The sequence below is a fragment of the Flavobacterium xanthum genome (assembly GCF_900142695.1).
Taxonomy (GTDB): Bacteria; Bacteroidota; Bacteroidia; order Flavobacteriales; family Flavobacteriaceae; genus Flavobacterium; species Flavobacterium xanthum.
This window is the reverse complement of the sequence record NZ_FRBU01000020.1, coordinates 1-57,671: the sequence shown is the minus strand read 5'-3', so window position 1 is coordinate 57,671 and position 57,671 is coordinate 1. Positions and strand designations below refer to the sequence as shown.

General features: G+C 33.7%; 43 protein-coding genes and 1 CRISPR repeat array. Of the genes, 10 read left to right on the top strand and 33 right to left on the bottom strand.

The window, feature by feature from the left end; translation table 11 throughout:
- Positions 1–40: 40 nt before the first annotated feature.
- From ccoG to BUC11_RS09870, 3 genes are all read left to right on the top strand, one after another.
- Complete coding sequence (gene ccoG / locus BUC11_RS09880; protein WP_073353725.1) at positions 41–1,459, top strand: cytochrome c oxidase accessory protein CcoG; 1,419 nt, start codon at positions 41–43, stop codon at positions 1,457–1,459.
- Positions 1,460–1,493: 34 nt separating this feature from the next.
- Positions 1,494–1,946, top strand: coding sequence for a FixH family protein (locus tag BUC11_RS09875; protein WP_073353724.1), 453 nt, complete (start codon positions 1,494–1,496; stop codon positions 1,944–1,946).
- 72 nt (positions 1,947–2,018) lie between these two features.
- Positions 2,019–2,720: a sulfite exporter TauE/SafE family protein gene (locus BUC11_RS09870; protein ID WP_073353722.1), complete on the top strand. Its 702-nt coding sequence runs from the start codon at positions 2,019–2,021 to the stop codon at positions 2,718–2,720.
- Positions 2,721–2,788: 68 nt separating this feature from the next.
- Here BUC11_RS09870 and hemN read toward each other — a convergent pair whose 3' ends face one another.
- From hemN to BUC11_RS09820, 10 genes are all read right to left on the bottom strand, one after another.
- On the bottom strand, positions 2,789–4,153 hold the full coding sequence (hemN, locus tag BUC11_RS09865; RefSeq protein ID WP_073353720.1) for an oxygen-independent coproporphyrinogen III oxidase: 1,365 nt from the start codon (positions 4,151–4,153) through the stop codon (positions 2,789–2,791).
- A 144-nt stretch (positions 4,154–4,297) separates the two neighbouring features.
- Positions 4,298–6,316 (bottom strand): DUF349 domain-containing protein, encoded by a 2,019-nt coding sequence (locus tag BUC11_RS09860; RefSeq protein WP_073353719.1) that lies wholly within the window; start codon positions 6,314–6,316, stop codon positions 4,298–4,300.
- 267 nt (positions 6,317–6,583) lie between these two features.
- A CRISPR array of direct repeats spans positions 6,584–11,555; the repeat unit is 46 nt; unit sequence GTTGTGAATTGCTTTCAAAATTGTATTTTAGCTTATAATTCCCAAC.
- Positions 11,556–11,672: 117 nt separating this feature from the next.
- On the bottom strand, positions 11,673–12,020 hold the full coding sequence (gene cas2 / locus BUC11_RS09855) for a CRISPR-associated endonuclease Cas2 (protein WP_073353717.1): 348 nt from the start codon (positions 12,018–12,020) through the stop codon (positions 11,673–11,675).
- Positions 12,013–12,909: a type II CRISPR-associated endonuclease Cas1 gene (gene cas1, locus BUC11_RS09850; protein ID WP_073353716.1), complete on the bottom strand. Its 897-nt coding sequence runs from the start codon at positions 12,907–12,909 to the stop codon at positions 12,013–12,015. Before cas1 ends, cas2 begins: the two co-directional genes overlap by 8 nt.
- Before the next feature lie 172 nt (positions 12,910–13,081).
- Positions 13,082–13,513, bottom strand: a complete 432-nt coding sequence (tnpA, locus tag BUC11_RS09845; RefSeq protein ID WP_073353763.1) for an IS200/IS605 family transposase — start codon at positions 13,511–13,513, stop codon at positions 13,082–13,084.
- Between the two features lie 458 nt (positions 13,514–13,971).
- Positions 13,972–18,591 (bottom strand): type II CRISPR RNA-guided endonuclease Cas9, encoded by a 4,620-nt coding sequence (gene cas9, locus BUC11_RS09840; RefSeq protein ID WP_073353714.1) that lies wholly within the window; start codon positions 18,589–18,591, stop codon positions 13,972–13,974.
- Positions 18,592–18,977: 386 nt separating this feature from the next.
- The gene (locus BUC11_RS09835; protein WP_073353761.1) at positions 18,978–19,727 is read right to left on the bottom strand and encodes a shikimate dehydrogenase family protein; all 750 of its coding nucleotides are present in this window, start codon (positions 19,725–19,727) and stop codon (positions 18,978–18,980) included.
- Complete coding sequence (locus BUC11_RS09830; protein ID WP_073353713.1) at positions 19,727–21,124, bottom strand: tetratricopeptide repeat protein; 1,398 nt, start codon at positions 21,122–21,124, stop codon at positions 19,727–19,729. Before BUC11_RS09830 ends, BUC11_RS09835 begins: the two co-directional genes overlap by 1 nt.
- Positions 21,125–21,369: 245 nt before the next feature.
- Positions 21,370–22,557, bottom strand: coding sequence for an aspartate aminotransferase family protein (locus tag BUC11_RS09825; RefSeq protein WP_073353711.1), 1,188 nt, complete (start codon positions 22,555–22,557; stop codon positions 21,370–21,372).
- Positions 22,558–22,681: 124 nt separating this feature from the next.
- On the bottom strand, positions 22,682–24,322 hold the full coding sequence (locus BUC11_RS09820; RefSeq protein ID WP_073353709.1) for an OstA-like protein: 1,641 nt from the start codon (positions 24,320–24,322) through the stop codon (positions 22,682–22,684).
- Positions 24,323–24,600: 278 nt separating this feature from the next.
- Between BUC11_RS09820 and BUC11_RS09815 the strand changes: the two genes are divergently transcribed.
- Positions 24,601–26,466, top strand: a complete 1,866-nt coding sequence (locus BUC11_RS09815; RefSeq protein WP_073353708.1) for an alpha-amylase family protein — start codon at positions 24,601–24,603, stop codon at positions 26,464–26,466.
- Positions 26,467–26,536: 70 nt separating this feature from the next.
- Here the strand turns inward: BUC11_RS09815 and BUC11_RS09810 are convergent, their stop codons facing one another.
- From BUC11_RS09810 to rsfS, 7 genes are all read right to left on the bottom strand, one after another.
- Positions 26,537–27,313: a superoxide dismutase gene (locus tag BUC11_RS09810; protein ID WP_073353706.1), complete on the bottom strand. Its 777-nt coding sequence runs from the start codon at positions 27,311–27,313 to the stop codon at positions 26,537–26,539.
- Positions 27,314–27,319: 6 nt separating this feature from the next.
- Entirely contained in the window at positions 27,320–27,589 is a 270-nt protein-coding gene (locus BUC11_RS09805) for an acyl-CoA-binding protein (RefSeq protein WP_073353703.1), read from the bottom strand.
- A complete protein-coding gene (locus BUC11_RS09800) occupies positions 27,589–28,242 on the bottom strand; it encodes a phosphatidylserine decarboxylase family protein (protein ID WP_073353702.1) in 654 nt (217 codons plus the stop codon). The genes BUC11_RS09805 and BUC11_RS09800 overlap by 1 nt, the downstream gene beginning before the upstream one ends.
- Positions 28,232–29,122 carry a phosphatidate cytidylyltransferase gene (locus BUC11_RS09795; protein WP_073353699.1) on the bottom strand — a complete coding sequence of 297 codons (891 nt, stop codon included), beginning with the start codon at positions 29,120–29,122 and terminating at the stop codon, positions 28,232–28,234. Before BUC11_RS09795 ends, BUC11_RS09800 begins: the two co-directional genes overlap by 11 nt.
- Position 29,123: 1 nt before the next feature.
- Positions 29,124–29,726 (bottom strand): lactate utilization protein B/C, encoded by a 603-nt coding sequence (locus BUC11_RS09790; protein WP_073353697.1) that lies wholly within the window; start codon positions 29,724–29,726, stop codon positions 29,124–29,126.
- 114 nt (positions 29,727–29,840) lie between these two features.
- Entirely contained in the window at positions 29,841–31,766 is a 1,926-nt protein-coding gene (gene ftsH, locus BUC11_RS09785; protein ID WP_073353694.1) for an ATP-dependent zinc metalloprotease FtsH, read from the bottom strand.
- Positions 31,767–31,785: 19 nt separating this feature from the next.
- On the bottom strand, positions 31,786–32,157 hold the full coding sequence (rsfS, locus tag BUC11_RS09780) for a ribosome silencing factor (RefSeq protein ID WP_066078331.1): 372 nt from the start codon (positions 32,155–32,157) through the stop codon (positions 31,786–31,788).
- Positions 32,158–32,253: 96 nt separating this feature from the next.
- Between rsfS and BUC11_RS09775 the strand changes: the two genes are divergently transcribed.
- A complete protein-coding gene (locus tag BUC11_RS09775; protein WP_073353691.1) occupies positions 32,254–32,982 on the top strand; it encodes a biotin--[acetyl-CoA-carboxylase] ligase in 729 nt (242 codons plus the stop codon).
- 10 nt (positions 32,983–32,992) lie between these two features.
- On the opposite strand, the gene BUC11_RS09770 is transcribed toward BUC11_RS09775, so the two are convergent.
- From BUC11_RS09770 to pyrE, 5 genes are all read right to left on the bottom strand, one after another.
- The gene (locus tag BUC11_RS09770) at positions 32,993–34,309 is read right to left on the bottom strand and encodes a TolC family protein (protein ID WP_073353690.1); all 1,317 of its coding nucleotides are present in this window, start codon (positions 34,307–34,309) and stop codon (positions 32,993–32,995) included.
- A 5-nt stretch (positions 34,310–34,314) separates the two neighbouring features.
- Positions 34,315–35,478: a beta-barrel domain-containing protein gene (locus tag BUC11_RS09765; protein ID WP_175547742.1), complete on the bottom strand. Its 1,164-nt coding sequence runs from the start codon at positions 35,476–35,478 to the stop codon at positions 34,315–34,317.
- 19 nt (positions 35,479–35,497) lie between these two features.
- Positions 35,498–37,915, bottom strand: a complete 2,418-nt coding sequence (locus tag BUC11_RS09760) for an ATP-binding cassette domain-containing protein (protein WP_073353687.1) — start codon at positions 37,913–37,915, stop codon at positions 35,498–35,500.
- A gap of 236 nt (positions 37,916–38,151) precedes the next feature.
- The gene (locus BUC11_RS09755; protein ID WP_073353685.1) at positions 38,152–38,544 is read right to left on the bottom strand and encodes an SRPBCC family protein; all 393 of its coding nucleotides are present in this window, start codon (positions 38,542–38,544) and stop codon (positions 38,152–38,154) included.
- Positions 38,545–38,570: 26 nt separating this feature from the next.
- A complete protein-coding gene (gene pyrE / locus BUC11_RS09750) occupies positions 38,571–39,218 on the bottom strand; it encodes an orotate phosphoribosyltransferase (RefSeq protein ID WP_066078342.1) in 648 nt (215 codons plus the stop codon).
- A 7-nt stretch (positions 39,219–39,225) separates the two neighbouring features.
- On the opposite strand from pyrE, the gene BUC11_RS09745 reads away from it, so the two are divergent.
- Positions 39,226–39,825, top strand: coding sequence for an NUDIX hydrolase (locus tag BUC11_RS09745; protein ID WP_073353684.1), 600 nt, complete (start codon positions 39,226–39,228; stop codon positions 39,823–39,825).
- Between the two features lie 58 nt (positions 39,826–39,883).
- Here BUC11_RS09745 and BUC11_RS09740 read toward each other — a convergent pair whose 3' ends face one another.
- On the bottom strand, positions 39,884–41,614 hold the full coding sequence (locus BUC11_RS09740; RefSeq protein WP_073353681.1) for a M14 family metallopeptidase: 1,731 nt from the start codon (positions 41,612–41,614) through the stop codon (positions 39,884–39,886).
- 134 nt (positions 41,615–41,748) lie between these two features.
- On the opposite strand from BUC11_RS09740, the gene BUC11_RS09735 reads away from it, so the two are divergent.
- The gene (locus BUC11_RS09735; RefSeq protein ID WP_073353680.1) at positions 41,749–43,098 is read left to right on the top strand and encodes a DEAD/DEAH box helicase; all 1,350 of its coding nucleotides are present in this window, start codon (positions 41,749–41,751) and stop codon (positions 43,096–43,098) included.
- A 237-nt stretch (positions 43,099–43,335) separates the two neighbouring features.
- On the opposite strand, the gene BUC11_RS09730 is transcribed toward BUC11_RS09735, so the two are convergent.
- The 3 genes from BUC11_RS09730 to BUC11_RS09720 all read right to left on the bottom strand — a co-directional run bounded on the left by BUC11_RS09730 (position 43,336) and on the right by BUC11_RS09720 (position 45,570).
- On the bottom strand, positions 43,336–43,914 hold the full coding sequence (locus BUC11_RS09730; RefSeq protein ID WP_073353678.1) for a PhnA domain-containing protein: 579 nt from the start codon (positions 43,912–43,914) through the stop codon (positions 43,336–43,338).
- 146 nt (positions 43,915–44,060) lie between these two features.
- A complete protein-coding gene (gene coaD / locus BUC11_RS09725; RefSeq protein ID WP_073353677.1) occupies positions 44,061–44,516 on the bottom strand; it encodes a pantetheine-phosphate adenylyltransferase in 456 nt (151 codons plus the stop codon).
- An 82-nt stretch (positions 44,517–44,598) separates the two neighbouring features.
- Positions 44,599–45,570, bottom strand: coding sequence for a D-alanine--D-alanine ligase (locus BUC11_RS09720; protein WP_073353675.1), 972 nt, complete (start codon positions 45,568–45,570; stop codon positions 44,599–44,601).
- 217 nt (positions 45,571–45,787) lie between these two features.
- On the opposite strand from BUC11_RS09720, the gene BUC11_RS09715 reads away from it, so the two are divergent.
- Both BUC11_RS09715 and BUC11_RS09710 read left to right on the top strand, forming a co-directional pair.
- Positions 45,788–46,411 (top strand): PASTA domain-containing protein, encoded by a 624-nt coding sequence (locus tag BUC11_RS09715; protein WP_073353674.1) that lies wholly within the window; start codon positions 45,788–45,790, stop codon positions 46,409–46,411.
- On the top strand, positions 46,401–47,441 hold the full coding sequence (locus tag BUC11_RS09710; protein WP_073353673.1) for an RluA family pseudouridine synthase: 1,041 nt from the start codon (positions 46,401–46,403) through the stop codon (positions 47,439–47,441). Before BUC11_RS09715 ends, BUC11_RS09710 begins: the two co-directional genes overlap by 11 nt.
- A gap of 132 nt (positions 47,442–47,573) precedes the next feature.
- Here BUC11_RS09710 and cysK read toward each other — a convergent pair whose 3' ends face one another.
- The 6 genes from cysK to truA all read right to left on the bottom strand — a co-directional run bounded on the left by cysK (position 47,574) and on the right by truA (position 55,036).
- Positions 47,574–48,488, bottom strand: coding sequence for a cysteine synthase A (gene cysK / locus BUC11_RS09705; protein ID WP_073353671.1), 915 nt, complete (start codon positions 48,486–48,488; stop codon positions 47,574–47,576).
- A gap of 5 nt (positions 48,489–48,493) precedes the next feature.
- Positions 48,494–49,330 carry a serine O-acetyltransferase gene (locus BUC11_RS09700; RefSeq protein WP_073353669.1) on the bottom strand — a complete coding sequence of 279 codons (837 nt, stop codon included), beginning with the start codon at positions 49,328–49,330 and terminating at the stop codon, positions 48,494–48,496.
- Positions 49,331–49,610: 280 nt separating this feature from the next.
- On the bottom strand, positions 49,611–50,396 hold the full coding sequence (locus BUC11_RS09695) for a hypothetical protein (protein WP_073353668.1): 786 nt from the start codon (positions 50,394–50,396) through the stop codon (positions 49,611–49,613).
- 330 nt (positions 50,397–50,726) lie between these two features.
- Positions 50,727–52,115, bottom strand: a complete 1,389-nt coding sequence (lpdA, locus tag BUC11_RS09690; protein ID WP_073353666.1) for a dihydrolipoyl dehydrogenase — start codon at positions 52,113–52,115, stop codon at positions 50,727–50,729.
- Positions 52,116–52,456: 341 nt separating this feature from the next.
- The gene (locus BUC11_RS09685; RefSeq protein WP_073353759.1) at positions 52,457–54,211 is read right to left on the bottom strand and encodes an ABC transporter ATP-binding protein; all 1,755 of its coding nucleotides are present in this window, start codon (positions 54,209–54,211) and stop codon (positions 52,457–52,459) included.
- A gap of 84 nt (positions 54,212–54,295) precedes the next feature.
- Complete coding sequence (truA, locus tag BUC11_RS09680) at positions 54,296–55,036, bottom strand: tRNA pseudouridine(38-40) synthase TruA (RefSeq protein ID WP_073353665.1); 741 nt, start codon at positions 55,034–55,036, stop codon at positions 54,296–54,298.
- Between the two features lie 250 nt (positions 55,037–55,286).
- On the opposite strand from truA, the gene BUC11_RS09675 reads away from it, so the two are divergent.
- Entirely contained in the window at positions 55,287–55,784 is a 498-nt protein-coding gene (locus BUC11_RS09675) for a metallophosphoesterase family protein (protein WP_073353663.1), read from the top strand.
- Here BUC11_RS09675 and BUC11_RS09670 read toward each other — a convergent pair.
- Entirely contained in the window at positions 55,759–57,486 is a 1,728-nt protein-coding gene (locus BUC11_RS09670) for a tetratricopeptide repeat-containing sensor histidine kinase (protein WP_073353662.1), read from the bottom strand. The two genes, BUC11_RS09675 and BUC11_RS09670, sit on opposite strands and share 26 nt — an antisense overlap.
- Positions 57,487–57,671 lie beyond the last annotated feature (185 nt).

The window sequence follows — 57,671 nt, the reverse complement described above, 5'->3', positions numbered from 1 at the left end:
ATAGTACGAATTATTTGAACAGTGTTTTAAATAAAAAAAAATGTCAAAATTACCAGATGAAGCTTTTAGAGATACTATTGGAACAATCGACGAAGAGGGCAACCGAAAATTTATTTTTCCCAAAAAACCTTCCGGAAAGTTTTATGATTACAGGAAATGGGTTAGCTATTTTTTACTGATCGTACTTGTTGCAAACCCATTTGTGAAAATCAATGGCAACCAATTCATGATGTTCAATATTTTGGAGCGACGATTTAATATTTTTGGATTTCCTTTTTGGCCACAAGATTTTTATCTTTTTGTTCTTTTCATGATTGTAGGGGTTGTTTTTGTTATCCTATTTACCGTTATTTTTGGGCGAATTTTTTGTGGATGGATTTGTCCGCAGACCATCTTTCTAGAAATGGTTTTTCGCAGAATAGAATATTGGATAGAAGGAGATCGAGGCGCTCAAATCCGTTTAGAAAAACAGGAGTGGAATGCAGAGAAAATCAGAAAGAAAGGCCTTAAATGGACTTTGTTTTTAATTATCTCCTTTTTTATAGCCAACGTATTCCTAGCTTATCTTATCAGTAGCGACAAACTACTACTAATGATCGAAGAAGGGCCTGCAAATCATATTAGTACTCTTGTTTCCTTATTGATTTTTACGGGTGTATTTTACTTTATTTTTGCATGGTTTAGAGAGCAGGTTTGTATCATTGCCTGTCCTTATGGTAGATTGCAAGGTGTTTTGTTAGACGATAAATCGATCAATGTTGCCTATGATTTTGTTCGAGGTGAAAAAGAAGCCGGTAGAGCCAAATTTAACAAGCAAGAAGACAGAGCATCAACTGGAAAAGGAGATTGTATTGATTGCAAACAGTGTGTAAATGTTTGTCCAACCGGAATCGACATTCGTAACGGAACGCAGATGGAATGTGTCAATTGTACCGCCTGTATTGATGAATGCGATACAATTATGGAAAATGTGGGTTTGCCCAAAGGACTTATTCGTTATGCCTCTGAAGAAGAAATTGAGAAAAACGCAAAGTTCAAGTTTACTCCAAGAATGAAAGGCTACTCAGCGGTGCTGTTTATTTTGACGGGTATCTTAATTGGACTTTTGTTCTTACGTACTGATGTAGAGGCGACGATCTTAAGATTACCAGGACAATTGTTTCAACACAAAGGAGATAACATTAGTAATATTTATACTTTTAAAATTATAAATAAAACTAACAATGATTTTGATGACATTCATTTTAAATTAGTGGGTATAAAAGGAACTTTAAAAGTAGTTGGAAAACAAGCTTTAAAAGTACCTAAACAAGGAATGAGCGGTGGAACCTTGTTTATTGAAATCAATAACAACGTTTTAGACAGTGATAAAACAAAGCTGAAGATTGAAGTCTACAACGGAAAGGAAAAAATCGAAACCAGTACAACTAGCTTTTTAAGTCCACGAAGTTTTGACTGATGTCAAACGAGTTGAAATTTATAAATAGAATAGTATGAAAATTAATTGGGGAACAGCAATAGTCATTGCTTTTGGGTTGTTTATAACCTTCATTTTGTATTTTGTTTTTATGGTTCAGTCGGATTCTAAATACGATAATGATCTAGTAGTGGAGGAATATTATAAACATGATGCTCGTTTTGGCGAGGAAATGGAACGGGTTCAAAATGCCGAGGATTTACAAGAAAAGCCAATAATATCGGCTGGAGCATCTGGAATTACAATTGTTTTTCCAACGGTATTTGTTCCAATAAATATTAAAGGAAAAGTGTCCCTTTATAGACCGTCTAACAAAAAATTAGATTTTGAGATTCCAATTTCATTATCTGATGCTACTACTTTGCTCATACCTAAAAAAAGTTTGGCAGGCGGTCGCTGGGACATTAATATGGAATGGCAATATGAGGGGAAATCTTATTTGTCTAAAGAAACAATTTACATCAATTAGTCAAGCAGGTTTAATCTTTTAAGTTTACAGTACACCTTAAGACTTTCGACTTCTGGACATAAAGCTACAAAAATGCTTTACTCTGCCTTCATTTTCGGTTTAATAAGTAGTTTTCATTGCATTGGCATGTGTGGACCTATTGCTATGATGTTGCCCGTAGATCGCACTAATCAGACCAAGAAAGCAATTCAAATCATCACGTATCATCTAGGAAGATTAACGGCTTACGGTACCATTGGATTTGTTTTTGGACTGCTGGGGAAAGGATTTCTATTGGCTGGTTTGCAGCAGAATTTATCGATATTTATTGGCGTAGCCATGATTAGTATTGTTTTAATTCCAGACAAAATTTTTGCGAAGTACAACTTTTCAAAACCGGTTTTTAAATTAATTTCTAAAATCAAAACTGCATTAGGAAGTCAGTTTAGAAATAAGAGTTTTAAATCATTATTTACTATCGGTCTATTAAATGGATTTTTGCCTTGCGGAATGGTTTATGTCGCCTTATTTGGTGCTATTGCTATGCAAAGTGAAAGCTTGGGTGTTTTATACATGATTTTATTTGGATTAGGAACTGTTCCCTTGATGAGCAGCGTGGTATATATCAACTCTTTTATAACCTTGCCTATTCGCAACAGAATCCAAAAAACGATTCCTTATGTGGCTGTGGCTATTGGCTGTTTATTTATTTTGAGAGGATTGGGATTGGGGATTCCTTATATTTCCCCATCTAATATGAGCTTGTTTATTCAAGCTGATCCAAATTGTCACTAACCTTTTCGCAATTTTTCATATAAAAAGCACGCTGAATGGCGTGCTTTTTATATGAAAAAGGTTAAAAATTATATGGTCATCGAAAATAATTCTGTTTCCGGCGCTTTTCTTTTCAATCGCAAATCAAATGCCATACAGATATTGCGAACATAAGGTTTTCCATTTTCTGTGACCTCGATGCTGTTTTTAGTAGTAATCAATAAGCCATCGCTTTCCATTTCTTTTAACTGATTTACTATTTCGGGGATTTCATTAAAATAGCCTTCCGTATCATTCCAAGACGTTTTAAATTGGCACATCAAATTCAAAATATGTTTTCGTATGATGAGGTCTTCTGTGGTCAATACGTGTCCTCTAAAAACGGGTAATTTATCCCATTCTAATATTTGATAATAATCTTCTAGATTTTTTACATTTTGAGCAAAACTATACCAACTATCACTAATTGCGGAAACACCTAAGCCAAGCATCAACTTCGTTTTAGAGGAACTGTATCCCATAAAATTACGGTGTAGTGTGCCCTTTTGAAATGCTTCATACAAACTGTCTGTTTCTAAGGCAAAATGATCCATTCCAATTTCATGATAGCCATTTTCGAAAAGTAATTTTTTGCCAGTTTCATATAACTTTCTTTTTTTGTCGTCTTGTGGAATGTCCTCGTCTTTAAATCCGCGTTGTCCATTTCCTTTAATCCAAGGAACATGAGCATAACTATAAAATGCCAACCGATCTGGCTGTAATGATTTAGTTTTCTCAATGGTATCAACAATATCTTCGACTTCCTGAAATGGCAAACCAAAAATAATATCGTGACCAATAGAAGTATACCCAATTTCTCTAGCCCAAAACGTCACTTTTGCCACATTATGAAAGGGCTGTTCTCTATGAATTGCTTTTTGAACTTTTACGGAGTAATCCTGTACGCCAAAACTCACTCTTCTAAACCCTAAATCATACAGCTTTTGCAAATGTTCATGAGAGGTATTGTTAGGATGTCCTTCAAAACTAAATTCATGATTTGGCGCTTTCGTGGCATAGGAGAAAATACCGTTTATTAGGTCTTCTAAGTTTTTAGTTGAGAAAAAAGTAGGAGTACCACCGCCTAAATGAATTTCTTTTATACTTGGTTTTTCTCCAAGGATTTTACAATAGATGGCCCATTCTTTCAATACTGCTTCGATGTAAGGATGTTCTACGCTATGATTTTTTGTGATGCGCTTGTTGCACCCACAAAATGTGCATAAACTTTCGCAAAAAGGCAAATGAATATAAAGACTGATGCCTTCTGGTCCATTACTTTCTATGAATGATTTTTTTAGAGTTGTTGTCCAAACTTCGTATGAAAAATCAACTTCATCCCAATAGGGTACGGTAGGATAACTGGTGTATCGAGGTCCGGGAACATTGTATTTTTGAATTAAAGAATTTTTCATAGCAGCGTCATTTAATATTTATCAAAAGTAAAACGACTGCACAACTATTAAAATGATAATTATCATAAAGCGATAAGCTAGAACAAAAAAAAGAGGCTGTCTATAATGAACAGCCTCAAGTTTTTTATACGTGAAAAAATATAATTACTCGATTTTCAAGTTTCGCAATTGTTTTAGTTTCTCTTTCCACACATCAAGACTTTCTTTGTGAATAGCAATGTTTTTGCGAACTTCTAACACAATAGAATTTTCTTTTTTAGCATTGCGAGTATTGGTAAAAAACTGAATGTTGTTTTCCAATTGGAAAATTTCATTCTGAACTTCATCAATTTTGCGCATCAAGAAAATCTTTTCATTATCCAGCTTACGTGTATCATGACTTTCAGATAAATGATCCATTCTATTGGCAAAACGCATCATATCTGTGTCTTTTTTACTCAAACTCAATTTTTCAAACAGAGCATCCAGAATTTTATTGAATTTCCCCTCAATATGTCTTCTTGGGAAAGGGACTTTTCCAAAGTTTTTCCAAGTTTCGATATGCAATTTAATAGCGTCTAAATCAGTTTTATGATCTCCACTCAATTGGAATTCTCTCAACGTTTCTAAATAGGCTTTTTTGTTATCAAAAGCTTCTACCTCTTCGCTATTTTCTTCGTTTTTTTGTTCTTTTAACTTTTCAAAATAATGATTACAAGCGTCTTTGAATTCCTTCCAGATTTTATCTGAATATTTTCTTGGCACATGTCCAATCTGTTTCCACTCCTCTTGAATTTGCTTCATGATAGGGGTAGTAGCAGCAAAATCTAGGCTTTCTTGTAATTCTTTAGCCTTGAGGACCAAAGCAGTTTTTAGGCTTAAATTATCGTTTTGATCTTTTTTAATGTCTTTGTAAAACGAATTTTTAAACGAATTGAAATTTCTAACGGCAGTTTTAAAACTAGCCCAAGTTTCTTCGTTTACATCCGAAGGAACTTTTCCAGCAGAGAAGAAAGCGGTGCGTAATGCCTCTACTTTTTCAATTTGTGCCAACCATTGCGAGTGTGCATTGACTTTTTCAGTCGCCAAAACTTCAATTTTAGCAATAATCTCTTTTTTCTTTTCTAGATTTTCAAGTTCGGTACCTCTTTGATTTTCAAATAACACTTCGCGTTTGTCATGCATTTGCTTAGTTAAATCACTGAACTTGTTCCATATTTCATCGCGGTGTTCTCTCGAAACCGGTCCAATGTCTTCTTTCCAAATCCTGTGCAAGTCTTGTAATTCTCTAAAAGCCTTGTTAATATCAGCTTCATTTACTAACTCCTCCACTCGGGCCACAATTTTTTGCTTTTGCTCTAAATTGTGCTTGAAATCTAAGTCTCGAGCCTCTCGGTCCAGGTGTAAATAATCGTAGAAATTTTCCACATGAAAATGGAAATTGTTCCATACGTGGTTGTATTTGTCTTTAGGAATTGGACCAGCATTTTTCCATCGTTCTCTTAAATCATTAAAATGTTTCAAGGTGTCTTTGATGTTCTCTTGCGGATTAATTAGCTCTTTTAGTTCTTCAACAATAGCCAATCGATTCTCTAAATTTGTTTTTAGGTTGGTTTGTAAACTCTTGAAATGAGTATTTTTAGTATCTCTAAATTGAGAGTAGAACTTGTCAAATTGAGTTTTTAAAGGCGAGTGATATTGAAAATCTTCAGTAGGATCTTGGTTTTCAGCAAGAAATTCCTCTTTCTTCTCTTCTACAAGGTGGTTGTATTTTGCTAAGAATGCTTTTTTTACTTCTTCTATGTGATCCTTAAAAGACATCACTTTTTCATTGGAAACTAAATTTTTCAATTCCTCAACAAGTTGTTCTAATGATAAAGTATCATAATCTTGCATAGAAATTTCATGACGATCTTTAAGCGTCTCGTCTTCACTTTCTTCTGCGTTTGTGTCAGCAATGGCGTCCAGAGCCATCTGGTTTTTAGTGTCCATAGCAGTATCAGTGGGGGAGGCCTCAGCAGGAACAACTACGTTATCTTCGGCTGGCATATCACTTGGTTCTGTTTCAGGTGTTGCTTCAAGGTGTTCCTTTTGGAATTGATCGGATGCCGTAGCATTGTTTTCTAAGTTTCCATCTGCTTCGTTTTCCTGACGAGACAGGTTATCATTCTTTTCTTCTAACATTTTTTCAATGTATAAGGTTTGTATTTATATCTATTGCGAAAGATACTAAAGCAGTATCAAAGTACAAAATAAAACCATTATTAATAGTCGTTTTATATTTAAAAATGTTTTCATTTGGAGCCATTTCCTGCTGTTCGCTGTATCTTTTTGTTAGCAAAAAAGCAAACTAAAAAGGATGCCGCTGCCATCAGGGCTAGGGTTTAACGGTGTGATGAAGGTTTTGTTTAAAATTATCAAAACAAATTATGTATCGTGAGACGGGATCTAGTTGTGAATTGCTTTCAAAATTGTATTTTAGCTTATAATTCCCAACAGTAGCCAGAAGTTCAAATGTAGATATTGAGTTGTGAATTGCTTTCAAAATTGTATTTTAGCTTATAATTCCCAACTATGAGGCATTGCTAGAACTTGGCTTTGAAGTTGTGAATTGCTTTCAAAATTGTATTTTAGCTTATAATTCCCAACGGCAACGATCAACTTCTACAAGTTGCCCGGGTTGTGAATTGCTTTCAAAATTGTATTTTAGCTTATAATTCCCAACGCTTTACACAAGTGGATTAACGACATGAATGTTGTGAATTGCTTTCAAAATTGTATTTTAGCTTATAATTCCCAACGATACAACTATTGCCATGTGGACGTTCTTTGTTGTGAATTGCTTTCAAAATTGTATTTTAGCTTATAATTCCCAACTTAAATTTGATTTAACCGCTTGCGAACTTGGTTGTGAATTGCTTTCAAAATTGTATTTTAGCTTATAATTCCCAACAAACGGCGCAAGAAAAAAGAAATTCAGAAGGTTGTGAATTGCTTTCAAAATTGTATTTTAGCTTATAATTCCCAACGCTGAAGCTGTGTAAATGAAGCCCGACTCAGTTGTGAATTGCTTTCAAAATTGTATTTTAGCTTATAATTCCCAACCCCACCAGCGCGGTCAGGCGCTTGAGTTCGGTTGTGAATTGCTTTCAAAATTGTATTTTAGCTTATAATTCCCAACTTTTGAGTAATTTTTGTTCCGCATAAACTAGTTGTGAATTGCTTTCAAAATTGTATTTTAGCTTATAATTCCCAACTGTTGCAAGATTTTAAAGAAAAAGGATATGGTTGTGAATTGCTTTCAAAATTGTATTTTAGCTTATAATTCCCAACTTAACATAGCAACAGGCTTAGGCGCGCGTTGTTGTGAATTGCTTTCAAAATTGTATTTTAGCTTATAATTCCCAACATAGAATTATAGCGGAAAACACTAACCTCAGTTGTGAATTGCTTTCAAAATTGTATTTTAGCTTATAATTCCCAACGAAAGAAATATATGTTTCTTACTGCATTTGGTTGTGAATTGCTTTCAAAATTGTATTTTAGCTTATAATTCCCAACCTCCGTTAACCGCCTCAGGCTGCGCAACTAGTTGTGAATTGCTTTCAAAATTGTATTTTAGCTTATAATTCCCAACGGCTTCTACGTCTTGCTTGCAATATTCTTGTTGTGAATTGCTTTCAAAATTGTATTTTAGCTTATAATTCCCAACAAGTACTATTTTCGTTCGGGAAATCTACGGTTGTGAATTGCTTTCAAAATTGTATTTTAGCTTATAATTCCCAACAGGTAGAACGGAATACATGAGTAACCCGCAGTTGTGAATTGCTTTCAAAATTGTATTTTAGCTTATAATTCCCAACCGTCAAGTGTCAAGGCTGTCATAAGCTTCAGTTGTGAATTGCTTTCAAAATTGTATTTTAGCTTATAATTCCCAACAAGTCATACGCTTCGAGAGCTCCTGCGCCGTTGTGAATTGCTTTCAAAATTGTATTTTAGCTTATAATTCCCAACGCGGTTTACCGTTAAGTCTTGACGGCGCTAGTTGTGAATTGCTTTCAAAATTGTATTTTAGCTTATAATTCCCAACCGACAAGATAAAAGAAGGCTACAAAACTAAGTTGTGAATTGCTTTCAAAATTGTATTTTAGCTTATAATTCCCAACCGCAGGCCAAAGAGGCGCAAGACAAGAGTAGTTGTGAATTGCTTTCAAAATTGTATTTTAGCTTATAATTCCCAACCGACAAGATAAAAGAAGGCTACAAAACTAAGTTGTGAATTGCTTTCAAAATTGTATTTTAGCTTATAATTCCCAACAAGAAACTTATTATGTTACAGAAATGTTTTGTTGTGAATTGCTTTCAAAATTGTATTTTAGCTTATAATTCCCAACAAGATGTTGTAAAGGCCATTGCTGAAATAGTTGTGAATTGCTTTCAAAATTGTATTTTAGCTTATAATTCCCAACTATTGGAAAACATTGCCAAAGGCACTAGAGGTTGTGAATTGCTTTCAAAATTGTATTTTAGCTTATAATTCCCAACCCCGCCATAGTTCAAATGTGGGGCGATATGTTGTGAATTGCTTTCAAAATTGTATTTTAGCTTATAATTCCCAACCTTTTACCCGTACAACTTTGAAAATATGAGTTGTGAATTGCTTTCAAAATTGTATTTTAGCTTATAATTCCCAACTTTGCAAAGGCACGGAAGACGAGCGCGTGAGTTGTGAATTGCTTTCAAAATTGTATTTTAGCTTATAATTCCCAACACTATATTTTTTATGGTAGTACCTACACTTGTTGTGAATTGCTTTCAAAATTGTATTTTAGCTTATAATTCCCAACTTTTAAAGGAAGAAGAAGATGATCTTAAAAGTTGTGAATTGCTTTCAAAATTGTATTTTAGCTTATAATTCCCAACGTTCCGATCAACTAATACTTCGCCTTTAAGTTGTGAATTGCTTTCAAAATTGTATTTTAGCTTATAATTCCCAACTTAACGATGTATTATTAGGATCAGTAAATTAGTTGTGAATTGCTTTCAAAATTGTATTTTAGCTTATAATTCCCAACGATAAAAGTATGTGCCGTCTGGATAGCTGCGTTGTGAATTGCTTTCAAAATTGTATTTTAGCTTATAATTCCCAACAGCGCAAGGGAATGATAGAGGAGTTCTTGGTTGTGAATTGCTTTCAAAATTGTATTTTAGCTTATAATTCCCAACTTATCGAAATGGCTGAGCTGGCAGGCTTGCGTTGTGAATTGCTTTCAAAATTGTATTTTAGCTTATAATTCCCAACAGATGAGCGCGTGATAAGAGCCCTTGACAGTTGTGAATTGCTTTCAAAATTGTATTTTAGCTTATAATTCCCAACTGGATAGCAGAAATAAATCTAGCTCCTTTGTTGTGAATTGCTTTCAAAATTGTATTTTAGCTTATAATTCCCAACAGATGAGCGCGTGATAAGAGCCCTTGACAGTTGTGAATTGCTTTCAAAATTGTATTTTAGCTTATAATTCCCAACTGGATAGCAGAAATAAATCTAGCTCCTTTGTTGTGAATTGCTTTCAAAATTGTATTTTAGCTTATAATTCCCAACAGATGAGCGCGTGATAAGAGCCCTTGACAGTTGTGAATTGCTTTCAAAATTGTATTTTAGCTTATAATTCCCAACTTAGGTAAGATTGCGTCTTCGTGTTTTTTTGTTGTGAATTGCTTTCAAAATTGTATTTTAGCTTATAATTCCCAACGATAGCAGGTGGTAAAGTTGTGAGCGTTGGTTGTGAATTGCTTTCAAAATTGTATTTTAGCTTATAATTCCCAACATGATAGACTTACAAAAAATAATAGACGCTGTTGTGAATTGCTTTCAAAATTGTATTTTAGCTTATAATTCCCAACGAGTATCTAAATACACTGGAGTGCGTCAGGGTTGTGAATTGCTTTCAAAATTGTATTTTAGCTTATAATTCCCAACTCAAACTCCTGATTTATCATTTGATAATGTGTTGTGAATTGCTTTCAAAATTGTATTTTAGCTTATAATTCCCAACTTGTCCTGCATAGCAAATTCTTGCATTTCTGTTGTGAATTGCTTTCAAAATTGTATTTTAGCTTATAATTCCCAACTTTACGCTTTGCGATCCACGCTAACCGCCAGTTGTGAATTGCTTTCAAAATTGTATTTTAGCTTATAATTCCCAACCTGATTTAGATTGACTATTTGATGACGTATGTTGTGAATTGCTTTCAAAATTGTATTTTAGCTTATAATTCCCAACTGAAGTCAACTTTTTCAATATACTCCTCAGGTTGTGAATTGCTTTCAAAATTGTATTTTAGCTTATAATTCCCAACTGTTATTATATTCGAATATTGCTTTGGCGGGTTGTGAATTGCTTTCAAAATTGTATTTTAGCTTATAATTCCCAACCAACAAATGGGGTAAGACTTCGATACGATAGTTGTGAATTGCTTTCAAAATTGTATTTTAGCTTATAATTCCCAACAAAATAATGGGAGACACCGATCCGATTTAGTTGTGAATTGCTTTCAAAATTGTATTTTAGCTTATAATTCCCAACTCAAAGTTTACTATCCCGTCCAGTATAACGGTTGTGAATTGCTTTCAAAATTGTATTTTAGCTTATAATTCCCAACTCAACAAATGGGGCAAGACTTCGATACGATGTTGTGAATTGCTTTCAAAATTGTATTTTAGCTTATAATTCCCAACTTCTTCTTCCCGACTCTGGGTCAGGCCTTAGTTGTGAATTGCTTTCAAAATTGTATTTTAGCTTATAATTCCCAACGCGGATGAATCAGACGTTAATTTTGCGACAGTTGTGAATTGCTTTCAAAATTGTATTTTAGCTTATAATTCCCAACCTAATCTATTCATCGATAGGGGTTTACGCTGTTGTGAATTGCTTTCAAAATTGTATTTTAGCTTATAATTCCCAACCAAGAAGGGATTACAGCTACTGAGCTATTTGTTGTGAATTGCTTTCAAAATTGTATTTTAGCTTATAATTCCCAACAGTACGCCGATGCGCAAAAAGCGAGAGCTGGTTGTGAATTGCTTTCAAAATTGTATTTTAGCTTATAATTCCCAACTTGCGGGGCTACCGGATAGGTTAGTACTTTGTTGTGAATTGCTTTCAAAATTGTATTTTAGCTTATAATTCCCAACCAATTTTATTGACAGCTCAAACTCCGTTTGGTTGTGAATTGCTTTCAAAATTGTATTTTAGCTTATAATTCCCAACCGTTCAATCAGTCTATTAAATTCGTTAGTTGTTGTGAATTGCTTTCAAAATTGTATTTTAGCTTATAATTCCCAACAGCGTCTTAAAGTAGCCCGCCCATTTCTTAGTTGTGAATTGCTTTCAAAATTGTATTTTAGCTTATAATTCCCAACATACCGCGATTCAAGTGTTTGATATGTTGAGAGTTATGAGTTTATTTTGAAATCGAAAAGGAGTGCTGCTTCTTTCTTGCAGTACAGGGAGTTAGTCATTTTTCTAATCCTGATGCTTTAAAACAACTCTAATTGTTGGGATGGTTTGTCAGTTTCGACTTGTTTTTTACCATAAAAAAGTTCCATCATCCCAAATTGTTTATCAGTTATTTGCATGACACCAATTTTTCCGTGTTCGGGGAGATTCTTTTTTATTCTTTTGGTATGGACTTCAGCATTTTCTCTACTGGCACAAAAACGCATATAGATTGAAAATTGAAACATAGAGAAGCCATCGTCTAATAATTTCTTGCGAAATGAACTAGCAATTTTACGCTCTTTGCGTGTTTCAGTTGGCAAATCAAAAAATACTAATATCCACAAACTTCTATATTGATTTAAACGGGTGTAATGTTCGTCATACATAAATAGGGTATAAAATTTTCCTTGCGGTTCCTTCAAAACATTCGTGTAAGGAATGTGTAGTTCTACTCATCGCTACCATCAAGGGACTGTTTTTTCCATCTATGAACACATCGATTGTTGTAATACCTAACAATTGTTTTTTAATTTCAATAGTCAATTCATCATAAGAATCCTCGGTTTCCATAATATGACAAACAATTAAGTCCACATAAGGGCGATACGGCTCCATAATATCATCAGCCAAACAATAGGCATTGTATTTATTCCGATGAAAAATGCCTAAAGTGGGCAACATTCCAGAACTAACAATCGCTCTTGCTGTAATCGCTCGGAGGATGGCATAACCATAATTCAATAAATTATTCGGCGGCATTCCTTTTTGCCCTCGTGTAAAATTTTCTAGCGGGATGAGGTTTTGCCAGTAAAAAACTGCTGCTCTCGATTCGTGGTTGAGCGCGTCACCTGAGGTAACTTCTTTTGCCCAAAGTTCCATTTTACGGCACGCAATTCCTTTTTCTTTGAGCAATCCGGCTTGGTTCATAATTTTGGCACTAATGGTTTGCTGCCACAAATTCTTTTTCAGCGGAACAGAAGCATTGATTTGATATTTAAATCGTTCCGACTGTTCTGTATGGCCGCTCAAAGGCATCAACAAACCAATAGGTAAATGGTATTGATCACAATTGATTAAGGCAACATTGTTGTTGATTAGTTTTTCCAGCAAACCATTGGTAATTGTGATTTGCTGATTTTCTAAAACTATAACCCCAATATCTTCAATGGCCACGGTTTTGGTTTCTTGTTCCTTGTCTGGGTAAGAAATGACGATTTGCTCATTTTTGGTACTCAAATAAGCGGGGTTGCCAAAGAAAAGGGTTCGTTTTATCATTTTATAAATTTTAAAAATGTTTTATATGATATTTTGGCTAAAGCCAATTTGAATTATTTTATAGTTTTGAATGGGCTAAAGCCCATTCCTATTGATGTTGGAACTTCTGATAATTATTGGGATTGCTGGAGGGATGAAAATGTTAATAATGAAATTGGCTTTAGCCAAAAAACTATTCCTTATTGAATTTATATTTAGCGATAAATTCATCATATTCTTCTTGAAAAGATTGTTTGCTATGATGTTCTTCTTGATTTTTAATATAATTTCTCACTTTATCCAGCATCGATTCTGAAACTGAAACTGCAAAATATTCATCTTGCCATTCAAATTTATTTAGACAAAATTTATTTTGATTAATCCAAAACGAAGATTCTCCTTTGATGAGTTGCATCACTTTTTGTATGGTTTGATCGGCTCCCAGTGAAACCAAACAATGACAATGATCTTTATGTCCATTAACAAAATCAACAAATATTCCTTTTTCTTTGCCATTTTCCTTGATATGATACCACACTTTTTGTCTTAATTCTTTATTGTCCAAAAAAGGAATTCTGTTTTTTGTGCTCCAAACAAAATGGATGTAAGTTTTGATGTATGGCATAGATTTTAATTTTAAATAAAATGTTTTGGCTAAAGCCATTTGTGTTAACTTTAAATTTCATTGAATGGGCTAAAGCCCAACCCTATTGATTTTGGAATGTTTATTGTTATTTTAATGTGCAAAATCTAATGCTGTCTTTTTTAAAAATATCTTTAGGTTTTCTATTGCCTCCTGATTTTGAATTGCCTCCAGCTTTAGAGGGATGAGGTTTTGATTATTATGTTATTTGCTTTAGCTTAATTGTATTGATTTTGGAATATATTAAATTTAGAATTTTGATTTAATTTCATGTTTTGAATTGCCATCAGCTTTTGAATTGCCTCCAGCTTTAGCTGGAGGGATATTTGATATTATAAAAATTAGGCTTTAGCCGAATTATTTTGGCTGAAGCCTATTTTAATTTATTTTTATTGATTGGGTTAAAACCCAATTCTATTGATTTTTGAAATCATTATTTATCATCTGATAATTTTTTTAATTTTTCCAAGTCTGTCGATTTCTAATTTCCAACAAACAGATTTGATCATCACAGGTTTTTCCTTTTCATCATAAATAGTATTTGAGGGGTTAAATTCTAACATTCGTTCATTTTTATTATTGGAGCCATTTTCATTAGAAATTATCTCTTTTGAGTAATTATGGGAAACAAAATGTCCTTCACCACTAGTACAACTTACAAATTTATAAATGCGTTCTGCTTGTTCTTTAGATAATTTATTGAAATCTAAGAGAGTCAAATTTTCCTTTTCATCTTCAGTTGGAACATAAACTAAATCATTTGGAGACAACGTAAATAAAAGACGATTTCCGTTTTCGTGTTTTTCTAGAGCTGAACTTAATCCTTGTTTTTGTCTTTCAATAACTTCATTGAAAGGGATTGTTTTATAGTTTCGTTTCCCTTTCTCATCTTGATAAATTGCAAAAAACAAGTTTGTTCCTTTTGCAGCTTCTACATATTTATCAGCTTTGTTTCCAGTTTGTCCTAAGCTAAATTTGCCACCTTCCTCAAAAACGCGAACCTTTATAATAGGCTGATGTTTTTTGCCGTCATTTAATGCAGTAATGTTTTTATTTAAGTCATCTAAACCATTTTCAGAAAAAGCAACTTCGTGAGCTGGAATTTTTTTGCCATTTTCATCAATAGTATTTTGGTAGATTTCTTGTGTAAGATGATTCAATAGAATTTTTTGAATTCCAGTATCGGTTATTTTTTCTATTCTTTTTTCATCAAAAGTAAAATCAAGAGTTTTTCTTGTTGCTGTAGCTTCTATGGCTTCATAAATCTGAATTTTGTCAATAGCTTTACCATCGATCATTACAGGAAAAGCTTTAAGGTGTTTTTTTAGACCGGCATCATTGTTTGGATATTGCTTGATTTTTGCTGCCAGTTGTTTTTTAACTTCCTTATCAACAATCAATTTAATTTGCTCAATAGCATTTGCAATGGTAATATGACTTTGTTTAATTCGCTTTAAAAACACTTTTCCACTTACAGTTTCAGCGTGCATTGGTTTTCTAATCGCCCAGTTATCACCTTTTTTTTGTGGTATAATCTTCTTTTCTACCAATCCATTCTTACCTAAATTTAAATTTCCATTTTCATCTTTATAGCTCACGTATTTGTTTACCGTTTTATTGATAACCCTAGTATTTTTTTTGAAACTAATGATGGTTTGATTTAATTCGTCTTCGGTGTGCTTGGTGAAATTTTCCCAAGGTTTGTGAAATTCCCAGTTGTAATTTCCATTTGCATCGGGTTTAGTTTTAAAACAAAGTTTATTCCTTAATTCGTGTTTAATTGTTTTGTCATTTTCATCTCTTGCATTTAGATTATTTAAATAGTTAATGTGCGCTCTGCTTACACACGCAATTACCAAAGCATCAAGAGCATGATGTCGATGATCAATTCTTTTTTTAGAAAACCCTTTTGCTATAGCATCTGGAACAGTAGTTTGAAATACTTGCTTGCCTGTGTTTCCAAATTCATCCTTTTTGAATTCTAATTTTCCAAAGTCACTGGAATTTGTAATGGTATTTAATCGTTTAAAGCGAGGGATAACTATGTTATTCCAAACATCATTCAGTCCCCAATCTTGTTTCATTTTTGAAGTTATTGACCCATTCAATGAAATGATATGTTTTGATGTTACTTCCTGTTCATTATCTTCTCGAACTATTTTGCTCAAAAGATTTTTTACAATTTTGCTGATGTATTTAGTATCATTTAATTGTCTTTCGATAAATTTTTCTGGAATATCTTCACTTAAAAGTCTTTTTTGCTTGCTTTTGTTTTTACTGTAATAGCTAGTTATATGTTGATTATAGGCTTCTCTAGCAAATATTTTAACCGTTTTTCCACCAGTTAAAGTCACAATTCTATCCTCATTTTTTAGAATGAATTCTAATGCAGTCTTATTTCCTTTTAAATCATTCACTTCAGATTCACAAATGACTTTGTTTGACAATGAATCATCAAATAATCTTGATTGCGGAATAATATGTTCGATTTGATATTTTGTTGTAAAAAGATCACTTAATGGTATCAGCTTTCCTGTATAAGGAGAAATGTATCCTTGTTCCAGCCAAAGTTTGTATTTGATGATTTCAGAAGTTGTTGGCTTTGCATTTTTTCTGATTTTATCAACTTCTTCTATTTTTTCTTTACTGTTTTCACTGCTATAAATACCTTCTTCATAAATTTTTAATATCTCTTGTTGACTCGGTGAGTAAGGACGAATGTCACTAATGCCATCATTTTTCAATTCTGTTAAAATGGCTTTAATTCGCAAGTTTGTGTTTTCGTTGTGACTAATATTGTCAGTTATTTTTTTTCTATCGGCCGCATTGTTTTTCATCTCACGACCCAATTCAATATGAATTTCATTAAAGAAGTTTTCTTTTCCCTCTCCATAATATTGCCAAATATCTTTTACAACTCGTAAAGTTTCTGTAATAACTTGTTCTACAATAGGGTTGCGAAGTGAATGTTGTTTGAAGTCGTGTTTCAAAAAGTGTTCAATATCTGCGGGAGTTTTCCATTTTGAAATATCACTAGTTTCGCTATGTCTATCATAAACGATATAGGAAGCCAGCCACAAAGGCAGTCCTTTAAAATCTGAAAGGACATTTAAATGCAATGCTTTTTCTCGAACTCGAGTTTTAATATTTTCGTCAAATTCTCCTGTTTCTATTTTGTCAATTCTTGCCAATGTTTTGGTGTCGATATTTTTTTCATTCCAATGATTTCCGAAACGCATTAACGGCAGTAATTTTTTTATTGCTTTTTCAGAATTAGCGCCATAATCTTTTTTGTATGGCTTTAATTTTGAAAAATTTATTATGAATCCATCGGGTAAACTATATCGTTTTGCAAAAGTTGTAATTGCTTTAGAAATTTCAATTTTATCAGTTACAGAATATAGGATATGCCACAAATCCTGAGTGTTTTTTGCATCAAAAAATGATTTGTCCATATCGATTTTTGCAATTGTATTTAAAAATTGATTTCTGGTTTCATTACAAGGATATATCTTATCCTCTACAAAATTCCACCTGAATTTATCTTCTTTTAATTTAAATTTTTGGTACGCTAAAAATTGTTTTTGACTTATTTCAGCTTTATTATTTAGCCAATTATATAATTCGACTACATCGTCTTCTGTTTTTAAATAATCATTAGTTACATCAACATCATTTGCAATATCTTTTTTATATATTTTTAGATTCTTTACAAATTGCAACAGTCTAAATTCTTGAAAAATAGGATTTGATTTAGCAATACATTTTAAAGGTTTTAGAATTTGATATCCATTAACATCTTTAACTAAATTACCACTTTTATCTTTAATAGGTCTAAATTCCAGACTACAATCACTAATCAACGAAGTTTTACTTTTGAGTGGACGCTGATAAAAGATGATATCATCTAAAAATATATAGTCAAAACCTCTTTCTTTTATGCTATTTTTATGAGAATCATTGTGTTTGTACAATTCATCAATACATTTTTTATAAAGATTTCTGTCTTTTAACGTAGCTGAATGAAATTCAATTTGAGTTTCAAGTATCTGTTTTAATTCGCTTTTATAATAATGTCTCTCAATAGTTCGTACTAGTTCACCTTTTATTTTTTGATTTGGGTTTTTTAGCAAATTATCATAGATATAAGAACCAACTGATTTTCCGCTTTGATTAATAGTTTGTTCACTTCTTATTTTTACCAATCCCCAATCGTCTTCTTTTGGAGCTCTAAAACTTCTTTTTTCTTCGTTGTCCTTGTTTAATTTTACTGTACCATCATCATTTAATTCGGTAGTTACGATAAAATTCTTTTGCTTACCAACCCATTCAAATAATCCTATTTTGCTTTCACGTTTATAAACCCAACCGTTTTCAAGAATTACGTTATACCAGATACCTGATTTTCCTTTTTCTCTTTCAATAACATTAACAACTGTAAGCGTATGAAATTCCTCTAGTTTGTTTTTATTCTCTTCTTTTTCTTCTCCACGCAATTGATAATAACCTCTTTTTTGATTAAAATTTAATATTATCCAAGCCAATTCTTCTCTTGATATTTTTTGAGTTAATGCTTTTTTTCTCAAATAATAAATAGTCCAGTCATAAGGAACTTGTTTTAAATCAGGATTTGTTAATTTAAATTCAGCAAGCATTTCTTGATGGCTTTCCAAAAATAAAAATTGGTTTTTACCACTTTCATCTTTAAAAAAAGAAAATTTCTCTTCTTTCTCTGGTTTAAATTGTCCAAACTTTTTATCAAAATCAACGGCGCTTGCATAATGTTTAGGTAGAAAATCAAGAATATTTAAAACTCTGTGTAGACGTTCTCTTCTTAATAAAAAACGCTGTACTAATCTCCTTGTGCCTCGATATTTTGTTCTTTCAGCAGTTTGAGAGATGGAAACTCCACTATCAAATTTACCAAGAACGTCTTGACTCATAGGAATTATTCGACATCCAATACCTTCAATATTTCCAAATTTATTGTCAAAGTCATTATTTGTTAATGCCCATCCAATACTATTTGTCCCCAAATCTAATCCTAATATTTTTTTCATTTTCACATGCGTTTTATAATGACTTTTTGTGTTGTCTAAATTATTCTTTAAATCTAATCAAAAGAAAATTAGTGGCTTTACGGAAAACCATAAACCAAAATTAAAATTTTTGTTGTATCATTGCATTACAATTTTGAAGCAATACACAATAAGGATTATTCCGTTGTGAAAACATTCAAAGCGGCCTCTCAAGGGTCGCTTTTTTTTATAGAATTTTTTAAATGTTCCATTTATACCACAAAAAAGATACAAACACTGATCTACAATAATCAAAACTGCTTAGAAAGTGTCTTTTTTTTATGAAAAAAGCCCTCAAAATGGATTTCCACTTTGAGGGCTTTTCTATTTTTAAATCTAATATAGAAATTGTATTACGAGATTATTTTCTACTTATTCCAAATCTTCCATGCTTTTTCGGCTTGAAAAATCAGCATGTCTAAGCCGTTTTTAGTTTTGGCTCCTTGTGCTGCTGCTTTTTGTAGAAATTGCGTTTCGGCAGGATTGTATATCAAATCATAAGCAATGTGCTTCGCTGTGAAAAATTCATACGGAAGTAAAGGGAAGGCAGCTACATTTGGACTCGTTCCCACTGGCGTAGCATTTATTATGATTTGGTAATTATCAAATGTTGTTGCGTTGATGCGGCTGTAATCAATTGCCGTTTCACTGGCTTCTCTCGAAACAAATGTGTAGGGAATGTTTAGTTCATCTAAAGCAAAAGCAACTCCTTTAGAGGCGCCTCCGGTACCCAAAATCAGTGCTTTTTTATGATGTGGTTCCAATAACGGTTGTAATGATTTTTTAAAACCGTAATAATCCGTATTGTACCCTTTTAACTTTCCTTTTTTGGTAATTCTAATCGTATTAACAGCGCCAATTAATAGCGCTTTTTTCGAAAGTTTATGCAAAAATGGAATTACTGCTTCCTTATATGGAATAGTGATACTCATTCCCTTGAGGTCGGGCGTGTTTTTAACAACTTCGGGAAAGGCATTTATTTCTGGAATATCAAAATTCTCATACGTGCAACCTGCAAAGTTTTCGTTATTAAATTTATCTGTAAAATATCCTTTCGAAAAGGAATAACTTATATTGCGACCTACTAATCCAAAGCGCTTTCTAACGATATCATCCATTATAATTTTTTGTGTTTTGCAATATAATTTTGCACCATTTTTTTTGCCCAAACTACTGGAAATAAATCTTCCAAAAGAATATAATTCTCAAAATTCAGTCGCAAGGCATTGCTTAAATGGAATTTTGCTTTTGTAGTATCCGTTAGCATAAAGTACAACCCTGCTAAACGGTATTCTACTTCATTCTCTTCTGGAAAATATTCGGTTGCTTGCAATAAAGTCTGAATAGCACTTTCGAATTCTCCTAAAAATTGTAATATGTCTACCCAGAACAACCAAGTTTCTAAGGAATGATCCCCAAATTCTACTGCTTTTCTATAGCCAAACTCCGCTTCTTCAAAGAAATTCATTTGTTTGTTTATGGAAGCAAAACGTTTCCAATACAACCTATTTTGATTGTCAATTGCTAATGCTTTATTGACATAAAATAGTGCTTTTTGAAAGTTTTTTTGGCGAACATAAAAATCAGTTATGGCAATCCAACCCTTGTCTAAAAGTGGATCTTCATGTACTGTTTCATTAAAGTATTTTAAGGCTAAAACGGAATTACCTAGCTTTTCATAGCATTTTCCCATTCGCAGTAGCGCATACGAAGTTGCATCATCCAATTCAATTGTTCTACTATAGCTTTCAATAGCTTCTTCATATTTTTTTAATCGTTCAAAAGCTTTTGCTTTTTCCATGAATGCACCTAGGAATTCATCGTCAATTAACGTAGCGTAATCAAAGGCACGAATGGCATTCTCATATTCTTTTACTCCATAATGCAACCTACCCAGCTGGTGCCAAGCGATTTCGCTATACGGATTTTTGTCGATGTATTTTATTAGATAGCTGATAGCCTCTTGATTTTGATCTAAGAATTCAAAACAATACACAACGTTATACAGTGCTGATTGGTCTTCTAGATCTTCTTCTAAACACTTGATGAAGCTTTCTTTTGCCATTTCAAGGTTGTCCATAAAGAGATATTCCATGCCTATTAAGTTATAGACATCAGCATTATCATCCGTATATTTTAAAGCGATTCTTAATAATTCAACTGCTTTTTCGTGTTGGTCTCTTTTTGAATAGATATTGGCTTTTTGAATGTAAATTTCTTCGTTCGTTGGCTCAATAGCATACAATTCATTCAATAATTTTTCGGCTAATTCTAGTTTGTCATCAAAGACTAACATCTCCACTTGAACTAATTTTAGTCCAGTTGATTTTGGGTGTTGTTCTAATGCTAGTTTTAGCGCTTTTTTTGCCAATGCGGCCTTACCCATATCGAGATAATGAAGAATAATTTCTTCAAATTCTTCAGAGTCAAAAAAGAGCACTTTGTTGGTTTTCAACATCGACTCAAATTTAGACAGGGATAAGTTATAGTCTTCTTCTTCGTTGCTTAATTGCATCTTTGTTTTTTTAGAATTTGGCCTTATTAAATGTAGGCATCCTTACTGTTAATGTGAGGAGCAGCAGGAATTGTTTTAAACAATTTAATTAACAAAATCCAGGCTGTTTTTGTACTAATTTCCATGCTTGATACAGGTGGAAATCTTTTTTACTGTCCTTCTCTAAACGAAGGTGAAAAATGGCAATTTTGCTTTAGGATGGGATAAGAGTCCGCACGTATGTTGGCAGGATTCTCCTAAAGAAACTAATTTTTATTCAAAATCGAATCCATTACTTCTAGCATGATTGCACAACCTTCTCGAATTTCTTCATTAGAAATGGTCAGCGGTGGCGTGATTCGGATGGCGCATCCTTCAAATAGCAACCAGAATAAAATGAGCCCTTTGTCTTGACATTGCAGAATCACTTCATTTGTTATGTCGGCACTTTTAGTCATTGCGGCAAGCATTAATCCTTTTCCTCTAATCTCCTCTATCAAAGGATGTACCAAAAGTGATCGGAATAGATTTTCTTTCTCTAAGGCTTCAGGCATTAGATTGGTCTCAGTGATTTCTTGCAAAGTAGCTAAACAGGCTGACGCAATGACAGGATGACCCCCAAAGGTGGTGATGTGTCCTAGTTTTGGATTATCACTAAGGAGATCCATCATTTTAGCCGAAGCGGTAAAAGCACCTACGGGCATGCCGCCACCCATTCCTTTTCCCATTACTACAATATCAGGAACGACATCGTAATTTTGGAATCCAAAAAGCTTTCCAGTTCTTCCAAAACCAGGTTGAATTTCATCCAGAATCATTATCGCGCCTACTTCGTCACAGCGTTGACGTACTTTTTTAAGAAAATCATCATGGGGTTGAATAAATCCTGCACCACCTTGAATGGTTTCTAATATGATTCCTGCAGTTTTGGTAGTGATTTTTTGTAAATCATCTTCGTTATTAAAAGTGATAAAATCGACATCTGGCACTAAGGGGCGGAAAACTTGCTTGCGCTCTTCAAAACCCATCACGCTCATCGATCCCATGGTATTTCCATGATAAGCGTTGTGACATGAAATTAGTTGGCTTCTTCCTGTAGTTCGTCTGGCGAGTTTTAAAGCGCCTTCGATCGCTTCTGTGCCAGAATTTACCAAATAGGTTTTGTCTAAAGGAGCGGGTAGCAGTGATGCTAATAATTTGCAATATTCAACTGCTGGACTTTGTGAATATTCGCCATAAACCATCACGTGCGAATATTTGTCTAGTTGCTGCTTTATGGCATTATTGACTCTTGTATGTTGATGTCCCAGTGCACAAGCAGAAACTCCAGCAACAAAATCTAAATATTTTTTATTAGTGGTATCGAAGATGTAAGAACCTATAGCATGCGAGATTTCCATACCCAATGGATAAGGAGTTGTTTGTGCTTGATATTTTAGAAAATCACTATTCAATTTTTTATAAATTTAACCGCCAACTTTGAAAAATTTGTAAAGTTCGCGTAGTTTTTAAAGATGCTTATTTGTTTATGTGTCTTAAATTGAAAAGCAATACTTTTCACTTTTCACTTTTCACTTTTCACTTTTCACTTTTTTTCACTTTCTTCTTATCATAATTCAGAGTTTCCTTCCTAATTTTCATAGGAATATCCTCTTTAGCTTCGGCTGATTTAGTTGCTTTTGCTATTTTTTCATTATCTTCATTTTCTTCGGGTGGAAAGAGGTCGTCTTTCGATTTTATTCGCTCGTCTCCGCGCCAGACTAGCCCTCTTAGCTTTCTTGCATTTTCAGGTAAATCTTTTTCGGGGTAAATATCTCCATCTACTTGCTGAAAGAAAGTAATGGTTTCTATCTCATTTTTTTCTAAAAGGAGATTAATTTTGCTACTTACATTTTTATTGATGCCTATGAGTTCTTGCGCTTCATTTCGCATATAATAGATGACTTCAGCATTTTTGACAATGTCCACGTCTCGTAGTTTTCCTTCCTCAAATTTACCATAGAGATTTTGTCCCTTAACTTGATTATATCCTGTTCCTATGGTGTCTTTGGAGACTATAAAGGTATTTTCAAGGACTTTTAGTGAATCTAGCTTTTGGGTGGTGTTATTGCCTATAAGGTGCATGATGTCACCTGTTATTTGACTTTCTCCATTCCAAAGTATTGGATTTCCAATCATTTTTGTCAAAGCAGTTTTTGAACTGGAATGTATTGAATCACATTTGCCGCTCATATCCGTTTTATAAAATCGAACATTATTGAATGCTCTAATGATTCGATTTCCTTCTTTACCGGTTACCATTAATTTCTTCCCATGGATGTAAACGGAGTCATTTTCGACAAAATTCACCGCTACGGCTCTTTTTGTGACGTACATGGAATCCAGTTTTTTATATACTTCGGCATAATGTCCTTTTACAATGCCTCGATTGATAGAATCTGTTATCTTGACATTACGCGTGGCTGATGCAAATTCCCGATTTCGGTCATAATACAAACTGTCGCCTTTAATCACTCGATCATCGTATTTGATGTAGGATTTATTCAGGAAATGGGCCAGATTTTTTTTGGTGTCATAAAACCCTTTTTCGGTGTAAATAAAATTGGCTTTACTGGTTATCGTGGAAGGTCCAAAAAGATATGAATGCCCAGAATTACTGAAATAATCCAAGTGATTTGATTTTATGACATACGTTGGATTTGTGATGGTAACGGCCGTAAGGAATTGGAATTTTTTTTGTTTCACATAATATCTTCCAGAATTACTTTTAAGGGTATTGTCTTTGTTTGTAATTGTTCCAGGAGTATCATAAAATACTTCTTGAATATTTCGGTCAAAATTGATTATTTCGGTTACCAAAGTTGCGTCTGGCGAACTCATCACTGCATCTCCAGAAGCATAGGCTTTTTTTACATTTCCGTTGTATTCTGCATATTTGCTGTTCAAAAATAAGGTATCGCCTTGCACCATTTGTACATTTCCAAAAGCCTTGATGTAATTTTCCTTCTGGAAATAATACGCTTTGTTGCATGTCATTACAACGCCATCATGATTCACACGAACGTTCCCTATAAGCAATAATGCATCAGGAATTTCTACTTGATTTACATCAGCAAAATCAGAGTTTTCTACAATAATTTTTTTCGGTGCTTGCGCCAAAACTAAATTAGTAATTAGCAATAGGAGACAATAACGAAGGAAAAACAGCGATTTCTTCAATGGATTTAATTTTTGTCAAATTTATGAAAAAGGAAACAATCCTAATCCATATTAGGATTTATTTATAATTAGTCCAAAGGGCCATAATAGCGAATGTTTCATCTTTTGAAAGTTATTAACAAATTATGGAACTCCTTCGTTGTAGTTTCCGTCTCAATTAAATACAAATCTTAAATTTTAATGCGTATCGACGGAGATTATTTAAAAAATAGTAAATTTAAAAATTGATATTTAGTTTACGATAAAGGAATTGAAATCAGCATAAATATTTTTATACAATGAAAAAAATAACTATTGTTGCAGGGATAAGTGCGGTACTTTTAGCATCGGCTTGTAAAACGAAAGATTTAAAAATGAATGTAGAAAAGAAAGAGGACGTCTCTACTAAAAAAGAAGTGGTTTATCAGGTCTTTACTCGATTATTTGGGAATAAAAATACCACTAATAAACCATGGGGAACTATTGAAGAAAACGGAGTAGGTAAATTCAACGATTTTACGGACAAAGCGCTACATGAAATTAAGGACTTGGGCGTTACTTATGTTTGGTACACTGGGGTTCCACATCATGCTTTAATTCGCGATTACACTGCAATAGGAATTTCAAATGATGATCCAGAAGTAGTAAAAGGTAGAGCAGGGTCTCCTTATGCTGTGAAGGATTATTACAATGTAAACCCAGATTTAGCAGTAAATCCGTCGAATCGTTTAGAGGAGTTTGAGTCCTTAATTGCCCGAACCCATAAAGCCGGATTAAAAGTGATTATAGATATTGTTCCTAATCATATAGCGCGCCAATACGAGGGTAAGACTAATCCTTTGGGCGTTAAAGATTTTGGTGCGGAGGACGATGTAACGGTAGATTACAAAAGAAATAATAACTTCTATTATATTCCGAATACTACTTTTGAAATACCGGACATGGCAAAACCATTAAATGGAGAAAGTAATCCCTTAATTGATGGGAAGTTTGAAGAAAATCCAGCTAAATGGACCGGAAATGGTTCTCGTATGGCTAAACCGGATAAAAATGACTGGTACGAAACCGTCAAAATAAATTATGGGATTCGTCCGGATGGGTCCAAAGATTTTCCCGAGCTTCCTAGTGGTTTTGATACGAAATCCTATCAGGAACATGATGCTTTTTGGAAGGGAAAAGATGTTCCAGATTCTTGGGATAAATTTAAAGATATTGCTTTGTATTGGACTGCAAAAGGAGTTGATGGTTTTAGATTCGACATGGCCGAGATGGTGCCGTACGAATTTTGGAGCTACATGGATTCAGCTATCAAAGTAAAAAATCCAGACGCCTTTTTGTTGGCGGAAGTCTACAATCCTAAAGAATATCGCAATTACATTCAATTGGGTAAAATGGATTATTTGTATGATAAAGTGGAAACCTACGATAAATTGAAAGATATCATACAGGGAAGAGCACTGCCTGATGGTTTATCAGCTATTCAAAACGGATTGGCCGATATAGAGCATCACATGCTGCATTTTCTGGACAACCATGATGAACAACGTTTGGCTAGTCCAGAATTTGCAGGAACACCACAAAAAGGAAAGCCTTTGATGGTCGTTTCAACGACAATAAGTAGTTCTCCCACGATGGTTTATTTTGGACAAGAAGTAGGAGAGGCCGGAAATGAAAATGCAGGATTTGGAACGCATTCCAGAACATCAATCTTTGATTATATAGGAGTTCCTAGTCATCAACGTTGGATGAATGGAGGTGCATTTGATGGCGGTCTCTTGACTAAAGAGGAAAAAGAATTACGTGATTTTTATAAAAGAATATTGAATTTCTCTTTGAATAGTTCGGCTTTAATGGGGAAATATCAAGAAATTCAAGAGGTAAATCGGCAAACTACTGCGGGATATGATTCAGGAATTTATGCTTTTACTCGATGGTCAGCTACTCAAAAATTAATTGTTGTTACTAATTTTTCGTGGCTTAGCACTAGCAATTTCGAATTAAAAATCCCTGCTGATATCATTGAAAAATGGAATCTAAAGGATGGAAATTATACTATAAAAGACCAATTATACAATAAAAGTTCTACGCTGCTGCAGGTAGTGAATGGAGAAGGAAAAGTACAAATTACAATTGCTCCATCAGAATCCTTTATTTATCAATTGTAAAAAAAGCGTTTGACAATCAAAAAAAAGGCTGATAAATATTTATCAGCCTTTTTTTGTGAACAAGAAGAAGTTATTTTTTTGGGACAGCATCGTAATTTTCTTGTACTTTTTTCCAATTAATCACATTGAAAAAGCCATCGATATAATTTTTTCGTCGGTATTGGTAGTCTAAATAATAGGCATGCTCCCATAAATCTAAAGCTAATATTGGAGTGCCAGGAACAAGTGCATTTCGCATCAAAGGATTGTCCTGATTTGATGTACTGGTCACCTGAAGTTTTCCTGCGCGATCAACTAATAACCAGGCCCAACCAGAACCAAATTGTTTTGTAGCTTCGTCTTTGAATAAAGTTGTAAAGTTTTCAAACGAGCCAAAATCCCTAGTAATTGCCTCTGCCAATGAGTTTGTAGGTTGACCACCCGCTTTTGGTGCCATGCATTTCCAATACAAGGAATGATTGTAAAAGCCACCCGCATTGTTGCGAAGTGCCGCCTCATTAGGATCCAATTTAGTTAATACTTCTTCTATGGTTAGGTTCTCTAGTGGAGTTCCTAACACTGCTTGATTCAAATTATTAGTATAGGTTAAATAATGCTTAGAATAATGCATTTCTAAAGTGGTTGACGATATACTGGGAGCTAAAGCATCGTAGGTGTAGGGTAGTTTTTCCATTTGAAATGACCCTTCGTTTGCTCTTACGTCATCAGGAGATCCAATAATAGTAGTCGTTTGTTCAGCAGTATTGGGCAACGGTACTTCAACTACTTCTATTAATTTTTTGTTATTACAGGAAAAAGAAATAATTAATAAAAAGGAAATGAGAATTAAAAGAAATTTGTTTTTCATAGTGAACTATTTTTTTAACAGCGATTCAATCATGTCGATGTACTGCTGTTTTGCTTCATCTGCAGTCAGGTGGCTTATTTGCATCCACGCATTTGTTTTGAAGGCATCTCTTAAATGATAGGAAGAAGTTTGTTTTAGATCTAAGATTCCCAGAGTAGCTTGCTTGTAAGAGGCATACAGCCGCAACTGTACATCTTGCGGTAAGGAAGCTTGAGTCATATCAGAAGCTATTTTAACTGCTTCCTGAAATCGAGTATCTAAATCTTTTTTAATCATTATGCTTTGGTCGCAATAACTGTTTTTCCTCCTATTGCTTTTTCATTTAAACTGACATTAATGGGGGTACCTAAAGGCAAAAAGATATCTACTCTTGATCCAAATTTTATAAAACCAGCATCAGTTCCCTGAATTACCTGCATACCTTCTTGGGCATAATTTACAATTCTTCTAGCAAGTGCACCTGCAATTTGACGATAAAGGACTTCTCCGAAAGTTTTATTTTCGATTACAATTGTTGTTCTTTCGTTTTCCTCACTTGCCTTTGGGTGCCAGGCAACTAAAAATTTACCGGGATGGTATTTGCTAAATTTTACAAGTCCACTTAAACCATAACGCGTAACATGTACGTTTATTGGAGACATAAAAATGGATATTTGCAAGCGTTTGTCTTTGAAATACTCACCTTCATAAACTTCTTCAATAACTACTACTTTGCCATCTACAGGAGCAAGGATTTGATTTTCATTTTCAATAGCTACTCTTTTAGGATTTCTAAAAAACTGCAAGATGATAATCAAAAGTAGAAGTGCTGCTATTTGAATAGCCATTTTAAGCCAAATGATGTCTATAAAATTATCAGACAATAAAAGGACAATAGCTGTAAAAATTGTACCTAATAAAATAGATTGGGTTCCTTCTTTATGAAACATAGTTTAAGATTTGATAAAATAAAAAAATTATTGGTGCTACAAATATAACACTATCTAAACGATCTAGGATACCTCCGTGACCGGGCATTATACTTCCGCTATCTTTTACACCGGCGATACGTTTGAATTTGGATTCGATTAAGTCTCCTATAGTTCCAGCAATTCCGACAATAACTGCAATAGAAGTCCAGATGAGGATGGATCTATCACTAAACTCAGGATTGGCTTTGATATAATATTTTGATATTAAATATCCTGCTAAAACCGCAAAAAGTATTCCGCCTAAAAATCCTTCAATGGTTTTTTTAGGTGATATTTTTTCGAATAACTTAGTTCGTCCTATTGATTTTCCCACAATATAAGCAAATGTATCGTTGGTCCAAATTAGAATAAATAAACCAATTATAATTTTAGGATTATAATCATTTATCCCAAAAGAAATTTTAGTGATAAACACAAAGGGTAGCATGATATACCCTAATAAATACAAATATTTAGAGGAAGTACTTATTTTTTGAATGTTATCATAAAATAAGAAAAGAATGCATTTTATGGAAACTACTAATGCAATAACCAATAAGACAATGTCTAATTGTTGAATATTGATTGAAATTTCTAAATTGGTATTGAATAGTTGATTAATAGTTTCAGTTGTGGTCTTGTTGTAATGACTTACTAGCGTTACGGTAGTATACAATAGGACTCCAAAAATAACTGGAAATACTTTAGGTATTTGAATGAGATTGCAAAATTCATAAATTGCAATTATTAGAAAAATTCCAAATAAAATAAAAAAGGTTTCAGTTGAATATAAAATAGAGACGAGCAATAATATGATATAAACAGCTCCTGATATACCTCGTTTTAGAGTTTCATTCATCTTAAAGATCTTCTAAAAGCAGTAAGTAAAGGTTTTTGGCAGAACTTCCGTATTGAGTGAAGTCTTCTTCTTTGGCTTTTTCGAAATATTTTATAGTGGTAATGTTCGTTGGGTAATCTCTTTCGTATTTCTTTTTAATGGCGCTTAACCCATCGCTTTTAGTTCCAAGAATTTGACTTGTTTTAGCTAAAACGATTATGTTTACAGGTAATTCGTTTGGTTTGTTTTGTTTGATTTGTTTTGATGAAAATAGTATGGAACCTTCATCTGCTATTAAGTTCTCACAACTGGCAAGAATGAATTTGGGATTAGCAGGTTTAGTATATTGTAATTTATTGTCATCCAACATTGAGAATAGGTCGGGATCATAACATAAAACGTCACTTTCGAACCAGTCATTTTCCTCTAATATATTTTCAAATTGCTCTTTAATTTCATCAGTGTTTTCACAGTATAAAAATTTCCCTCCATTTTTTTTAAAATTAAAGATAAATTGTTCATCTATTGAGGTCGTGTTTTCAGTATTTGAGTTACTAAATTCACTTTCTTTATCTTCCTCAGAAGTAGGATTACTAGAACCAAAAATTTTTCTAAAAAGACTCATATTTCTGTAAACTGCTATAATTTATTATTTGAAAACGTCCAAAGATAAAAAAATCTTAATTCAAAAGTAGTTTTTGAATTAAGATTTTAAAAATAAATGAATAATGATGTGTTTTTAGGACACGACTTCTTCTAGATTTTTGTCGAAAGTTCTTTTTCCGAAAATAGCTTCTAAATCATCTTTGAAAATAACTTCTTTCTCAATTAGAATATTCGCAAGTTGATTTAGTTTGTCTTTATTCTCTTCTAGAATTTCAATTGCTCTTTGGTACTGACTTTCAATCAGTATTGAAATTTCTTCGTCGATTACTCTGGCTGTTTCTTCAGAATAAGGTTTGGAAAAATTGTATTCGCTTTGTCCTGTTGAATCATAATAGGTAACATTACCTATTTTTTCATTCAAACCGTAAATAGTTACCATAGCCCGTGCTTGTTTAGTGACTTTTTCTAAATCACTTAACGCACCAGTTGAAATCCTGTTGAAAGTTACTTTCTCAGCAGCTCTTCCACCCATGGTAGCACACATTTCATCCAACATTTGATCTGGTCGAACAATTAAACGCTCTTCTGGCAAGTACCAAGCAGCGCCTAGACTTTGTCCTCTAGGAACTATTGTTACTTTAATTAATGGAGCAGCATGTTCAAGCATCCAGCTTACCGTTGCATGTCCTGCTTCATGAATAGCAATCGCTTTCTTTTCATCAGGAGTAACAATTTTATTTTTCTTTTCAAGACCACCAACGATTCTATCAACCGCATCTAGAAAATCTTGTTTATCTACCGCAGTTTTGTTATGTCTAGCCGCTATTAAAGCAGCTTCATTACATACGTTGGCAATATCAGCACCCGAAAAACCTGGAGTTTGCTTGGCTAAAAATTCAGTGTCGAGTCCTTCCACTTTTTTCAAAGGCGCAAGATGTACTTTGAATATTTCAGCTCTTTCGCGAATGTCTGGCAAGTCAACAAAAATTTGTCTGTCAAAACGACCTGCACGCATTAATGCTTTATCCAATACATCAGCTCTGTTGGTCGCAGCTAAAACAATTACGTTTGAGTTTGTTCCAAAACCGTCCATTTCAGTTAACAACTGGTTTAAAGTATTCTCACGTTCATCATTTCCGCCTGACATATTGCTTTTTCCTCTTGCTCGTCCTACCGCATCAATTTCGTCAATGAATATAATTGCTGGAGATTTTTCCTTGGCTTGTTTGAATAAATCACGAACACGGGAGGCCCCTACGCCAACAAACATTTCCACAAAATCAGATCCTGATAAAGAGAAGAATGGTACTTGAGCTTCACCAGCTACGGCTTTAGCTAATAAGGTTTTACCAGTTCCAGGAGGTCCTACTAATAAGGCTCCTTTTGGAATCTTACCTCCTAAATTAGTATATTTTTCAGGATTTTTTAAGAATTCAACAATCTCTTGAATTTCTTCTTTCGCTCCTTCTAAACCAGCTACATCTTTAAAAGTAGTTTTGATATCTGTTTTTTCGTCAAAAAGTTTTGCTTTTGATTTTCCAATGTTGAAAATCTGTCCGCCACCACCTGCGCCACCACCAGACATTTTTCTCATGATAAATATCCAAACAGCAATGATGATAATAATGGGTAAAAGACTAATTAAAATGTCTGACCAATTATTTTTTGGTAAGAAATTAAAGTCCTTCAATTTACCTTCAGCAACTGCTTTTTCTAGTTTGTTTTGGAATATTTGATCATTACCAATGTCAAAGGTATAATGTGGTCCTTTGTTAGGTCTGTCAAAAACATCTTTAGAAACTTTCTTGTGTACTGCATCTTTCATTGCAGCAGCATTTAAAAATACTTCCGCTTCTGTTTTGTTGTAAACAATAACTTTTTCAATTTGTCCTTTTTCTAAAAAGTCGTTAAACTTTGAAGAGGTTAACTGCCCAGGTTCGTTTAAGCTCGAACCACCAGTTATGAAACTTATAAATAAGAAAATTAATAATATTGCAGCGTAAATTAGCCAAGGGCTTACTTTAAACTTATTCGGATTGGGATTATTTTCTTTAGCCATTACTACGGATTATGTGTCTTTAGTATTTATTTTCTATGGTTGTTATTTTAGCATCGCCCCACAAACTTTCGATGTTGTAATATTCTCTAATGTGTTTTTGAAATACATGTACAACAATATTTACATAGTCCATTAATACCCATTCTGCATTATCCGTTCCTTCAACATGCCATGGCTTGTCTTTCAATTCTTTTGAAACTGTTTTTTGGATGGAGTTTACGATGGCGTTAACTTGTGTATTTGAATTACCGTTGCAAATAATGAAATAGTCGCAAACTGCCGTATCTATCTCTCTTAAATCTAGTATTGTAATATCATTACCTTTTACTTCTTCTATTCCCTTAATGATATTCGCCAATAGGACGTCATTATTTATAGTCTTTTTCGCCATGAATTATTTTTATATAAGTTTGTAAAGTTACCATTTTTTGTGATTATTTTTGAACCTTAACACAATATTAAATTCTGTTCCACAAAAAAACGTAAAATGAAAGTTATCAAACTCGATGCCATAGATTCTACAAACGCATTCCTTAAAGGCTTATCTAGTAAACAGGACCTGGAGAACTTCACGGTTGTGACTGCAGAGAGTCAAACAAAAGGAAAGGGTCAAATGGGCGCCGTTTGGGCTTCTGAGGCGAGTAAAAACTTAATAATGAGTATTTTGGTCAAAGATTTTTTGTCTGATATTTGTCAGATATTCAATCTAAATGTAGCCGTTTCTCTTGCTGTAATTGAAGTATTAGAAACGATGAAGATTCCTGATCTTAGTATTAAATGGCCGAACGACATAATGTCATACAACAAAAAAATAGGTGGCATTTTGATAGAAAATAGTATCAAAAGTGACGGAACGATTATTTCTGTAGTAGGGTTGGGACTCAATGTGAATCAAACTAATTTTGAAAATTTACCAAAAGCTTCCTCGTTAGCGGTTATTTCTGGAGCAACATTCGAACCAGAAGAGCTTCTCATGCTAATTGGTACTGGAATAGAACAAAAGATCGAATTGTGGAAACAGTTTCCCACTACTCTATGGGACAGCTACATCAATAATTTGTACAAAAAGGGAATTCCAATGGCTTTTTCAGCTCAAAATGGCACCAATTTTATGGGAATTATTCAAGGTGTTTCAGATATTGGTAAATTGCAAATTATGCTAGAAGATGATTCAGTTGTAGCATTTGACATTAAAGAAATTCAAATGTTGTACTAAAATTCTATTTTTATAGACTAAAATTCTCCCCTAAATAAAATTTGATGAGGGCATAATTATACATTAATTCATATTTAGAGGTAATTAGCTCTGCTTGGGCATTGTTAAAATTCATTTTAGTAACGTTTAGTTCATTGATATTGATTTTTCCTAGTCCAAATTTTAATAAGTCAGCTTCATAGCTTTTTCTCGAAAATTCAAAGGCAATGGTAGCGGATTCCTTTTTTTTAATTGCTGTTTTGGTGTCAGTTATTGCTTTTAATATTTCTTTGGAAAGTCGGTTCTGTTCTATTTGAGTTTCGGCTATGGATTGATTATAATTGAGTTTACTTATTTTTATTTTGGCGAAATTCTCAAATTGGCTAAAAATAGGAATTGTTAAATTTAATCGAAGTCCTTTTGATAAATTAGTATCAAACTGCTCCTGGAAGGGAACCAAAGGCTCTTTAATATTGTAATTAGTTCCAATCATAAACCGCATACTTAAGGAAGGGTATAAGGAGGCTTTAGCAATTGAAATTTCAGTTTGCATTTGTTGTACCTTTATGATTTGCATCAAATAAGAAGGATGTATTTCGACTGCTCTTTTCGTTAAATAGTATTGATCTTCATTCATTTCAATAGCGACATTCATTTCTAAATCAAGCTTAACTAAAGTGATATCACTTTCTAAAGGAATATTCATTAATTGTTTGATACTGATTAAATTGTCCGTTAAATGATTTTGATTCGTTAATAAAGTCAATTCTTCCGTTGCTTTTTGGGATTTAATTTTAAACACTTCGCTCTCACTAATTACACCAGATTCGTACTTTAAAACGGCTAACTCCAATTGTTCTTCACTTGATTTAATTTGTTCCTGATTCGAAATAATAATTTCCTGCAGGTATAAAATCGTAATGTATTTCTGAGCCAAATTGATGGTAATTTCATTTTCTATTTTTTGAATATTGGCATCGTTTATTTTTACGTCTTGCTTTGCTGATTTAATGGTGTTTATAGTCGAAAAGCCAGAAAATAAATTATACTCAGCTTCAAGGTCTCCTGAATAATTTTCAATTTTTTTATTGACAAATAAATTAGTGTCTGGATCTATTTCTCTACCCCAGGATTTTTTGTTTTCAACCGTTCCATTTACAAAGGGTAAAAATTTCCCATAACTAGATCTGTATTTGTAATTGCTTATTTCCCTGCTTAGATGCGCATTTTTTAGTGCTAGATTATTTTGTAATGCTAACTCTAGACAGTTGGTAAAGGACAAATAATCTTGTCCCAAAATTACATTTGAGAAGAGAAAAAGTACAATAACACTAAGTCTGGTTTTCATGGCAGTTAATTCAAATTAGAGTCTATTTTATTAAATAGTTTTTTCATGATGTATTGATACAGTTTCATTTTTTCGATAATTACTTCTCCTTTCAGTTTGTAGCCCGCTTTAAGATTAATATTTGGATTGTATTTTTGAATAGTTGCTAAACAATAAAAGGTTTTCTCTACATCCGAAGCCGATACGTAGGTGATTTTTCCTTTAACAGCTCCAAAACGGTAGTAGTTGTACGCATCCAGTTTTAAGTTTATTTCTTGTCCCTTTTTAATATAAGCAAGGTCCTTCTCATCTAAAATTACCTTGGCATAAAAGGCCTCTTTTTTAGGCGCAATAATGGTAAGAATATCGCCTTTATTTACGATTTCAAGATTTTGTCGTGCGTTAAAAAGAGTCGATATAGTGCCGTTTATGGGCGCAATTATTAGCAGTTTTCCTAACTCGTCTGAAATGTAAATCAGATTGGATTTTCCATCCTTGATAAGGGTTTCTAGTTCTATAATGTCTTGCTGATAATTATGAATTTGGTTTTCTACATCAATTATATTGCGAAGTAAATCATTATTTGTTTTTTGATAATTATTGGACAAATTTTCAAAATCATAATTTTTCACTTCGTAACTTGACTTAATATCTACTTGTCCTTTCTTATCATCGAGATTTTTGTTTTTAGTTTCAATCAATTCGTATTTTGATATGGCACCTTTAGCGTATAATACGGAATCAGTTTGAAATTTATCGGTTAGAATCGACGTTTGTTGCGATGATAGATTGATTTTACTATTCAAGGATGTGATTTCTTGCTCGACTTTTTTACGATCTGTTTGGTAAATATTAGATTGGATATTTAATAATTGTTTTAAAGAATTTTTACGATTTTGAGTATTATGAATCAATTTTTTTATAATATTTATTTTATGCTTCATACCAGTAACATCCGTATTTATGATTTCAAAATCGGATCTGGTTTTTTTGTTTTCAAGTAGGAAGAGCGTATCTCCTTTTTTAATTTCCTCTCCCTCTTTTACCAAAACTTTGATGACTTTAGCTTCATTGGGGGCATTGATTTTTAGTTGTGGTGTGTCAGAAAAGATTTGGCCTTCTTTAAAACTCACTGTGTCATTCATTTTAATGGTAAAAATTAAAATTACTGTGATGATAAGGAATGCCACTAAAAACCTGTTTAAAATTTTAATAAACCGGATTGACTTCGTGTTGTAGTATAAAGAGTTCTCCATTAGTTATTTTATATTTTTTATTAAAATTGATGTTGGTTATTGGTTCATGTGATATGATGATGTAGGTTCTGGCTTGGTCTTCATCGATCATGGTTTCTACTTTATTCCTTGATTCTAGATCCATTCCTGATAATACTTCATCTAAAATAATGAGCTCAGCCTCAGCAAACAAAGCGCGAAGTAGGAGGATTTTTTTACGCTGTCCAGTAGAAAGATTTTTTCCGTTTTCATTGATTATAAAATCCAGTCCATCATCTTTTGAGGCGATATAATCATAAAAATTGATCTTTTTTGCCATATCTAAAATAGCGATGACTGAAATGTCCTTTCCTAAAATAATGTTGTTTTGAATGGTATCATTGAATAAAGTATCTTCATTGGTCACTAGCAAAATTTTATCTCGCATAGCATCATCATTATAGAATTTTTTTTCTCTTTCATTAATTAAAATCGAACCAGAAGTAGGATGGTATAAGGTGGTTAGCACTTTACTGAAGGTTGATTTTCCAGAACCGTTTTGTCCTTCAATTTTTATTTTTTCGCCTTTTCTGATTTTTAAATTGATATCTTTTAGTATAAATTCATCTGGTAAGTAGCCGTAATTTAGATTCTGTAGTTCGATTTTTTCAATACTGAAATCCCGAATTCCTTTTTTTGATATTTTTTTGGTTTGTTCATCAAAATCTAAATATCGTTTTAAAATGACTTCATTCTCTTGGAGTGTCATGTTATCATCTAAAATCCCTTTCAAAGAAGAAAATATTTTTGAAGAGAGCGTAATAAAAGTTACGATTTGTCCTAGCGTTATTATTTGGGTTTCAATAGCTGATTTAGTCAAAAATAAGATGATGAAAATAGTTGAAACAATGACAATTAGCGCCACAACAATTTTGTTTAATAAATCTATATAGCCGTTTCTAAGCTGGATTTTAAGATATTCATTGATGCTTAAAAAGATTTTGTTGGTATGAAACCGTTCGATTTTAAAGCTTTTAATCACTTGTATGCCATCTACTTTTTCCATCATTTTTGATAGAAAATCAGCTTTGCGCATGTAGCGGAGCCTTTCATTTTGTTTTAAATAAGGAGTAATAAATTTGAACCAAAGAAAAAATAATATCATGACGCCTAAAACAATCAATGTTAAAGTTTTGTCTATAAAAAACAAAATGCACAGGGAGTATAACGATACACTGACATCGACTAAAATACTAGTAAAGAATTTCATGAAAAAGCTTTTTAGCTTTAACGAATCACTAACCCGCTCCATCAAATCGCCTTTCTTGTAGGAATGAATATAAGACAGTGAAGAATTGTTGATTTTTTTATCGAAAGAAAATAAAAAATACCGGTCTAAAGCATTCCCTAAATGAATCCCTACAAAATTTTTGTAAACAGTAGTAAAAATGTCAAAGACTTTATAGATGCCAAGTCCGATTGCGAATAAAACTAAGGTATTTAAATTATACGTAGGCAGGACATTATCAATCATAATTTGATTAGTAAAAACTGCAAATTGTGCTGTTGCAGCTGAAAACATAGCTGCAAATATGTAGATATACCAAAGCTTTTTGTATTCACCCAATTGATTGAATAGTTGCCAATATAAACTGCTGGTGTTTTCCTCAGGAATGAATTCCTGAGCCTCTTTTTGGTTCTCATCTTCTTTCACCACTAAAATCAAAGGAGAATTGTTTTTGATTCTTCCTTTTTCAAATTCTAATATTTTAAAATTATTGGGTACAGCTGAAATTTCTTGATTTTTCAACAAGTCTTTAAGGAAGTTTCGTTCTGCCTCTGAATCTTTAAATCCAAAATTCTCCTTTAAATATTTAAAATAAGTGAGTTTGTTAAACAGTAATGCGTGACCATTTTCAATCAATACGTTGTGAAAATTAAGATGGTATTCTGCTAAATCTTGAGTGCAGATCGCTATTATTTTTTCTTCAGTATCAGTTAAATCCCAGTGATTTTTATTAAAATGTGATTTTCTTTTAATTTCTTGTAAGGATAAAAAATATTGACTCCCTTTAGTGGGATCATAAATTTTTAGCTGTCTATTTTTGAGTTCATTAATCACTACATAATGCAAACCATTTTTACTGTTAATGGGAAGAATAAACGGGAATAATTCTTGTAAATTCGCTTCATTCCCGATGATGTGATTGATGTCAAACAACTTCAATTGTGCTGTAAATCCATTAGAATTTAAGAAATTTTTTATATCTGATATTCGGGAACCTTTTTCCTCCAATGGAACATGCTGCTCGATGTATTTTCGAGAAATATTTTTTTCGTATATATTAAATATGGTTTTAATTGCGCTAATTCCGCAATCGTTGCTTTTTAGTTGGGGGTCAGTAATTGGCATAATTTTGAGGATTTTTAGCTCTGGTTATGGGGCCAACTAGATTTAAAATTGTTAATAACTAATTAATAATCAGTAATTTACTAATATTAAATAAATGTTGGATTTTTTTTTCCATAACGAACCTAAATAGTCGATAAAATGACAATTAGTGTTTTTTTTATATAAAAAAAAGCCTTTCAGTTTACACCAAAAGACTTTTATAAGATTATTTTATTGTTATTATTTGAAAATTAAATTTACAATTTATTCATATTGCTCGCTAATGTTTCAATAAATTTCCCAATGGGTCCTTTTATCATCATCGCCATCATGGGATTGAAATCGCCTTCAAAATCAAGTTTTACATCACTTGAATTTTCTGAAATATCAGTTATGTTAGCAATCAAAGTAAATGGAAGCTTATCGCTTGCTGCACCCAAAACTATTTTTGTGGGAGCAACTTTCTCCTTCATTTTTAATTTTATTTCTGGCATTCCTTTTAGTCCAAATATGAAAGCATCGTCACCGATAACTTCGAATTTGGCAATGTTTTCGGGCATTAATTTTTCAAAATTTTTCACATCACTCAACAAATCAAATAATTTTTGAGCTGATTTTTGAACTGTTACTTTTGGACTTTCTAAGTTCATTGTTTTTATAGTATTAATTTTAATTGTTAAACTTCAATAGTCCAAGTGGACGGACTCCCGTTCCATTCTCTTAAAGTCAGTTCTTCTTCCTCCGAAATATATCTTTTGGCAACAGCCAAATTCAATAAATTTTGATAGTTACTTAAGGTAAATAAATCCAGATGGGCCGTTTTAAAATTTTCTTCCGCAACAGCAAAGCCATAGGTGAATATGGCAACCATGCCCTTTACATTAGCTCCAGCGGCGCGTAGCGCTTCCACAGCTAGTAAACTGCTGTTCCCTGTACTAATCAAATCTTCCACAACGACTACATTTTGCCCTTTTTGCAAAAAACCTTCCACTTGATTTAACCTTCCATGTTTTTTTGGCTCGGGACGAACGTAAACAAAGGGCAATCCCATGCTCTCCGCTACTAACATCCCAATTCCTATTGCTCCAGTGGCCACACCGGCAATAACATCTGGTTTACCAAATTGTTTCTCAATATTTTTAGAAAATTCGTCCCGAACATAATTTCTTACGGCTGGAAATGAGAGGATTAATCGGTTATCACAATAAATAGGCGATTTCCATCCAGAAGCCCATGTAAAAGGATTTCTTGGATTCAATTTAATTGCATTTATTTGCAAAAGAAATTCGGCTGTTTTTTCGGCTGTATCTTTATTAAAAATCATAGTACAAATGTATAAAGTTTTTGTTAACGACAAACCACTTTTTTTGACAAATCACATCTCCAAGGAGACAGATTTTCAATTATTTTTATTAGAAAGTATTGACATAGAGCAACTTATAGTAAAAATCTTTCAAAATAAAATTAATAAGGCCTACTTGTATCATCCTGATGAAAGCTTGATTATGAAGACTTTAAAAGCTAAAATTCCTGTTTGCAAAGCTGGAGGCGGCTTGGTATATAACAAAAAAGGGGAGGTATTGTTCATTTTTCGAAATGGGAGATGGGATTTGCCCAAAGGTGGTATCGAAAAAGGAGAAGAAATTGAAGATACTGCGATGCGTGAAGTAGAGGAAGAAACCGGTGTCAATGGCTTGACCATCTCTCATAAACTGCAAAAAACCTATCACGTTTTTAGACGTAACGGCAAGTACAAACTAAAAATTACACATTGGTTCGAAATGCAATCTAATTTTGAAGGGACGCCTCAAGGGCAATTGGACGAAGGAATTGATAAAGTGGCTTGGATGAATCCAGAACAAATCAAGGAAGCGCTCAAAAATTCCTATGAAAACATAAAATTATTGTTTGAAGAAGAGAAGATTATATAAATGAAATGCCCCCAGAAAGTCAACACTATTTGGGGGCATTTTTTTTGAAAAAGTAATTTTATTTCAAAATACGATATACGGGATATTGTAAATGTGCCTTTTCATAGTAAGCAGAATGTTTGTAGATCCAGTCCAGTTGCGCTTCGGGATTGTTGATGAAATTCACATCACTTTGTTTTTTTAAATCAAATTCAGCTTTTAATTTTTGATTTTCTTTCAAAATCTGAGTAGCAGAATCTTCAAAAACATAATCAGAATATCCTTCTTTTTGTTGTAGCATTGTATCGAAAAAATTCCAATTGAAAAAAGAATCAATTGCTTCCGGTTCTAGTGTTTCCAATAAATATTTGATCCCCTTTTGTTGTGTAGGAATAACGTAATCTCCTTTGGCGAAAGCCACTTTCTCAGTTTTAGAAGTAACCGATGTGTTTCGGTGCAAATAATGTCCTTCATAAGCAGCATTTGTCGTTTTGAAATCAGCAATTCTATAGCTTTCGACTTCAATTATAGTATCATTTTTTAATTGGCGATAGGTGATTGTATTGTTCTTTAATAATTCAATAACTGGCCAAAATCCTTTTGGAATAATATATGCTTCCGGAATTATTATTTCTTTTGTGGATTTGAATTCTTTGCTGTACGGAATGTCTTTTTTGAATGGTTTTGTTTTGTCATAAAACAAGCGATTTCCTGATGTCACATCACTTTTTTTGTAACTGGCTTCATAGCCTAAAAAAGAAAAGGGAACCGTTTTGGTACTGTCAATTTCCCATTTTATCGTGTATGATTTTTTTGGTTGGTACTGCTCTTCATTTTTCAAACGCAGCTGTTTGATTTTTTTGTAATTAGCATCCGTAAAATCAATGGTGGAACGCATGTATTCGTACGTCACTTTTACGCGATCGGCATATTTTTTAAGCATGTGCGTTTCTACCACAAACCCAATGGTATTAAACAATGAAGTGTAGCCAGTAGCAAATCGTGGACTCTCAAAAAATTGACCAAAACCTTTGTCCGGTGTATCCTGAAAGGCATTGACATAAGGCGTACTTTCGATATCTTTTTTTTGTAAATCTTTGACTAAGGCTGGTATCATTTCGGAATTTAAAAAATCACCTAATACGGTTCCTAATTTGTTATGTTGGGTCATAATGTAGGTAAGTTTGTACTGATAATCTGCCCCATTGCTCACGTGATTGTCAATAAAAACATCAGCATTTATTTTATGGAAAATTTCAACAAAACTTTTCGTGTTTCGGGTATCTGACTTTATAAAATCCCGATTCAAATCATAGTTTCTAGCATTCCCGCGAAATCCGTAGATTTCCGGTCCATCTTGATTGGCTCTTGAGGTCGAGTTTCTATTCAAAGCGCCTCCAATATTATATATCGGAATACAGACGATAACCGTATTTTTAGGTGCTTTTATTTTACCTAAGGCCAAATCTCTAAATAATTGCATTGAAGCGTCAATTCCGTCTGGTTCGCCTGCGTGAATGCCATTGTTAAGTAAAATTACCGCTTTGTTTTTTTGGATGTTTCCAAAATTGAATTCCTTCTCAGGATTGAAAATTACCATATGCAAAGGTTCGCCACTGTCTGTCAATCCCATTTTTTGCATTTCAATAGTAGGAAAATCATCTGCCAAAAGTTTGTAATATGCAATCGTCTCTTGATAACTAGCAGACTGATTTCCATTCCCTTTTTCGAAAAATGTATCGTATCTATTTGTTTTTTGTGCAAATGAACTGATGGCGAGTAATAAAAAAAGGAATGTGAAAAATCTCATCTTTCGGTTTTTAAAGTGAATATCAAATGTAGCTTTTTTTCTAAAGCTATAGAAATGATAGGTGGAAAAGGAAGCGCTCAATTTAAAAAAATGATAATTTAAAATTTAAAATTACCTTTGCACAAATAATAAAAATGAATAAGAAACACCATTCCAACAATATACTTTTGAATTTAGGTATCGAAAGCCTGAATGAAATGCAAGAAGTTGCACAAGATGCAATTTTGAATGATAGTAATATTTTATTGCTTTCGCCAACAGGTTCAGGGAAGACCTTGGCTTTTTTGTTGCCCATTTTAGAAATGCTACAACCAGAAATCCAATCCGTTCAATGTTTAATCTTAGTTCCATCGCGAGAATTGGGATTGCAAATTGAGCAGGTTTGGAAAAAAATGGGAACCGATTATAAAGTAAATGTGTGTTACGGCGGACATTCTATAGATACTGAAATTAAAAATTTAAGCAATCCACCCGCTGTTTTAATAGGAACTCCTGGGAGAATTGCCGATCATATTGACAGAGGAACTTACCGTGTGGATAAAATCCAAACATTAATTCTGGATGAATTTGATAAATCTTTGCAATTGGGTTTCCATGAGCAAATGTCATTTATCATAGGAAAGTTAACCAAACTGAACAAACGCGTTTTGGTTTCGGCAACTTCCGATATTGAGATTCCAAGATACACTAGAGTGGTGAACCCAACGATTTTGGACTTTATTCCAGAAAATGAGGAAGAAACGAACCTTTCGATGAAAATGGTGATTTCGAAAGAAAAAGACAAAATAGGAAGTTTGTTCAACTTGATTTGTTCATTGAAATCACAATCGGCTATTGTTTTTTGCAACCATCGTGATGCTGCAGAACGCATTAGTGACACGTTGAACGAAAAAGGAATTTATGCTACGTATTATCATGGCGGAATGGATCAGGACGAAAGAGAACGCGCTTTAATTCAATTTCGTAATGGAAGTGTGAGTTATTTAATCACAACGGATTTAGCGGCTCGTGGACTTGATATTCCGGAGATGAATCACGTAATTCATTATCATTTACCTTCCAAAGAAGATGAATTTACACACAGAAACGGACGTACAGCACGTATGTTGGCTTCAGGAACAGCCTATATTATTGCTCATGAAAGTGAGAAAAAAATGGATTATATTGACTACGGAATGGAAGCTTTGAAAGTAGAAAACTCCACATCATTACCAAAACCACCGGAATTTCAAACCATTTACATCAGTGGTGGGAAGAAAAATAAATTGAACAAAATTGACATCGTAGGTTTCTTTTCTCAAAAGGGAAAACTTGAAAAAGGCGATTTAGGATTGATTGAAGTGAAAGATTTTATCTCTTTTGCGGCCGTGAAATTCAATAAAGTAAAAGATTTATTGAACGCCATTAAAGAGGAGAAAATGAAAGGTAAGAAATTTAAAATTGAAGTTGCGAGAAAAGTAATAAAGAAAGAAGAGGAGAATTAGTGTTCAGTTTTTAGTATTCAGTGTTCAGTTTTAAAAGAGTGAACAGTGAAAAGAGTGATCAGTTTTCAGCTTTTAGTAATCAGTAAAATTAGTCTAATAAAAAAAATCGTTAACAGTAAAAATACTCTTACTGTTAACGATTTTTTTTTAGATCAATTGAAAAAAGTGCATCGCAACCGATTACTTTTTTCAACTTAAGGCACTGAAAACTGTGACTGCGACTGAAAATATAAAAAACTATATTTTCTTCACATAAGCAGTAATAATTACAATAGTTTGACCATCTACTTTTCCTTCTATGTATTCCGCATTTTCGTGATCTAAACGAATGTTACGCACTGCAGTTCCTTGTTTGGCTACCATGCTTGAACCTTTTACTTTCAGATCTTTGATTAAAACCACTGAGTCTCCTATTTCAAGAATCACTCCATTGCTATCTCTATGAATCACTTTGTTTTCCTCTTCTTCTCCTTCTCCCGTTGCTTGAGCCCACGCCAAAGTATCTTCGTCTAAATACATTTGGTCTAATAATTCCTGTGGCCATCCTGAAGCTCGCAAACGACTTAACATTCTCCAAGCAACAACTTGCACCGCTGCATTCTCATTCCACATACTGTCATTTAGACATCTCCAATGATTTAAATCTAGTGTCTCTGGGTTTTCAATTTGGTCAATACAAGTACTGCAAGCCAAGATACTTTCGTCAATTCCACCTTTTTTTGCTGGAAGGACTTCATATACTTTTAGGTTTTCGGTAGCACCACAAAGTTCACACTTAGATCCACTGCGTTTATTTAATTCTCTTTCTACACTCATATTTAAAGGCTTTTATTTTTGGTGAAAGTACGGCTTCTTGCTTCGTTTCACAAGTAATATTATTACTGTTTATTTGTCAACTCGAGCGCAGTCGAGACCTATCTTTTAGTCTCGACTGCGCAAGACTTGACAAAATCTCTTTTAAATTATTTGACGCGTACTGCTTCAGGAACTAGCATTTCATATTGTCCGTGATTTCTAATTACATCTCTCACAATACTGGAGCTGATATAAGAAGTTTTTGCAGCGGTCAATAAAAACACAGTTTCAATTTTTGACAAGCGTCTGTTGGTGTGAGCAATGGCTTTTTCAAACTCAAAATCGGCTGGATTGCGCAATCCGCGCAGTATAAAGTCGGCTTTAATATTTTTGCACAAATCGATAGTCAATCCTTCGTAGGTAATCACTGTTACTTTTGGTTGGTTTTTGAAGGTTTCTTCAATAAACCGTTTTCTTTCCTCAAGGGTAAACATGTATTTTTTTTCGGCATTGATTCCAATGGCAATTACGATTTCATCAAATAGTGGAAGGCTTCTTTTGATAATATCTTCATGTCCTAATGTGATTGGGTCAAACGATCCTGGGAATATGGCTTTTCTCATGTGTATGTTTTTTTTGTCATTACGACAAAGGAGAAATCTTTTTGTGTTGGTTATCTCCTTCTTAAAAATGACAAGTTATGATTTAGGTTAATGCCAATTCTATCGCATTAGTAAATAAATCTTCCAGTGAAATTCCAGCGGCTTTTGCTTGTTGTGGAATCAAACTTTCAGTAGTTAATCCAGGAATGGTGTTCATTTCCAACATGTGTGGTTCTCCGTTTACCAATATAAATTCGCTACGGGAAAACCCTTTCATTTTGAGAACTTCGTAAGCACGTTTGGCTATATCGCTTACTTTTTGAGTCATTTCGTCTGAGATTCTTGCTGGTGTGATTTCTTGTGATTTACCTAAATATTTGGCTTCATAATCGAAGAAATCATTGTCAGAAACGATTTCAGTAATTGGTAAAACGGTAACTTTTCCTTTATAATTGATTACTCCAACTGAAACTTCAATGCCGTCAAGAAAACTTTCGATGATGATTTCGTTGTCTTCTTTGTAGGCCATTTCTATCGCAATTGGTAATTCGGCAGCCGTTTTTACTTTTGAAATTCCGAAACTGGAACCCGCTTTATTTGGTTTTACAAAACACGGCAAGCCTACTTTAGCGACAATTTCTTCAGTATTGATAGCATCGCCTTTGTTTAAGTAATAGGAAGTGGCCGTTTTGATTCCGTACGGTTTTAAAACGGATAATAAATCGCGTTTGTTAAACGTTAAAGCCGCTTGGTAATAATCGCAAGAGGTTTGCGGGATGTGCAATAATTCGAAATAGGCCTGCATCAATCCATCTTCGCCAGGTGTTCCATGAATGGCATTGAAAACACAATCGAAAGTAATTTTTTTATCAGCAACAGTTACTGAAAAATCATTTTTATCGATGGGGAATTCGGCATCATTAGCATCAACATAAACCCATTTCTCTTTGAAAATATGGATTCGGAATCCGTTGTATTTCGTTTTGTCTAGGAATTGATATACGACGTTTCCGCTGATGAGTGAGATTTTATATTCGCTGGAATATCCGCCCATGATGATGGCAATGTTTTTCATTTAGTATCGTTTTGTTCTTAGTTGTTCAAATAAATATAAGGTGTTTTTGACACGAGATTCTAGCCCCGATAGTAGTGAAAATCCTTTTTATCAGCCTTTTCGGCGGATAAAAAGATTGTAACGAATAGCGGGAAATAGCTCCTAAAAGCATTAAACAAAATTATCATTTTTTTTGAAACGAAATAGCTTTATCTTTGCCACAAATAAAAATAAATTTATGAGTTTACGTAAGTATCTTACTAGCCGTGTCTTTCTTGTACAAGTATTGATTGCTTTTGCCATTATTGCCGCTTTAGGCTATTTGTTTATGCATTGGTTGACTTTTACCACAGATCACGGTCATGAAATTTCAGTGCCGGATTTGCGCAAGCTTACCGAAGAACAAGTGGAAACCAAACTGGATGAATTAGATTTAGATTACGTACTGTTGGACAGTGTGGATTATAGAAGTGATTTTCCTCAATTTAGTGTGGTAGAGCAAGATCCTACGCCTGGAACGAAAGTAAAAGTAGGTAGAAAAATATATATTAAGATTAATACTTCTGGATTTTCGTCTGTTCGAATTCCAGATTTAATTGAAAAAACGTATCGTGAAGCCGTGCCTACATTGAAAGCTTTAGGACTTGAAGAAGGTACCGTAACGTATGTGCCCAATCTTGGAAAAGATATGGTGTTAGAAATGCGTTTTAAAGGGAGAAACCTAAAAGTAGGTGACAGAGTCCTGAAATCATCTAAAATTGATTTGGTTTTAGGGGACGGAAAAATGAGTTACCAAGAAGAAGAAAATGCTGTCGATACGCTGGCAGCCCCAATAGAAGAAACACCAGTTGATGAACAATAATAGAGATACCATAGATTTAGAAGAGGAGTTATTTGAACATTTTAGATTTGAGGTTCCAAAAGGGCAAGCCTCTTTACGAATTGATAAATATTTAATGGGTCTTATCCAAAATGCGACTCGGAATAAAATACAAACTGCCGCAACAGAAGGTAATATTTTTGTGAATGATGCGACTGTTAAGTCAAATTACAAGGTGAAAGCGAATGATGTGGTTCGGGTTATGCTGACGCATCCTCCGTATGAAAATCATATCATTCCAGAGAATATTCCGCTAAATATAGTTTATGAAGATGAGACTTTATTATTGATAAATAAAGTGCCAGGAATGGTGGTACACCCTGGTCACGGGAATTATACTGGAACGTTAGTTCATGCATTAGCCTATCATTTTGATAACTTGCCCATGAACAGTAGCGAGCGCCCCGGCTTAGTGCATCGAATCGATAAAGATACTTCCGGATTGTTAGTGATTGCCAAAACCGAAGCTGCCATGACGCATCTGGCTAAGCAATTTGAAGCAAAAACTTCTGAAAGGGAATATGTAGCTTTGGTTTGGGGAAATGTAACAGAAGAGCACGGGACTATTGAAGGAAACTTAGCGCGTCACCTGAAAGATCGCATGCAGATGGCCGTTTTTGCCGACCCAGAAATAGGGAAACCGGCTGTCACACATTACAAAGTTCTGGAACGTTTTGGTTACGTTACTTTGATTTCGTGCCAACTAGAAACGGGGAGAACACATCAAATTCGGGCCCATTTAAAACACATAGGACACCCTCTTTTTAATGACGAGCGCTACGGCGGTCATTTGATTTTGAAAGGAACTACATTTACAAAATACAAGCAATTTATTGATAATTGTTTCAAAGTATTACCAAGGCAGGCGTTACATGCAAAGACTTTAGGCTTTGTGCATCCTACAACCGGTGAGATGATGCGTTTTGATACTGAGCTCCCACAGGATTTACAAGATTGCATTGAGAAGTGGAGAGGATATTCCAAATCTCATGGCCCGGACGAAGAAGAGTAGAATAGAAATGCCCCAAATAGTATCTAACTTTTTGGGGCATTTTCATTTTTATGTTTTTTTTGTGTTTTTCACAAATGAACTATTATGTACTCAATAATTTTTCGGCATGGAAACTTTAAAAAGCATTTTTATTTAAACAAACAATCCTTCAATACTTAAATAATGTTCACCTGTATCATAACAAAAAGTCAATATTTTAGCGTCTTTAGGGATTTCAGCTAATTTCTTTGCTACTGCCGCCAGTGATGCTCCCGAGGAAATTCCAATGAACATTCCTTCTTCTTTTGCTGCCCTTTGGGTGTAAGCAAATGCTTCCTCTTTACTCACTTGAATGGTTCCATCTAATAAATCCGTATGTAGGTTTGTAGGGATAAATCCAGCACCGATTCCTTGAATAGGATGAGGAGCGGGTGTACCTCCACTAATTACGGGCGATGCTTCCGGCTCTACGGCATAGACTTTTAAGTTAGGGAAATGTTGTTTCAAGATTTCAGCACAACCTGTGATGTGACCGCCAGTACCTACGCCAGTGATCATATAATCTAGGCCATCAGGAAATGCTTTTATGATTTCTTGAGCAGTCGTAGTCTTATGAATAGCAATATTTGCTGGGTTGTCAAACTGAAGCGGTGACCAAGCATTTGGTATTTCTGTTACCAGTTCATTTGCCTTTTCCAGTGCGCCTTTCATTCCTTTTTCACGAGGCGTTAATACAAATTCAGCACCATAGAGGCTCATGAGTCGGCGTCTTTCTATCGACATCGATTCTGGCATAACAAGTATTAACTTATAGCCTTTAACCGCTGCTACCATAGCAAGTCCAATGCCTGTATTTCCAGATGTGGCTTCAATAATGGTACTCCCTTCTTTGAGTAATCCCTTTTCTTCGGCGTCCTCTATCATAGCCAATGCGATTCTATCCTTGATGCTGGCTCCAGGATTAGCACGTTCTAGTTTGATCCAGACATTATGGTCAGTGCCAAATAAGCGATTGATTTTTACATGTGGTGTATTGCCTATTGTTTCGAGTATATTGTTGTATTTCATAGTATTTAAATAGAGAAAAAATTAATGTCTTTTATTTCTTGTTGGTTCAAAACCGTATTTTTATTTGATTGCATGACAAATGAATATGGATTCATACTTTTGGTTATGAATGTATTACCCCCTACAATGCTATGGTTTCCTATAATAGTGCTTCCTCCTAAAATGGTAGCATTGGCATATATTATAACATGATCTTCAACGGTAGGATGTCGTTTTTTTTCTTGCATGCTCTTTTCGACTTGCAACGCTCCCAAAGTAACTCCTTGATAAATACTTACATATTTTCCAATTATGGTGGTCTCGCCAATGACAATTCCAGTACCATGATCAATCATGAAAGGAACACCTATTGTGGCGCTAGGGTGAATGTCAATTCCTGTTTTACTGTGTGCGTACTCGGTAAGAATTCGAGGCAGTAAGCAAGCAGTAAGGGAAGCAATGACATTAGCAATTCGATAGACTTCTATAGCAAAAAAGCCTGGATACGAATTGATGATTTCCTGAATGCAATCCGCAGCGGGATCCGTGTCTAATATAGCTTGCGCATCTTTTTGCATGGAGGAATATAAATCAGGAAGTGCAGCATAAAACGCTTCGGCATCATCTAAAATTTGATTCGCTGTTTTGTCTTTTACAATCTCCGAAAGTATAGAAATAAAGTTGGCTTTACTCTGGTCTAACAGCAATTCGATTTGGATCGTTTCTAATGCTTTCTCAGGAAATAATATTTTGAACAAATCGTCAATCCAATTAATAATTTTAGAAGAATCAATGGCTCTGACCCAATTATTATTTTGACTTTCCTGCAGTATATTCGAAAAGCGGTTATTTTCAGTATTCATTTATTTTGGAATAAAATCTAAATTAAACGAGCAAAAATACTCGAAATACAAAGATAGAGTAGAATTGAATAGTTTCATAACGCTACTTTGTAAATTAATGTTAATATGTTAAATTCCCACAAAAAGTATGTATTGTGTTGTAAATGGTTTTGGATAAAGGTCTTATTTATGAACATAAATCCAGTCAGCATTCATGAGATAGCGCAATAATTAGCGCAATTCTAAATCTGGTATATTATTTAAAAATAAGGTAACTGCGGGATTCCATTTTTTAGTATTATTACTTAATAAAAAGTCTGCTTTTTGAACTGATGACTTTGTTGTAAAGGACGTCAAAAGAATACTGTTTGATGAAACTATAGATCTTTTTCGTTTCATTTATCTGGAGTAAAGTTGATCGTTTAATACCACGTGCCATTTTAAGTACCGGATCTGTGTTGTCTTCAATTTCGAGTACTACTATCGATTGTATTAGGTCTTTTTTGAGAATGTGTCCCACCATTCCTTGCTCTGTTATCGCTTTCAATTGATTCCATTTTTCTGCAATTCTTAAATTTTGAATGCCGTGATAGGTAAAATTTGGTTGTTTATTTAAAAAAGTCTTTTTGAGATCCGAAAGTAATGAATCGGTGCTGTTTAGTTCCAAACTTTCAGTTTCTACCTTAATAATTGAAAATTGTACCGGATTGTTTTTTTTGAAATATAATATACTGTTCACACTTCGATTGCTACTTTCGATTGCAGTATGCTGTTTTTGGATAGTGAATTGTGGACCAGAAATACCATAACTATGTCTAAAATGCTCCTCATTGCAATACGCGAATACAATAGAAGAGTTACTAAATGATTCTATGCTAAGCGTGACATCATCAAAAAAAGTAAGACTAACCTGAATCGATGTAATACCATTTATGAAATTAATTCCATCAATATTTCCCTTGATCAAATCGGTATTTAAGATTAGTTTAAACTCGTTGTTGTTTGAATTTAAAACTCCATTAAAAGAGGTTTGAATTTCAGTAAAAACTTCATTTAGTGTTCCAGCATTTAAATAAATATTTTTCATAAGACGTATATTTAAACCATTACCAAAAATCGACTTGTCTGTTCGACAATTTTGATTTATTCAAAGTACGGAATTAGGTAAGAATATTTTGTTATGTAATTCTGTAGAAAAGTTTCATAATTCTAAGTTAAACTGTTTTTTAATTTATTTAAGATTTTGAATAATAGTGGTTTAGCGTGGTTTGTTGTACCGCCAAGTACACAAAGTAAAGAAGTGGCAGTTCAAATGAACTCCTTAATTTAACCTATAAAAAAATCCGATTGGCGTACACCAATCGGATTTGTTATTTTCTTCTAGAACTGCAACAGTACACTTCTATAGAGTTTTTATTTACAAGTGAATTACCTCATCATACGCAGCAGCTACAGCTTCCATAACGGCTTCGCTCATCGTTGGATGTGGGTGGATTGATTTTAGGATTTCGTGACCTGTAGTTTCCAGTTTACGTGCTACAACTGCCTCAGCAATCATATCTGTAACTCCGGCTCCAATCATGTGACATCCTAACCATTCTCCGTATTTAGCATCAAAAATTACTTTTACAAAACCATCTGGAGTTCCGGCAGCTTTTGCTTTTCCTGACGCTGAGAAAGGGAATTTACCAATTTTCAATTCGTATCCTTTTTCTTTAGCTTGTTTTTCAGTCAAACCTACAGATGCAATTTCAGGAGTTGCATACGTACATCCTGGAACGTTTCCGTAGTCGATAGGCTCAACGTGAAGTCCTGCAATTTTCTCTACACAATTGATTCCTTCTGCCGAAGCTACGTGAGCTAACGCTTGTCCTGGTGTAACATCACCAATGGCGTAATAACCTGGAATGTTAGTTTGGTTGTAGGCATTTACCAAAATTTTATCTTTGTCAGTAGCGATTCCAACTTCCTCTAATCCGATGTTTTCAATGTTGGTTTTGATTCCAACAGCCGATAGCAAAATTTCTGCTTCTAAAACTTCTTCTCCTTTTGCTGTTTTTACAAATGCTTTAACTCCTGCACCAGTCGTATCAATTCTTTCTACTGATGAGCTTGTCATGATTTTGATTCCAGCTTTTTTCAAAGAGCGTTCCATTTGTTTCGAAATGTCTTCGTCTTCAACCGGAACTACATTTGGCATGAATTCTACAATCGTTACATCGGTTCCCATCGAATTGTAAAAATGTGCAAATTCAACTCCAATCGCTCCCGAACCTACAATAATCATTGATTTTGGTTGGGTAGCTAAAGTCATCGCTTTACGATAACCGATTACTTTTACACCGTCTTGTGGTAAGTTTGGTAACTCACGAGAACGTGCTCCAGTAGCAATGATGATATGGTCTGCACTGTATTCAGTGACTTTATTGTCTTTGTCAGTAACGTCAACTTTTTTTCCTGGTTTTAGTTTTCCAAAACCGTCAAGCACATCAATTTTATTTTTTTTCATCAAAAATTGAACCCCTTTGCTCATTCCGTCAGCCACTGAACGACTGCGTTGAACAACTGCTGAGAAGTCTTTGTCAAAGGAGGAAACCGTCAATCCATAATCAGCAGCGTGTTTAAGATAATCAAAAACTTGTGCTGATTTTAATAATGCTTTTGTTGGGATACATCCCCAGTTCAAGCATACACCGCCTAAGTTTTCTTTTTCAATAATTGCTACCTTAAATCCTAATTGTGATGCTCTAATAGCTGTAACATAACCACCTGGACCACTTCCTAAAACTATAATATCGTATTTCATTTTTTTGATTTTATTTGAATAGTTGTAAAAATGAATTTGTAAAAACCCATTTTATTTTAATAACTGTTGTTTATTTTGTTGGTGCTGAAATTTGCAAAAGCGCACTTCATTTTATGTATTTGTCTTTTTTAATTGACTGGGCGAATTTAAGAATTTATTCTGTTTTGAGAAAGTTTCAAACGACAAAGTTTAAATAGGGCATTTTTCTAAAATTAAAAACTGTAAGTAGCGATTTATTAAAGTTTCAACGTTCAAAAGTCAGTGTTACCACTACCCAATTTTTTAAATTTTAAACAAAGAACGAGTGGTTTTATATATTGGAATTGCATTACGAACGATTGTTAAATTGCCACCGAAAACTGCGAATCATATAAGTTTTTATAGTAGCCTTTTTCACGATTAATTAATTCTTGGTGGGTCCCTTGTTCTACGATCAGCCCTTTATCCATTACCACAATTTTGTCCGCATTGACAATAGTGGCAAGTCGGTGTGCAATTACAATTGAAGTTCTGCCTTTTGTAATGGTTTCGGTAGCGCGTTGAATCAATTCTTCGGAGTAGGTATCTATTGAAGAAGTCGCTTCGTCCAGAATCAAAATACTAGGATTACTCACATACGCTCTCAAGAAAGCAATCAACTGGCGTTGACCAGAAGAAAGCATTACACCACGTTCCTTCACATCAAAATCATAATTATCCGGTAAACTCATAATAAATTCATGAACGCCAATTTTCTTGGCTGCAGCCAAAACTTGTTCCCGACTTATTTCAAGGTTATTCAAGGTAATATTATTAAAAATAGTATCAGCAAATAGGAAAACATCTTGTAAAACAACGGCAATTTGTTTTCGTAATGAACCCAATGTATAATTCTCAATATTGTGATTGTCAATGTAAATAGAACCGCTGTTAATTTCGTAAAAACGATTCAGTAAATTAATGATTGTAGATTTTCCAGCTCCTGTAGAACCGACAATAGCAACGGTTTGACCTGCATTTACCTCAAGGTCAATTCCTTTTATTACTTCCTCATCTGGAATATAACCAAAACGAACTTTCTTGAACTTTATATCTCCTTTAAATACAGGTGCTTCAATGATTCCGGTATCCTGTATTTGATCTTCCGTATCCAAAATATCAAAAACACGATTCGCCGCAATCATTCCTAATTGCATTTCGTTGAATTTATCAGCAATTTGGCGCAAAGGATTAAACAGCATTCCAATAAACATGGTGTAAGAAAATAAATCTCCAAAAGTGGTAAAATTATCTCCGTTTAATATCTTAATTCCACCGTACAATACAATAAAACCAAGTGTTAGTGATGAAATAATATCAGCAATAGGGAAGAAGATGGAGTTGTAAAGAATGGTTTTTATCCACGCTTTTTTGTGCTTATAATTGATGTCTTTGAATTTTTCATACTCAATTTTTTCACGGTTAAAGAGCTGCACAATCTTCATTCCTGTTACCCGTTCTTGAACAAAGGAGTTCATGTTGGCAATCTGATTTCGAACTTCCTCAAAAGCTACTTGCATTTTTCTTTGAAATATTCTTGTAAAAAAAACCAAAACCGGCATCGCAACAATTACAATCCAAGTCAGTTTCCAGTTCATGTAAAACATAAAAAGCAATACCACGAGCATTTTCATCAAGTCACTAATAATCATGAAGAGTCCCTGACTGAAAATTCTTGCAATAGATTCAATATCTGATACAGAACGTGTTACGAGTTGCCCAACAGGAACGTGATCAAAATATTTCATTCGGAAACTCAAAATGTGTTGAAACAGTTTAGTCCGAATGTCTTTCACGATGTCCTGACCCAACCAGTTGGCCCAATAAACAAAGTAAAATTGAGAAAACACCTCCAGTAAGAGTACAATTCCCATCAATACCACATAAAGTAATAATCCCTGTTGGTCTTGGGTAGCGATGTATCCATCTACAGTTTGTTTCAATAAATACGGACGCAATGCCGCAAATACAGATAAGGAGATGGCAAATACAATCACGCCATTGAACCGCCATTGATAGGGTTTGGTAAATTTTAATATTCGTTTAAATAATCTAGTGTCAAATGCTTTTGCTTTCATTTTTTTTGGAGCTATTCCTGCTATTCGTTGCAATCTATTTGGTTTTTAAAGAAAAACTAAATAGGATTTTCACTTCTATCAGGGCTATTGCGTAATGTATTCGTATTCTATTTTGGTTAAATATAAACCATGTGCCGGAACCGAAAAACCTGCTTTATCTCGGTTTTTACTTTTTATAATGGCCGTAAAATCAGCCAAGGTAATTTTATGTAATCCTACGTTTACTAATGTTCCCACAATCGCACGGACCATATTTCGCAAAAAACGATTTGCCGAAACAGTAAAAATTAAGGTATTTTTTTCTTGCTTCCAATTAGCTTCAAAAATAGTGCAGTCAAATGTATTTACATCTGTATTGACTTTTGAAAAACATTGAAAATCAATATGGTTCAATAACAATTGCGCCGCTTCGTTCATCAAATCGAGATCTAACTTTTGATGGAAATACCAGCTTTGTTCTTGTGAAAAAACATCTTTAAATGTATTGATATGGTATTCATAGGTTCTTTTTGAAGCGTCAAAACGTGCATGCGCTTCATCATGAACTGGGATAATGGTATAAATTACAATGTCTTTAGGCAAGTAAGAGTTTAGTTTATGAACTAAACTCACAAGATCAAATGGTTTTTCAAAATCAAAGTGAGCATACATTTCTTTAGCATGTACACCAGTATCCGTTCTTCCAGCTCCCATTAGATTTAAAGTGGTATTTAATACTACCGAAAATGCTTTGTTCATCGTTTCTTGAACTGAAGCGGCGTTAGGTTGGTATTGCCATCCGTGGTATTGGGTTCCGTTATAAGCTAATTTGACGAAATATCTCAAGTGATTTTTTTTGAAGCTACAAAGATACTTATTAATTTTTTTGCTAGAAAGGGGTCAAGTGTCAAAGTTTGTTAAGTTTCTGTTTGATTTTTTATTTGGATTACGAATGTTTATTTTTACCACAAAATACTAGTCCAGATAGTAGTGAAAATCCTTGTTCTTTATTTTTTAATAGACAACAAGATTTTACCGGATAGCAGGACACGAGCAAAGCGAACTGGCGATACAAATATCCCTTAAAAAAACAATTTTGAAAAAAATACTTCTACTTTCCGATACCCACAGTCATATTGACGATACCATTTTAAAATACGTTGCACAGGCTGATGAAGTTTGGCATGCGGGTGATATAGGCGATTTAGCCGTAACGGATAGCATCAAAAAGCTAAAACCGTTGCGCTGTGTCTATGGGAATATAGACGATGCAACAGCTCGAATGGAGTTTCCTCTGCACAATCGCTTTAAGTGTGAAGGGGTAGAGGTTTGGATTACGCACATTGGTGGGTATCCTGGGAAATATAATCCGAACATCAAATCAGAAATGGAATTGAATCCGCCAAAATTATTTATTTGTGGACATTCTCACATCCTCAAAGTGATGTTCGATAAAAAATTCAATCTTTTGCACATGAATCCGGGTGCAGCGGGAAAAAGTGGTTTTCACCAAGTACGAACTATGCTGCGCTTTGTGATTGAGGGCGACAAAATCAAAGATTTGGAAATTATTGAGATTGAAAAACGGGTTTGATTATTTTTTTCTGATAAGTTATAGGAACATTTATAGTAATAGATGTGCCTAAATTAGGCTTTGAATTTATTTCCACCGTTCCTCTAAGATAATTAAGTCGCGCTTTAATTTGATTGAGTCCAAAACCTTCCAAAATATGGAATTTGGTAGAATCAAATCCTTTTCCGTTGTCTATAATAGTAATCTGAAGCGATTCATTATTTTCCTGTATGCTTAATTTAGCTTGTCCTGCTTCACTGTGTTTTATAGTATTGTTAAGTAATTCCATAATGATGAAATAAATTTTTATTTCAAAATCTTCATCGTAACGCGTTTTTCTATTTAAGGAACTGGAATATTCAAAGTGAAGAATAGAACTTGAATTTTTTTCGCATAAGTCATCTAAGGCGTCAAATAAGCCAAATCGGGCTAAAAGCGAAGGCATTAATTCATGAGATAAATCTCGAACTTGGTCATGGGCTTCTTCTAAAATGGCTTTCGTTTTAATGATTTCTTTCGAGGTAGACTGATTTTGAGAGATGCAAGCATGAAGATGCATTCCTGCTGATGAAAGTAGAGCACTAATATTATCGTGTAAAAATGAAGCGATTTTTTTTCGTTCTAATTCTTGGCCGTTGATGGAGGCATTGATTAAGTTCTCTTGAACTTTGCTTCTTAAGTCTTTTAGTTTGTTTTTATGTCTTAATTGTGCATTTTGAGAATAGAAATAAAAGAGAAAGAAGAGCAACAGCAGAATAGCGATTAATACAATAACAATCTTTTTGTTTTTGGATTGTTCTTGTAACAACGCAGATTCTTTTGTTTTAAACTCGTTTTCTATTTTATCAATTTCTCGTTTGTATTCATCAATTTGGAGATTAATACCAGCGACATTAGCTTTGTTGATTTTTTCTTCGTTGTTTAATTCATCTGTAATTTTATTGAAAAGGGCCAGGTTTTTATAAGCGTTCTCATAATCACCGTTTTTTAATAAAAACTTAGAAAATTCATAATGGGAATAAGATAAGTCCGATTTTTCGTTGCCTGCATTTCCTAGTTTGATTGCAGTTTTAAAATAAAAATCGGCTGCTTTCACATCATTTTTGTAATTGTAGTACATTCCATTCAGCATGTTTAGTGCGACAATAGTGGAAATGTCACCGTAACGCTTGTGGTGTTTGTTAATGTATTTTAAATAAGGAAGACCTTCTTCGTAGCGATTAATGTCAAAATAAGCCCAAGTCAAATTAAGTTTTGTGAAAACTATTTGGGCAGAATCCTTAATTTTAGTGCTGTACTGTAACGATTTTTTATAGTAAAATATTCCTTTTTCGTACTGCTTTTTATCAAAACAATAAATATTACCTAAATTGTTGTTCAACCAGTTTTTTAGAACGTCATTATTGGTTTTGTTAGCATAAATTAACCCTTTGTTGTAATAGTAAAAAGCTTTGTCTGTTTCTGATAACTGATCAAAATTTGCTGCAATGGTATTGTACGAACCGGCAATAAGGTTGTTGTCTTTCAAACGGATAGCCATATTTAAAGCAACTCTTGATTTTATCAATGATTTCTCATAGTTGCCCTTTTTTAATAGTTCATTGGCTTCTTTAGCGATGGAAATCGCATCGTTTTTTGAAGGGAGTTTTGTCTGTGCTAAAATACTAAAAGAAGAACTATTCGATACGAAAAGCAATAAAATAAGAATGTGTTTCAGCAGCATAAAGTTCTCTATTTTAATCTTTTGGTTTCAATTGGTTTTGATTGTGGCTAGTTCCTTCATTTAAAAATATTTTTTTGATCTTTTATAATTCTTGAATTCAATTAATAAATGCGAAAGTTAGGAATCTCAAAGAAAGATGAAATATTTTTTCAGAACAAAGAAAAGAAAATTAATTCTTTTCCCTG

Excerpts from the sequence above, each read along its gene's own strand:
- ccoG (WP_073353725.1), top strand. The coding sequence starts at position 41 with ATGTCAAAATTACCAGATGAAGCTTTTAGAGATACTATTGGAACAATC.
- BUC11_RS09875 (WP_073353724.1), top strand. The coding sequence starts at position 1,494 with ATGAAAATTAATTGGGGAACAGCAATAGTCATTGCTTTTGGGTTGTTT.
- BUC11_RS09870 (WP_073353722.1), top strand. The coding sequence starts at position 2,019 with ATGCTTTACTCTGCCTTCATTTTCGGTTTAATAAGTAGTTTTCATTGC.
- hemN (WP_073353720.1), bottom strand. The coding sequence starts at position 4,153 with ATGAAAAATTCTTTAATTCAAAAATACAATGTTCCCGGACCTCGATAC.
- BUC11_RS09860 (WP_073353719.1), bottom strand. The coding sequence starts at position 6,316 with ATGTTAGAAGAAAAGAATGATAACCTGTCTCGTCAGGAAAACGAAGCA.
- cas2 (WP_073353717.1), bottom strand. The coding sequence starts at position 12,020 with ATGTATGACGAACATTACACCCGTTTAAATCAATATAGAAGTTTGTGG.
- cas1 (WP_073353716.1), bottom strand. The coding sequence starts at position 12,909 with ATGATAAAACGAACCCTTTTCTTTGGCAACCCCGCTTATTTGAGTACC.
- tnpA (WP_073353763.1), bottom strand. The coding sequence starts at position 13,513 with ATGCCATACATCAAAACTTACATCCATTTTGTTTGGAGCACAAAAAAC.
- cas9 (WP_073353714.1), bottom strand. The coding sequence starts at position 18,591 with ATGAAAAAAATATTAGGATTAGATTTGGGGACAAATAGTATTGGATGG.
- BUC11_RS09835 (WP_073353761.1), bottom strand. The coding sequence starts at position 19,727 with ATGGATGATATCGTTAGAAAGCGCTTTGGATTAGTAGGTCGCAATATA.
- BUC11_RS09830 (WP_073353713.1), bottom strand. The coding sequence starts at position 21,124 with ATGCAATTAAGCAACGAAGAAGAAGACTATAACTTATCCCTGTCTAAA.
- BUC11_RS09815 (WP_073353708.1), top strand. The coding sequence starts at position 24,601 with ATGAAAAAAATAACTATTGTTGCAGGGATAAGTGCGGTACTTTTAGCA.
- BUC11_RS09810 (WP_073353706.1), bottom strand. The coding sequence starts at position 27,313 with ATGAAAAACAAATTTCTTTTAATTCTCATTTCCTTTTTATTAATTATT.
- BUC11_RS09805 (WP_073353703.1), bottom strand. The coding sequence starts at position 27,589 with ATGATTAAAAAAGATTTAGATACTCGATTTCAGGAAGCAGTTAAAATA.
- BUC11_RS09800 (WP_073353702.1), bottom strand. The coding sequence starts at position 28,242 with ATGTTTCATAAAGAAGGAACCCAATCTATTTTATTAGGTACAATTTTT.
- BUC11_RS09795 (WP_073353699.1), bottom strand. The coding sequence starts at position 29,122 with ATGAATGAAACTCTAAAACGAGGTATATCAGGAGCTGTTTATATCATA.
- BUC11_RS09790 (WP_073353697.1), bottom strand. The coding sequence starts at position 29,726 with ATGAGTCTTTTTAGAAAAATTTTTGGTTCTAGTAATCCTACTTCTGAG.
- ftsH (WP_073353694.1), bottom strand. The coding sequence starts at position 31,766 with ATGGCTAAAGAAAATAATCCCAATCCGAATAAGTTTAAAGTAAGCCCT.
- rsfS (WP_066078331.1), bottom strand. The coding sequence starts at position 32,157 with ATGGCGAAAAAGACTATAAATAATGACGTCCTATTGGCGAATATCATT.
- BUC11_RS09775 (WP_073353691.1), top strand. The coding sequence starts at position 32,254 with ATGAAAGTTATCAAACTCGATGCCATAGATTCTACAAACGCATTCCTT.
- BUC11_RS09770 (WP_073353690.1), bottom strand. The coding sequence starts at position 34,309 with ATGAAAACCAGACTTAGTGTTATTGTACTTTTTCTCTTCTCAAATGTA.
- BUC11_RS09760 (WP_073353687.1), bottom strand. The coding sequence starts at position 37,915 with ATGCCAATTACTGACCCCCAACTAAAAAGCAACGATTGCGGAATTAGC.
- BUC11_RS09755 (WP_073353685.1), bottom strand. The coding sequence starts at position 38,544 with ATGAACTTAGAAAGTCCAAAAGTAACAGTTCAAAAATCAGCTCAAAAA.
- pyrE (WP_066078342.1), bottom strand. The coding sequence starts at position 39,218 with ATGATTTTTAATAAAGATACAGCCGAAAAAACAGCCGAATTTCTTTTG.
- BUC11_RS09745 (WP_073353684.1), top strand. The coding sequence starts at position 39,226 with ATGTATAAAGTTTTTGTTAACGACAAACCACTTTTTTTGACAAATCAC.
- BUC11_RS09740 (WP_073353681.1), bottom strand. The coding sequence starts at position 41,614 with ATGAGATTTTTCACATTCCTTTTTTTATTACTCGCCATCAGTTCATTT.
- BUC11_RS09735 (WP_073353680.1), top strand. The coding sequence starts at position 41,749 with ATGAATAAGAAACACCATTCCAACAATATACTTTTGAATTTAGGTATC.
- BUC11_RS09730 (WP_073353678.1), bottom strand. The coding sequence starts at position 43,914 with ATGAGTGTAGAAAGAGAATTAAATAAACGCAGTGGATCTAAGTGTGAA.
- coaD (WP_073353677.1), bottom strand. The coding sequence starts at position 44,516 with ATGAGAAAAGCCATATTCCCAGGATCGTTTGACCCAATCACATTAGGA.
- BUC11_RS09720 (WP_073353675.1), bottom strand. The coding sequence starts at position 45,570 with ATGAAAAACATTGCCATCATCATGGGCGGATATTCCAGCGAATATAAA.
- BUC11_RS09715 (WP_073353674.1), top strand. The coding sequence starts at position 45,788 with ATGAGTTTACGTAAGTATCTTACTAGCCGTGTCTTTCTTGTACAAGTA.
- BUC11_RS09710 (WP_073353673.1), top strand. The coding sequence starts at position 46,401 with ATGAACAATAATAGAGATACCATAGATTTAGAAGAGGAGTTATTTGAA.
- cysK (WP_073353671.1), bottom strand. The coding sequence starts at position 48,488 with ATGAAATACAACAATATACTCGAAACAATAGGCAATACACCACATGTA.
- BUC11_RS09700 (WP_073353669.1), bottom strand. The coding sequence starts at position 49,330 with ATGAATACTGAAAATAACCGCTTTTCGAATATACTGCAGGAAAGTCAA.
- BUC11_RS09695 (WP_073353668.1), bottom strand. The coding sequence starts at position 50,396 with ATGAAAAATATTTATTTAAATGCTGGAACACTAAATGAAGTTTTTACT.
- lpdA (WP_073353666.1), bottom strand. The coding sequence starts at position 52,115 with ATGAAATACGATATTATAGTTTTAGGAAGTGGTCCAGGTGGTTATGTT.
- BUC11_RS09685 (WP_073353759.1), bottom strand. The coding sequence starts at position 54,211 with ATGAAAGCAAAAGCATTTGACACTAGATTATTTAAACGAATATTAAAA.
- BUC11_RS09670 (WP_073353662.1), bottom strand. The coding sequence starts at position 57,486 with ATGCTGCTGAAACACATTCTTATTTTATTGCTTTTCGTATCGAATAGT.